Origin of the sequence: Agrobacterium genomosp. 13 str. CFBP 6927, from assembly GCA_900012615.1 — a bacterium.
In the GTDB taxonomy this organism is placed as follows: Bacteria; Pseudomonadota; Alphaproteobacteria; order Rhizobiales; family Rhizobiaceae; genus Agrobacterium.
This window is the reverse complement of record LT009756.1, coordinates 633,288-690,235: the sequence shown is the minus strand read 5'-3', so window position 1 is coordinate 690,235 and position 56,948 is coordinate 633,288. Positions and strand designations below refer to the sequence as shown.

The 56,948-nt window shown below is 59.8% G+C and carries 54 protein-coding genes (1 of these 54 only partly in view); 20 read left to right on the top strand and 34 right to left on the bottom strand.

Annotated elements, in window-relative coordinates:
• Both AGR13A_RS03395 and dxs read left to right on the top strand, forming a co-directional pair.
• Positions 1-407: the end of a pirin family protein gene (locus tag AGR13A_RS03395; protein ID WP_080833672.1), read on the top strand. 517 nt of this gene lie to the left of the window's left edge; the window shows 407 of its 924 coding nt (coding positions 518-924); the start codon falls outside the window, past its left edge; the stop codon is at positions 405-407.
• A gap of 99 nt (positions 408-506) precedes the next feature.
• The gene (gene dxs, locus AGR13A_RS03390; protein WP_080833671.1) at positions 507-2,426 is read left to right on the top strand and encodes a 1-deoxy-D-xylulose-5-phosphate synthase; all 1,920 of its coding nucleotides are present in this window, start codon (positions 507-509) and stop codon (positions 2,424-2,426) included.
• A 42-nt stretch (positions 2,427-2,468) separates the two neighbouring features.
• On the opposite strand, the gene AGR13A_RS03385 is transcribed toward dxs, so the two are convergent.
• Positions 2,469-2,831 carry a nuclear transport factor 2 family protein gene (locus AGR13A_RS03385; protein ID WP_080833669.1) on the bottom strand — a complete coding sequence of 121 codons (363 nt, stop codon included), beginning with the start codon at positions 2,829-2,831 and terminating at the stop codon, positions 2,469-2,471.
• A 107-nt stretch (positions 2,832-2,938) separates the two neighbouring features.
• Here AGR13A_RS03385 and AGR13A_RS03380 point away from each other — a divergent pair, with 107 nt between their 5' ends.
• Positions 2,939-3,733, top strand: coding sequence for a helix-turn-helix domain-containing protein (locus tag AGR13A_RS03380; RefSeq protein WP_080833667.1), 795 nt, complete (start codon positions 2,939-2,941; stop codon positions 3,731-3,733).
• 5 nt (positions 3,734-3,738) lie between these two features.
• Positions 3,739-4,047, top strand: a complete 309-nt coding sequence (locus AGR13A_RS03375; RefSeq protein ID WP_080833665.1) for a putative quinol monooxygenase — start codon at positions 3,739-3,741, stop codon at positions 4,045-4,047.
• A gap of 38 nt (positions 4,048-4,085) precedes the next feature.
• Here AGR13A_RS03375 and AGR13A_RS03370 read toward each other — a convergent pair whose 3' ends face one another.
• From AGR13A_RS03370 to AGR13A_RS03360, 3 genes are all read right to left on the bottom strand, one after another.
• Positions 4,086-4,457 carry a nuclear transport factor 2 family protein gene (locus AGR13A_RS03370; RefSeq protein ID WP_080833663.1) on the bottom strand — a complete coding sequence of 124 codons (372 nt, stop codon included), beginning with the start codon at positions 4,455-4,457 and terminating at the stop codon, positions 4,086-4,088.
• A 29-nt stretch (positions 4,458-4,486) separates the two neighbouring features.
• The gene (locus AGR13A_RS03365; protein ID WP_080833661.1) at positions 4,487-4,882 is read right to left on the bottom strand and encodes an ACT domain-containing protein; all 396 of its coding nucleotides are present in this window, start codon (positions 4,880-4,882) and stop codon (positions 4,487-4,489) included.
• 155 nt (positions 4,883-5,037) lie between these two features.
• The gene (locus AGR13A_RS03360) at positions 5,038-7,056 is read right to left on the bottom strand and encodes a methyl-accepting chemotaxis protein (protein WP_080833659.1); all 2,019 of its coding nucleotides are present in this window, start codon (positions 7,054-7,056) and stop codon (positions 5,038-5,040) included.
• 267 nt (positions 7,057-7,323) lie between these two features.
• Between AGR13A_RS03360 and AGR13A_RS03355 the strand changes: the two genes are divergently transcribed.
• A complete protein-coding gene (locus AGR13A_RS03355; RefSeq protein ID WP_035218614.1) occupies positions 7,324-8,076 on the top strand; it encodes a TlyA family RNA methyltransferase in 753 nt (250 codons plus the stop codon).
• Complete coding sequence (locus AGR13A_RS03350) at positions 8,073-9,323, top strand: class I SAM-dependent RNA methyltransferase (protein ID WP_080833656.1); 1,251 nt, start codon at positions 8,073-8,075, stop codon at positions 9,321-9,323. Before AGR13A_RS03355 ends, AGR13A_RS03350 begins: the two co-directional genes overlap by 4 nt.
• On the opposite strand, the gene AGR13A_RS03345 is transcribed toward AGR13A_RS03350, so the two are convergent.
• From AGR13A_RS03345 to AGR13A_RS03335, 3 genes are all read right to left on the bottom strand, one after another.
• Positions 9,324-9,638 carry a hypothetical protein gene (locus tag AGR13A_RS03345; RefSeq protein ID WP_080833654.1) on the bottom strand — a complete coding sequence of 105 codons (315 nt, stop codon included), beginning with the start codon at positions 9,636-9,638 and terminating at the stop codon, positions 9,324-9,326.
• A 90-nt stretch (positions 9,639-9,728) separates the two neighbouring features.
• Positions 9,729-10,487 (bottom strand): crotonase/enoyl-CoA hydratase family protein, encoded by a 759-nt coding sequence (locus AGR13A_RS03340; protein WP_080833652.1) that lies wholly within the window; start codon positions 10,485-10,487, stop codon positions 9,729-9,731.
• Positions 10,488-10,497: 10 nt separating this feature from the next.
• Entirely contained in the window at positions 10,498-12,282 is a 1,785-nt protein-coding gene (locus AGR13A_RS03335; RefSeq protein WP_080833651.1) for an acyl-CoA dehydrogenase, read from the bottom strand.
• Positions 12,283-12,502: 220 nt separating this feature from the next.
• On the opposite strand from AGR13A_RS03335, the gene AGR13A_RS03330 reads away from it, so the two are divergent.
• Positions 12,503-13,498, top strand: coding sequence for a transporter (locus AGR13A_RS03330; protein WP_080833649.1), 996 nt, complete (start codon positions 12,503-12,505; stop codon positions 13,496-13,498).
• Positions 13,499-13,671: 173 nt separating this feature from the next.
• On the opposite strand, the gene AGR13A_RS03325 is transcribed toward AGR13A_RS03330, so the two are convergent.
• The 4 genes from AGR13A_RS03325 to AGR13A_RS03310 all read right to left on the bottom strand — a co-directional run bounded on the left by AGR13A_RS03325 (position 13,672) and on the right by AGR13A_RS03310 (position 17,393).
• Positions 13,672-14,190: a BA14K family protein gene (locus tag AGR13A_RS03325; RefSeq protein ID WP_035218632.1), complete on the bottom strand. Its 519-nt coding sequence runs from the start codon at positions 14,188-14,190 to the stop codon at positions 13,672-13,674.
• A gap of 224 nt (positions 14,191-14,414) precedes the next feature.
• Positions 14,415-14,882: a BA14K family protein gene (locus AGR13A_RS03320; RefSeq protein WP_080833647.1), complete on the bottom strand. Its 468-nt coding sequence runs from the start codon at positions 14,880-14,882 to the stop codon at positions 14,415-14,417.
• Between the two features lie 176 nt (positions 14,883-15,058).
• Positions 15,059-16,141 carry a hybrid-cluster NAD(P)-dependent oxidoreductase gene (locus AGR13A_RS03315; RefSeq protein ID WP_035218637.1) on the bottom strand — a complete coding sequence of 361 codons (1,083 nt, stop codon included), beginning with the start codon at positions 16,139-16,141 and terminating at the stop codon, positions 15,059-15,061.
• Positions 16,142-16,148: 7 nt separating this feature from the next.
• On the bottom strand, positions 16,149-17,393 hold the full coding sequence (locus AGR13A_RS03310) for an aromatic ring-hydroxylating oxygenase subunit alpha (protein ID WP_035219001.1): 1,245 nt from the start codon (positions 17,391-17,393) through the stop codon (positions 16,149-16,151).
• Positions 17,394-17,725: 332 nt separating this feature from the next.
• Between AGR13A_RS03310 and AGR13A_RS03305 the strand changes: the two genes are divergently transcribed.
• The 3 genes from AGR13A_RS03305 to AGR13A_RS03295 all read left to right on the top strand — a co-directional run bounded on the left by AGR13A_RS03305 (position 17,726) and on the right by AGR13A_RS03295 (position 20,873).
• Positions 17,726-18,334, top strand: coding sequence for a DUF6656 family protein (locus tag AGR13A_RS03305; RefSeq protein WP_167377391.1), 609 nt, complete (start codon positions 17,726-17,728; stop codon positions 18,332-18,334).
• A gap of 65 nt (positions 18,335-18,399) precedes the next feature.
• Complete coding sequence (locus tag AGR13A_RS03300) at positions 18,400-19,377, top strand: L-threonylcarbamoyladenylate synthase (protein ID WP_080836484.1); 978 nt, start codon at positions 18,400-18,402, stop codon at positions 19,375-19,377.
• Positions 19,378-19,427: 50 nt separating this feature from the next.
• The gene (locus tag AGR13A_RS03295) at positions 19,428-20,873 is read left to right on the top strand and encodes an FAD-binding oxidoreductase (RefSeq protein ID WP_080833643.1); all 1,446 of its coding nucleotides are present in this window, start codon (positions 19,428-19,430) and stop codon (positions 20,871-20,873) included.
• A 62-nt stretch (positions 20,874-20,935) separates the two neighbouring features.
• On the opposite strand, the gene AGR13A_RS03290 is transcribed toward AGR13A_RS03295, so the two are convergent.
• Together AGR13A_RS03290 and AGR13A_RS03285 are read right to left on the bottom strand one after the other, a co-directional pair.
• Positions 20,936-21,796, bottom strand: coding sequence for a glycoside hydrolase family 75 protein (locus tag AGR13A_RS03290; protein WP_080833642.1), 861 nt, complete (start codon positions 21,794-21,796; stop codon positions 20,936-20,938).
• 145 nt (positions 21,797-21,941) lie between these two features.
• Positions 21,942-22,460 (bottom strand): glycosyl transferase, encoded by a 519-nt coding sequence (locus AGR13A_RS03285; RefSeq protein WP_080836482.1) that lies wholly within the window; start codon positions 22,458-22,460, stop codon positions 21,942-21,944.
• Positions 22,461-22,703: 243 nt separating this feature from the next.
• Here AGR13A_RS03285 and AGR13A_RS03280 point away from each other — a divergent pair, with 243 nt between their 5' ends.
• Both AGR13A_RS03280 and AGR13A_RS03275 read left to right on the top strand, forming a co-directional pair.
• Entirely contained in the window at positions 22,704-23,861 is a 1,158-nt protein-coding gene (locus AGR13A_RS03280; RefSeq protein WP_080833640.1) for a PA0069 family radical SAM protein, read from the top strand.
• Positions 23,862-24,194: 333 nt separating this feature from the next.
• A complete protein-coding gene (locus AGR13A_RS03275) occupies positions 24,195-24,848 on the top strand; it encodes a ribonuclease HII (RefSeq protein WP_020010565.1) in 654 nt (217 codons plus the stop codon).
• 223 nt (positions 24,849-25,071) lie between these two features.
• On the opposite strand, the gene AGR13A_RS03270 is transcribed toward AGR13A_RS03275, so the two are convergent.
• From AGR13A_RS03270 to AGR13A_RS03210, 13 genes are all read right to left on the bottom strand, one after another.
• The gene (locus AGR13A_RS03270; RefSeq protein WP_080833638.1) at positions 25,072-26,673 is read right to left on the bottom strand and encodes a hypothetical protein; all 1,602 of its coding nucleotides are present in this window, start codon (positions 26,671-26,673) and stop codon (positions 25,072-25,074) included.
• 345 nt (positions 26,674-27,018) lie between these two features.
• Entirely contained in the window at positions 27,019-27,504 is a 486-nt protein-coding gene (locus AGR13A_RS03265) for a F0F1 ATP synthase subunit B (protein WP_035218656.1), read from the bottom strand.
• Between the two features lies 1 nt (position 27,505).
• The gene (locus tag AGR13A_RS03260; RefSeq protein WP_080833636.1) at positions 27,506-28,147 is read right to left on the bottom strand and encodes a F0F1 ATP synthase subunit B; all 642 of its coding nucleotides are present in this window, start codon (positions 28,145-28,147) and stop codon (positions 27,506-27,508) included.
• Between the two features lie 79 nt (positions 28,148-28,226).
• Positions 28,227-28,454 (bottom strand): F0F1 ATP synthase subunit C, encoded by a 228-nt coding sequence (locus AGR13A_RS03255; protein WP_003494147.1) that lies wholly within the window; start codon positions 28,452-28,454, stop codon positions 28,227-28,229.
• Between the two features lie 72 nt (positions 28,455-28,526).
• Entirely contained in the window at positions 28,527-29,276 is a 750-nt protein-coding gene (locus AGR13A_RS03250; protein ID WP_003494138.1) for a F0F1 ATP synthase subunit A, read from the bottom strand.
• A gap of 61 nt (positions 29,277-29,337) precedes the next feature.
• Entirely contained in the window at positions 29,338-29,703 is a 366-nt protein-coding gene (locus AGR13A_RS03245; RefSeq protein WP_035218662.1) for an AtpZ/AtpI family protein, read from the bottom strand.
• A gap of 270 nt (positions 29,704-29,973) precedes the next feature.
• Positions 29,974-31,137, bottom strand: a complete 1,164-nt coding sequence (locus AGR13A_RS03240) for a cell wall hydrolase (protein ID WP_167377390.1) — start codon at positions 31,135-31,137, stop codon at positions 29,974-29,976.
• 360 nt (positions 31,138-31,497) lie between these two features.
• Entirely contained in the window at positions 31,498-33,417 is a 1,920-nt protein-coding gene (locus AGR13A_RS03235) for a potassium transporter Kup (RefSeq protein ID WP_035218668.1), read from the bottom strand.
• A gap of 15 nt (positions 33,418-33,432) precedes the next feature.
• On the bottom strand, positions 33,433-34,410 hold the full coding sequence (locus AGR13A_RS03230) for a magnesium transporter CorA family protein (RefSeq protein WP_035218671.1): 978 nt from the start codon (positions 34,408-34,410) through the stop codon (positions 33,433-33,435).
• Between the two features lie 327 nt (positions 34,411-34,737).
• A complete protein-coding gene (locus AGR13A_RS03225) occupies positions 34,738-35,862 on the bottom strand; it encodes an Mrp/NBP35 family ATP-binding protein (RefSeq protein WP_080833635.1) in 1,125 nt (374 codons plus the stop codon).
• Between the two features lie 128 nt (positions 35,863-35,990).
• On the bottom strand, positions 35,991-37,214 hold the full coding sequence (locus AGR13A_RS03220) for a CmpA/NrtA family ABC transporter substrate-binding protein (protein WP_080833633.1): 1,224 nt from the start codon (positions 37,212-37,214) through the stop codon (positions 35,991-35,993).
• Positions 37,215-37,292: 78 nt separating this feature from the next.
• Positions 37,293-38,033: a helix-turn-helix transcriptional regulator gene (locus tag AGR13A_RS03215; protein WP_035218676.1), complete on the bottom strand. Its 741-nt coding sequence runs from the start codon at positions 38,031-38,033 to the stop codon at positions 37,293-37,295.
• A 184-nt stretch (positions 38,034-38,217) separates the two neighbouring features.
• A complete protein-coding gene (locus AGR13A_RS03210; protein WP_167377389.1) occupies positions 38,218-39,102 on the bottom strand; it encodes an IclR family transcriptional regulator in 885 nt (294 codons plus the stop codon).
• 83 nt (positions 39,103-39,185) lie between these two features.
• On the opposite strand from AGR13A_RS03210, the gene AGR13A_RS03205 reads away from it, so the two are divergent.
• From AGR13A_RS03205 to AGR13A_RS03190, 4 genes are all read left to right on the top strand, one after another.
• Positions 39,186-39,956: an SDR family NAD(P)-dependent oxidoreductase gene (locus tag AGR13A_RS03205; protein ID WP_080833631.1), complete on the top strand. Its 771-nt coding sequence runs from the start codon at positions 39,186-39,188 to the stop codon at positions 39,954-39,956.
• A complete protein-coding gene (locus AGR13A_RS03200) occupies positions 39,956-40,870 on the top strand; it encodes a 2-dehydro-3-deoxygalactonokinase (protein WP_080833629.1) in 915 nt (304 codons plus the stop codon). Before AGR13A_RS03205 ends, AGR13A_RS03200 begins: the two co-directional genes overlap by 1 nt.
• A gap of 78 nt (positions 40,871-40,948) precedes the next feature.
• On the top strand, positions 40,949-41,578 hold the full coding sequence (locus tag AGR13A_RS03195; RefSeq protein WP_003494112.1) for a 2-dehydro-3-deoxy-6-phosphogalactonate aldolase: 630 nt from the start codon (positions 40,949-40,951) through the stop codon (positions 41,576-41,578).
• A 4-nt stretch (positions 41,579-41,582) separates the two neighbouring features.
• Positions 41,583-42,470: an SMP-30/gluconolactonase/LRE family protein gene (locus AGR13A_RS03190; protein WP_080833627.1), complete on the top strand. Its 888-nt coding sequence runs from the start codon at positions 41,583-41,585 to the stop codon at positions 42,468-42,470.
• A gap of 212 nt (positions 42,471-42,682) precedes the next feature.
• Here AGR13A_RS03190 and AGR13A_RS03180 read toward each other — a convergent pair whose 3' ends face one another.
• Positions 42,683-44,035, bottom strand: coding sequence for a putative bifunctional diguanylate cyclase/phosphodiesterase (locus AGR13A_RS03180; RefSeq protein WP_080833625.1), 1,353 nt, complete (start codon positions 44,033-44,035; stop codon positions 42,683-42,685).
• A 177-nt stretch (positions 44,036-44,212) separates the two neighbouring features.
• Positions 44,213-45,832, bottom strand: coding sequence for a response regulator (locus AGR13A_RS03175; protein WP_167377514.1), 1,620 nt, complete (start codon positions 45,830-45,832; stop codon positions 44,213-44,215).
• 408 nt (positions 45,833-46,240) lie between these two features.
• On the opposite strand from AGR13A_RS03175, the gene mutL reads away from it, so the two are divergent.
• The 3 genes from mutL (at position 46,241) to AGR13A_RS03160 (ending at position 48,844) form a co-directional block, all read left to right on the top strand.
• The gene (mutL, locus tag AGR13A_RS03170; RefSeq protein ID WP_080833621.1) at positions 46,241-48,061 is read left to right on the top strand and encodes a DNA mismatch repair endonuclease MutL; all 1,821 of its coding nucleotides are present in this window, start codon (positions 46,241-46,243) and stop codon (positions 48,059-48,061) included.
• 151 nt (positions 48,062-48,212) lie between these two features.
• Entirely contained in the window at positions 48,213-48,434 is a 222-nt protein-coding gene (locus AGR13A_RS03165) for a DUF2093 domain-containing protein (protein ID WP_080833619.1), read from the top strand.
• Positions 48,435-48,499: 65 nt separating this feature from the next.
• Positions 48,500-48,844 (top strand): DUF3892 domain-containing protein, encoded by a 345-nt coding sequence (locus AGR13A_RS03160; protein ID WP_308400021.1) that lies wholly within the window; start codon positions 48,500-48,502, stop codon positions 48,842-48,844.
• Between the two features lie 75 nt (positions 48,845-48,919).
• Here the strand turns inward: AGR13A_RS03160 and lpxK are convergent, their stop codons facing one another.
• The 6 genes from lpxK to AGR13A_RS03130 form a co-directional block, all read right to left on the bottom strand.
• A complete protein-coding gene (lpxK, locus tag AGR13A_RS03155) occupies positions 48,920-49,966 on the bottom strand; it encodes a tetraacyldisaccharide 4'-kinase (protein WP_080833616.1) in 1,047 nt (348 codons plus the stop codon).
• Between the two features lie 108 nt (positions 49,967-50,074).
• On the bottom strand, positions 50,075-50,812 hold the full coding sequence (locus tag AGR13A_RS03150; protein WP_080833613.1) for an HAD family hydrolase: 738 nt from the start codon (positions 50,810-50,812) through the stop codon (positions 50,075-50,077).
• Positions 50,806-52,128 carry a lipid IV(A) 3-deoxy-D-manno-octulosonic acid transferase gene (gene waaA / locus AGR13A_RS03145; protein WP_035218686.1) on the bottom strand — a complete coding sequence of 441 codons (1,323 nt, stop codon included), beginning with the start codon at positions 52,126-52,128 and terminating at the stop codon, positions 50,806-50,808. Before waaA ends, AGR13A_RS03150 begins: the two co-directional genes overlap by 7 nt.
• A 215-nt stretch (positions 52,129-52,343) precedes the next feature.
• Entirely contained in the window at positions 52,344-52,583 is a 240-nt protein-coding gene (locus tag AGR13A_RS03140) for a DUF4170 domain-containing protein (protein WP_035218688.1), read from the bottom strand.
• A 61-nt stretch (positions 52,584-52,644) separates the two neighbouring features.
• Positions 52,645-53,451: a 3'(2'),5'-bisphosphate nucleotidase CysQ gene (locus AGR13A_RS03135; RefSeq protein ID WP_080833611.1), complete on the bottom strand. Its 807-nt coding sequence runs from the start codon at positions 53,449-53,451 to the stop codon at positions 52,645-52,647.
• A gap of 93 nt (positions 53,452-53,544) precedes the next feature.
• Complete coding sequence (locus AGR13A_RS03130) at positions 53,545-54,891, bottom strand: TldD/PmbA family protein (protein WP_080836476.1); 1,347 nt, start codon at positions 54,889-54,891, stop codon at positions 53,545-53,547.
• 116 nt (positions 54,892-55,007) lie between these two features.
• Here AGR13A_RS03130 and AGR13A_RS03125 point away from each other — a divergent pair, with 116 nt between their 5' ends.
• Positions 55,008-56,837 (top strand): monovalent cation:proton antiporter-2 (CPA2) family protein, encoded by a 1,830-nt coding sequence (locus tag AGR13A_RS03125; protein WP_080833608.1) that lies wholly within the window; start codon positions 55,008-55,010, stop codon positions 56,835-56,837.
• The last annotated feature ends 111 nt before the right edge of the window (positions 56,838-56,948 follow it).

Genomic DNA, 56,948 nt, shown 5'->3' with positions numbered 1-56,948 from the left:
TGATCGGCGAATTCGAAGGCCTCACCTCCCCGGTTTCGTCCTTTACAGATACGCTTTATGTCGACTTGTCGCTGGAGCCGGGGGTAAAATTCCCCTTCTCCGCCGATCACGAAGAGCGGGCGATCTATATTCTGTCCGGTTCGCTGGATGTGGCGGGTGATATCTTCGCCGCCGACCAGCTGCTCGTCTTCCGGCCGGGCGACGACATCACGTTGCAGGCCGGCAGCAATGGCTGTCACATCATGATCTTCGGCGGGGCGGCGCTCAATCAGCGTCGTTACATCTGGTGGAACTTCGTTTCGTCATCAAAAGAACGCATAGAGCAGGCCAAACAGGAGTGGAGAACCGGACGCTTCGACATCGTTCCCGGCGACGAAGAAGAGTTTGTCCCTTTGCCGGAAGGTTGAAATTCTATAGAAGTGTACGACATGCAGGAATGGACCGTCGGCGTTCACCATGAAAGACGCTCCGGTGCCCCCTGCTGACCACGAGAAAAGGCCGAACGATTGACCGGAATGCCCCAGACCCCACTGCTCGACCGGGTGAATTTCCCCTCCGATCTCAAGGAGATCGACGATCGCGACCTGCCGGAACTGGCACGGGAACTGCGCGACGAGATGATCGACGCGGTGTCGAAGACCGGTGGCCATCTGGGTGCCGGCCTCGGCGTGGTGGAATTGACGATTGCCATTCACAAGGTCTTCAACACGCCGGAAGACCGGCTGATCTTCGATGTCGGACACCAATGTTATCCGCATAAAATCCTCACCGGCCGGCGCGACCGCATTCGCACGCTGCGGCAGGAAGGCGGGCTTTCCGGCTTCACCCGGCGGGCCGAAAGCGACTATGACGATTTCGGCGCCGGCCATTCCTCCACCTCCATTTCCGCCGGTCTCGGCATGGCCGTGGCGGCGGGGCTGGACGGTAGCGACCGCAAGGTCGTAGCCATCATCGGCGATGGCTCGATGTCGGCGGGCATGGCGTTTGAGGCATTGAACAATGCCGGCGCGCTCGATGCGCGGCTGATCGTCATCCTCAACGACAACGATATGTCGATTGCGCCGCCGACGGGCGCGATGAGCGCCTATCTGGCACGCCTCGCCTCCGGCCGCACTTATATGGGCTTCCGCGATTTCGGCAAGAAACTGACAGCCTATCTCGGCAAGACCATCGACCGCGCCATTACCCGCGCCGTGACCCATGCGCGCGGTTATGTGACCGGCGGCACGCTGTTCGAAGAGCTTGGTTTCTATCACATCGGCCCGATCGACGGTCATTCCTTCGATCACCTGCTGCCGGTGCTGCGCAATGTGCGCGATAACCAGAAAGGCCCTGTCCTCATTCATGTGGTGACGCAGAAGGGCAAGGGTTACGCGCCGGCGGAAGCGGCGGCGGACAAATATCACGGTGTCAACAAGTTCGATGTCATCACCGGCGCGCAGGCGAAAGCCAAGCCGAATGCGCCGAGCTATACCAGCGTCTTTGCCGAAGCCCTGATCCAGGAAGCCACCCTCGACGACAAGATCATCGGCGTCACCGCCGCCATGCCGAACGGCACGGGCCTCGACAAGATGGCCGAGCTTTTCCCGACCCGCACCTTCGATGTCGGCATTGCCGAACAGCACGCCGTCACCTTTGCGGCCGGGCTTGCGGCTGATGGTTACAAGCCGTTCTGCGCGCTTTATTCCACCTTCCTGCAACGCGGTTACGACCAGCTGGTGCATGATGTGGCGATCCAGAGCCTGCCCGTGCGTTTCCCCATCGACCGCGCCGGTTTCGTCGGTGCTGATGGACCGACCCATGCCGGCTCCTTCGATACGACGTTCCTCGCCACCCTGCCCGGCATGGTGGTGATGGCGGCGGCCGACGAAGCTGAGCTGAAACATATGGTGCGCACGGCGGCGGCCTATGATGAAGGCCCGATTTCCTTCCGTTACCCGCGCGGCGAAGGCGTGGGCGTCGAGATGCCCGCGCGCGGTGAGATTCTTGAGATCGGCAAGGGTCGTATCATCAAGGAGGGCACCAAGGTTGCGCTGCTCTCCTTCGGCACGCGGCTGGCGGAATGCCTTGCGGCCGCCGAAGATCTCGATGCGGCCGGCCTTTCCACGACGGTCGCCGATGCGCGCTTCGCCAAGCCGCTCGACCTTGATCTCATCCGCCAGCTTGCCGCCCACCACGAGGTTCTGGTAACGATCGAGGAAGGCTCCGTTGGCGGTTTTGGCGCGCATGTGCTGCATTTCATGGCGAGCGCCGGCTTGCTCGACCATGGCCCGAAGGTTCGGACGCTGACCTTGCCCGACCAGTGGGTGGAGCAGGCCAAGCCCGAAACCATGTATGCCAATGCCGGCCTCGACCGTGCCGGCATTGTTTCCACCGTGTTTAATGCGCTTGGACAGCGTCAGGCCGGCGTCGGTTTCGCCGGCTGACAAGATTGCCGAGACAGGAGGCGGGACTACCCCGCCTCTGCCTCAGGATACAGCGCCATCGAGAAAACCGACAACATTTTCGATCCGTCCCTCGGCATTCAGGCTGACGACATCGGTTCCGCCAGCGACATCGTCTCCTTCAGGCGAAATCAGGCGCCATGAGAAACGGGTGAAACTCCCGTGGCCATCCGGGGTGCCGGTAAGAACGAAGCGATATCCCGGAAATTTCTGCCGCGCCGCCTCGATCATCGCGGCGATCCCCTGCTGCCCCTCGCCCTGCATCAGCGGATCGGCGTAGCGCGTATTTTCTGCCCACGCCTGACTGACGAGATGCCTGCGGCGTTCATTGTCCTCCTCGTTCCAGGCTGCGAGATAGGTTTCGGCGATTGCGAGATGCTGCGTCATGATTGCGCTCCTTCTGGTTGACGGCCCAAACATGCCGGGGGTCGGGAAGCGGAACAATTACCTCAGAGGTAATCGCATTGGCGCTCTCTTCTGCTAGGCTGCGGGGCATGACACATCATCGAGAACATGTCGGCCAAGTGCTGAAGGAATGGCGTGCGCGCCGCAGGTTAAGCCAGCTCGATCTGGCGATGGAGGCGGACGTATCCGCGCGCCATCTGAGCTTCGTGGAAAGCGGGCGATCATCCCCCAGCCGCGAGATGCTCGTGAAACTGGCGGAGCAGCTTTCCATGCCCGCCCGCGCCGCCAACCGGCTGATGCTGGCAGCGGGTTATGCGCCTGTTCATTCCGAACGGCCGATGGATGCGCCCGATATGGCGGCGGCCCGGCAGGCGGTTGAAACCGTGGTGCACGGGCATATGCCCTTCCCCGCCCTTGCCGTCGACCGGCACTGGAACGTCGTTCTCGCCAATGGGGCGATCACGTCGCTTCTGGCCGGCGTTTCCGAAGAGCTGCTTCACCCGCCGCTTAACGCCTTGAGGCTGAGTCTGCATCCGCAGGGCCTGAGTTCGCGCATCGTCAATCTTGCCGAATGGCGTCATCACCTGCTGGAGCGCCTGCGTCGTCAGGTCGAGGAAACGGGAGACGAGGTGCTTTCCCGGCTGCATGCGGAGCTAGTGGCCTATCCCGCGCCAAAGGCCTCGCCCGATGCCACCGGGGACGACCCTCTGGCCATACCGCTCCAGCTTCGCGATCCATGTTCGGGCGGAATATTGAGCTTCATTTCAACCACCACGGTTTTCGGAACGGCCACAGACGTCACGCTGTCCGAACTGGTGCTGGAATGTTTTTACCCCGCCGACGCGGCAACCCGCGAAGCACTGATGCAAGGCACAAAGGAGTAAGACCCGTGCACACCACCTATCTCATCGGCTTTCAGGTCCGCCCCGGCCAGCGTGACCGCTTTCTCGAATTGCTGAATGCGCTGCTCGACGCCATGCGGCACGAAAAGACCTTCGTGAACGCAACACTGCACCGGGATGGTGAAAACGAGAACCGCTTCCTGCTGCATGAGACCTGGAGCGACCATCAGGACGTCATCGACGTTCAGATCCACCGCCCCTATCGGCAGGCATGGCACGATGCCCTGCCCGAGCTTCTGGATGCGCCACGGGATATTTCCGTCTGGCATCCCATGCGGGCGGATCACGCCGCATAGCGACACGGACGGTGGGAAAGCCGCGCGCGCCCTTTGCGCTAGGATTTTCGCGACAATATCCGCGGTTCGCCGATTTTGAACCAGGCCTTGGCGATCCTGCCGTTCTCAACTTCATAGATGCAGGCAACGTCGACCTCTCCCTTTCCTTCCGGAAAGTTCCGCGTGACCGTTTCATGGTCAATGACGACATTGCCAACGACAATGCGCGTCAGCAGTTTTCCATGTAAATCCGGCTCCTTGAAGCGCTCGATGTGGCGCTGTCGAATCTCTGCCGCGCTTCCTGCCAGAAGCGTCGCCGGGAAAGCGTAATACTGACAATCATCCGCCCACCAGAGCATGAAGGCATCGATGTCACGGGCATTGTAGGCCTCAAGCTGCTTTTGTACCGGAAGCTCTATTTCACTATTCAAAACACACCTCTGCAGAAATGCCGTCGTGGTTAAATTGATTCTTTGATGAGCGAATGTCCCGCATTTGCCAGCAGACCGAAGGCTTTTTCCAGATCGCCGGTTTTCAACAGCAGGTGGTCGCCATCGAAAGTCGAAACCACAAATATTCCTATATTATTGGTGGATAAGGGCTCGATGATAGACAGGACGATGCCCGTTTCATCAAAGGCAAATGGCCCCTGAAACTTAAAACACGACCAGCCCGCATCAAACTGGACATCCCGCGGGATGCGGTCTTTCCGGCAGACGATGGAAAGTTCGTCATCGGTCCGGCTGATGCTGACGAACCCGCCACCATCGGCCCATGCGGGGATGGCTTCAGACGCTTGAAGACGGGCCACCCCATACTCGCCCTCCAAAGCCCGTAATTTGACGCGCGCTGCCATCTGGAAATTACCTTTCTCAAAAAATACGAAGGCTTGGCCTACCAGCTGCCGATACGTGCAGTTGAGTGCCAGCCCTTATTTGACGCGAAAACCTACCAACAAAAAGGGGGCCTTACCGGCCCCCAATTCTCGCTACACAACCGTGACCGGCCTGCTCAGAACTCCGTCCAGTCCTGATCCTTGGCGGCTGGCGCTTCGGCTGCGCCGCCGAAGGCGCGGGCGAGGCTCTGGCCAAGCGCGCGAGCCGGCGAGGCGACGGGCCTTGCGGTTGCGGAGGCCGATTTTACCGGAGCCTTGCGGACCGGTGCGGCCGGCGCGGGCTGGAAAGCGGGCCTTGAGGAAGACTGGCGCGGCGCGGCGGCATACCCACCGGCAACGGCAGCACGGGCGCCGCCCATCCTGAACTGGCCAAGCAGGCTGTTCAGCGCTTCCGCTTCGCGGGCCAGCGAATGGCTGGCGGCGGTCTGCTGCTCCACCATGGCGGCATTCTGCTGCGTGCCCTGGTCCATGGTGTTCACGGCCGTGTTGATTTCCTGCAGGCCCGTCGCCTGTTCACGGGCCGCGACGACGATGGCGCTGACATGGGCGTTGATCTCTTCGACTTCCGCGACGATGAGTTCCAGAGCCTTGCCGGTCTCGTCGACCAGATTGACACCGTTTTCCACCTGCTGGCTGGAAGCGCCAATCAGCGTCTTAATTTCCTTGGCGGCATTGGCGGAACGCTGGGCGAGTTCACGGACTTCCTGCGCGACCACGGCAAAACCCTTGCCCGCATCACCGGCGCGGGCGGCTTCGACGCCTGCATTCAACGCCAGAAGATTGGTCTGGAAGGCGATATCGTCGATGACACCGATGATGTTGCCAATTTCGCCCGAGGATTTCTCGATTTCGCGCATGGCGGCAACCGCCTTGCGGACCACGACACCCGACTTTTCCGCACCGGCACGGGCGCGCTGGACCAGATTGCCGGCATCTTCCGCACCACGGGCACTGTCGCGCACCGTGGTGGTGACTTCTTCCAGGGCTGCGGCGGTTTCTTCGATGGAGGCCGCCTGCTGTTCGGTGCGGCGCGACAGATCGTCGGCGGCAGACAGCATTTCCGAAGCGCCGGCATTGATGGCGGCCGCGTTCTCGCCGACGGTTTGGAGCGCCTGCTGCAGCTTGTCGACAGCGCTGTTGAAATTGACGCGGACCGGATCGATGGCAGGCACAAAGGGCGTTTCAATACGATAGGAGAGATCGCCATCCGCAAGAGCGGCAAGGCCCTTGCCAAGCTCGGCGCTGGCGAAGGCGCTGGCGGCTTCGTCGCGCGCCTTTTCCTCTTCGTTGCGGCGACGTTCAGCCTCCGTCGCAGAGCGCATGCGATCTGTCTCGCCGGCAAGGCGGGATTTTTCCAGCCCGGCTTCCTTGAAGACGAGAACGGCCTTCGCCATCTTGCCGACTTCGTCTCCACGATCCGTCGCGGGTACTTCCGTCGTCATGTCGCCATCGGCAAGCCGGCTCATCGCCGCCGTCATGCCGACGATCGGCGTGACGATGGAGCGCGACAGCGCCCAGATAAGGGCAACGGCGAGAAGACCGGCAACAGCGCCGCCACCCAGAAGCGCATATTTCAGGTTCAGTGCGGCGGCCTGCTGCTCGGCCGCGTAAGCGGTGGAGAGGCCGTTCAGCTGTTCCTTGATCTTGGCGGCGGAGGCGCGGAAGCCGTCAAGCTGGCCCTTGGCCTGATTGCGGCCGATCTCGATGATTTCGGAAATCGGCGCTTCGGTCGTCTTGCGCGCGGCGATCTGCGGTTCCGCCAGTTCCTTGAAGAACACGGTGGCGGATTTCTGCATGTCGTCGATGGATTGCAGGATGTCCGGCTGGCCGGCGGCCAGCGCGCGGGCTTCGTCGAGCTTCTTCAACATGATGTCGCGCTGGGCGAAAACATCATTATAGGTGCTGTCGCTGCGAAACAGCAGGAAGCCGCGCTGGTTGACGGCCTGTTCCAGCATGGCGGCCTTCGCGCCGTCCACCGCCTGAATGATGTCCTTGGTGCGGTTATTCTCGACCGTGACGCGCTCGCTCCCCAGCGTCTGCCAGAATACGACCGCGGAGGCGAGCAGACACACGCTCATCAAAGCGCAGAAGGTGACAATGAGCTTTATATTGATGGGGAGATTTTTCAGCGACATCGCAAACTCTCTCGGCGACCCGATGCCGCGTAGCAGGCGTCTGCGCTGCAACGGTCGCAATTTTGTGGATGGGAGGAGTTGCCGTCATGGCAGGTTCCGGTGGCCGCACGGGCCTTGCGCACAAAGTGCAATACAAGCCTTTATATTGGATTAATCGAACATTCTGACTTTGCGGTGCAACATCAACGGACGACAGTGGGCATCGCTGGCCCTTTCAGCGATAAATCGCTTGCATCGGCGGGGTTTGGCGGTCATTGACACGGGACCATGTCCAAAACATCTGAAAATGAACGGCTTGACCAGCTTCTAGTATCGCTCGGCCACTTCGCCAGCCGCTCGCGTGCGCGCGATGCGGTTTCGCGCGGCACCGTGACCGTCGACGGCAAGACCGTTACCAAACCCAGCCAGGCCGTTGCCGCAAATGCGAAGATCGCCATCAGCGATCCTGCACAGGCTTACGTCTCCCGCGCCGCCCTCAAGCTGACAGCCGCGCTCGATCATTTCCGGCTCGATCCGAAGGGCCATGACTGTCTCGATGTCGGCGCTTCGACTGGTGGTTTTACCGAGGTGCTGCTCCATCGTGGCGCCAAACACGTCACCGCCATCGATGTCGGGCACGGGCAGATGCATCCAAGGATCGAGAACGATCCGCGTGTGACCAATCTCGAAGGGCTGAATGCGCGCTATCTGACGGCAGAGGATATCGATGACCGGCCCATCGGTTTCATCGTCTCCGACGTGTCCTTCATTTCGCTGAAGCTTGCACTTGCCCCGGCACTTGAGCTTGCGGAAGCCGGCGCTCTGGCTGTCCTGCTGGTGAAGCCGCAATTCGAGGCGGGCCGCGACGCGATCAGCAAAGCGGGGCTGTTGAAGGAGCCGGAAACGGCGCCTGCCGTTGCCGCCGAACTGGAACGCTGGCTGACCGAGGACATGGGCTGGAAGAGCCTTGGCCTCATTCCCTCGCCGATTTCCGGCGGTGACGGCAATGTCGAATTTCTTCTCGGAGGCGAAAAGCCATGAGCACACAGACCGTCACCATCAAGAGCCTGGGTGCGCAGGGCGACGGCATCGCGCACTGTCCCGACGGCCCGGTCTATGTGCCCTTCTCGCTTCCCGGCGAGACGGTCGCCATCGCCAAGGTCAAGGATCATGGCACGGTCATGTCCATTGCGGAAGCCTCGGCTGACCGTCGTGATCCCGTCTGCCGCCACTTTGGTCCCGAGGGCAAGAACGGCACCTGCGGCGGCTGTTCGCTGCAGCATCTGGCCGACCAGCCCTACCACGCCTTCAAGCGGGAACTGGTGGTTTCGGCACTGAAATCAAAGGGCCTGACGCCGCCCGTGGACGAGCTTGTCATCTGTCGCCCCGGCGAGCGCCGCCGCGCGGTGTTTGCCGCCCGCCGGACGGAAAAGGGCCTGCTGCTCGGTTTCAGCCAGGCGAACAGCCACCACATCGTCGCCATTGAGGAATGTCCCGTCACCTCGCCCGGCATCGTCTCGCGGCTGGACGCCATCCGGGCCATCGGCCTTTCGATGGTAGCGAATGCCGAACCCTTCCGCATGACCGTTCTTGAAACGCTCTCGGGCCTCGACATTTCAGTCGAAGGCATCAAATCCGTCGCCGACAAGCAGCGGCGCGCATTGACGGAAACGGTGCTGGCCATGCGCGGCATTGCTCGCGTCTCGTTATCAGGCGAAATCCTGATCGAGCCGCAAAAGCCGATCATCGAATTCGGCGGCGTTCCGGTCTCACCGCCCGCCGGCGGTTTCACGCAGGCAACCAAACAGGCCGAAGACGCCATGGCGGAGCTGGTGCTTGCCCATGTCGGCAAATCCAAACGCATTGCCGATCTCTTCTGCGGTTCCGGCACCTTTGCGCTGCGGCTCGCGCGCATCGGCAGGGTGCATGCGGTGGAAGCGGAAGACAAGCCGCTGAAGGCGCTCGATTTCGCCGCCCGCAACATGCAGGGCCTGAAACCCGTCAGCGTCGAGAAGCGCGATCTCTTCCGCCGCCCGCTGATGACGAGCGAATTGAAGAATTACGATGCTGTCGTGTTCGATCCGCCCCGCGCCGGCGCCGAATTCCAGTGCAAGGAACTGGCCCGCAGCACGGTGAAGAAGATCGTTGCGGTGAGCTGCAATCCGCTGACGCTTGCACGCGATCTCGCGCTTCTCACGGAGGGTGGTTATCGCATCACCCGCGTTACGCCGGTCGATCAGTTTCTGTGGTCGCCGCATGTGGAAGCGGTGGCGACGCTCGAGAAATAATCACCAGGCGGTATCGACCGTGCCGTTGCCGACCACGCCCGAGCAGCGGCAGCTGCCGCCGACACGGCCCCGCTCGATGGGGCAAACATAGGGCCGGCGTCGATTGGCGCTGTCCGGCGGGGTGATGACGCAGACGAAACGGGCGCGGCGCTGGCGGTCGCGGCTGTTGCCGGAATAGAAATTCGGGCTGTCGTCATCCGTGGACTGCGCCAGAATAACGTTGTTGCCCGAAACCGGCAAAGGCACGGTCGTCGCCGCCTCTGCAACGGTTGCGGCGGAGAGGAACAAGGACAGGGCAAAAACGAAGTGGCGCATGGCAGTTGGCCTTCGGACAATGACGTTGCTTTATCTAACCCAAGCCATATTGACCGCTTCCTTAACCGCAAGGATTTCCTGCCAGAACGCTTAACGGCGCATGAATGCCTCAAAGGCGGCTCGCGCTTCGGCACTTTGCAGCTGCGCGATGAAATGGCGGCCTTCCTCTTCGATGCGGGCGAGCAGATCCGCCGGGTTGCCGCGAACCAGATCGCGGGCGATCTTCAGCGCCTGCTGTGGTTTGGCCGCAAGCCGGGTGGCAAGCGCCAGCGTTTCGCTCTCCACATGTTCCGGGGCGACCACTTTCCAGATCATGCCGGCCTGCACCGCCTGCTCGGCAGTAAAACCTTCGCCCATGGCAAGCAGCGCAAAGGCGCGCTGGTGTCCCATGAGTTTCGGCACGAGCAGGCTGGAAGCCGCTTCCGGCACCAGAGCGAGATCCACGAATGGGGTCTTGAACAGGCTGCGGCTGGAGGCGACCGTCAGGTCGCAATGCAGGTTCAGCGTCGTGCCGATGCCGATGGCGAGCCCGTCGACGCCGGATACCATGGGCTTTTCGAAAGCGACGAGCGCTTTCAGGAGTTCCAATGCGGCGAGTTTGCCCTTTCCGCCCGACATGGCGAAGGCCAGAAAATCGGCCATGTCGTTGCCCGCGGAGAAGCAGCCTTCCGTGCCGAGAAAGGCGACGACGCGAATTTCCGGGTCCGCATTGGCGGCATGTAGGGCCTCGGCCATACGCAGATACATGGCATCGGTGATGGCGTTTTTCTTGTCCGGCCGGTTGAAGCGGATGGTCAAGACATCAGGCGCATGGCCGACGCGCTCGACAAGAATGTGTTCGTCCGACATCTGAGCCTCCTCAAGCCAATACGGTGCGGGCGGCGGCAAGGCTTGCCGCACCTGATATAACGCGGTCCTTCAGCGCCGCCGTTTCCGCCAGCAGGTTTTCCGCTGCAAAACGGCAAAGGGCTGCGCGATGTCCGCCCCTGCCATCATCGACGGTGGCCAATGCGCCCTTGGCGAGATAGGCGCCGCTGAGCGCCAGACCGAAGAGGCGCTGATAGGGCGTCGCGCCGGCGAGCGCCGTTTCGGTTTCGCCCGCCTTGATACGGTCCAGCAGCCAGTCGGTCGCCGTTTCCAGATCACCAAGGCTCGCTTCGAGATAACGGCCGGTCTCGCCGAGATCGTCGCGGTTCGAAGCGACTGTGCGGGCGGCGATCTCGCGCAGTTCGGCGATGAAACCGCGCACCTGCGCGCCCTCGGAAAGCGGCAGCTTGCGCAGCACCAGATCGATGGCCTGAATGCCGTTGGTGCCTTCATAGATCGGCGCGATGCGGGCATCACGCAGATAACGCGCCGCGCCGGTTTCCTCGATGAAGCCCATGCCGCCATGCACCTGAATGCCCATGGAGGCGACATCGACGCCGGCATCGGTGGAGAAGGATTTGGCGATGGGTGTCAAAAGGGCAGCGCGCTCCTGCCAGTGAGCGCGCTCCCGGGCGTCTTCAGTCGCATGCGCCATGTCGATGGCATGCGCACAGCTGAAGGAAATCGCCCGCGATCCTTGCGTCAGCGCCTTCATCGTCAGAAGCGTTCTGGCGATATCCGGGTGTTCGATGATCGGGCTCATGCCGGAACCCTGCCAGCCGGGCGCCTTGCCCTGCGTGCGCTCCCTGGCATAGTCGATGGCCTTCTGGGTCGCCGCTTCGCAGATCGCCACGCCCTGCATGCCAACGGCAAGGCGGGCGTTGTTCATCATGGTGAACATGCAGGCGAGACCCTTGTTCTCCTCACCGATCAACCAGCCGAGAGCACCCTTCCCTTCACCAAATTTCCCGTCGCCGAAGATCATGGTGCAGGTGGGCGAGCCGTGAATGCCGAGCTTGTGTTCCAGCGAATGGCAGAACAGATCGTTGCGGCTGCCCGGCCCACCGTTCTCATCAGGCAGGAACTTCGGCACGAGGAACAGCGAGATGCCGCGCGTGCCGGCAGGCGCATCCGGCAGGCGGGCGAGAACGAGGTGGATGATATTATCAGCCGCATCGTGTTCGCCCCAGGTGATGAAAATCTTCTGGCCGAAAATACGGTAGGTGCCGTCGCCATTGCGCTCCGCCCGGGTCTTCAGGACGCCGAGGTCCGAACCCGCATGCGGCTCGGTGAGGTTCATCGTGCCGGTCCATTCGCCGGAGACGAGTTTCGGCAGATAGGTGTGCTTGAGGTCATCGCTACCGTGGGCGACAAGGGCTTCCACAGCACCCATGGTCAGCGTCGGCGCCAGAGCGAAGGCCATGGAGCCGGAATTCCACATTTCGAGTGCGGCGACATTCAGCATATGCGGCAGGTTCTGGCCGCCGAATTCTTCCGGCGCGGTCAGGCTGTTCCAGCCGGCTTCCGCCCAGCGGCGGTAAAGATCGGCCCAACCGTCGGGCGTGGTGACCTTGCCGTCGGCGAGCTTCGCGCCCTGCCGGTCGCCGATCTCGGCAAGCGGCGCGACCTCGGCGGTGGCGAAACGGCCGGCTTCGTGCAGAATGGCATCGACGAGATCTTCACCGAGATCTCCCAGCACACCCTTTGCAAGTGCGTCCTGAAGACCCGCCACATGTTTGAGCGTAAAGGCGATATCGTCCACCGGCGCGGTATACATGCTGCCTCCTCCCGAAGCTTTTGCCTATCGTGCTGATCTTCGGGCTAAATGATTTTTACGTAAACGTCAATTTGAAAATTCCCGTCATTTCAGCGGGATTGTTATAAAACTGTCATATGAATTTGCTCAGCATGCGCTGAAAGGCGCTTCGCCGCCGCCGCTCCCACACCGGAACGACGAACGCCTCCCTCCTCCCATCCAGCCGGTCAGGACTGCCACGATGGATCTCGTAACACCCGTTATTCCCGGCCTTGTCTGGGCCTATCAATTCCACCCCGGCACAGCCCCGTGCCGCCGGCTTGCACCCGATGCCGGCTTTCACGAAATGGCCGATTGCGACGGCTTCTTCTGGCTGCATCTCAATCTCGCCGATCAGCGGGTGGCGGGTTTTCTCGAAACCATAGAGGGTCTCGATCCGGCGGCGCGCGCAAGCCTCACCACCCATGAGACACATCCCTCCATCGTGGTGGATGAAAAATCGCTTTACGGCACGCTTGTCGATTTCCAGCGGGAATTCGACAAGGAGACACGTGATTTCGGGTGGCTGCATTTCGCGGTGAGCGACCGTTTCATCATCACCACCCGCCTGCAGCCACTGCATTCGGTGGACCGGCTGAAGGCGGCGGTCGACAAGAATTCCAACCGCTACCTCACGCCATCGCATGTGTTCGAAGGCCTTGTCGCCGAATTCCAGCGCTCGCTCATCAATCTGGTGATGGAGACGACGGAAGAGCTGAACGCCATCGAGGATATGGTCTATGACAGCGAGACGCGCGACGAACGGCGGCGGCTTGCCCCGCTGCGCCGCACGGTGGTGCGCCTGCACCGGCATCTGCGCACCGTGCTGACCCTGATGCGACGGGCTTCCGCCGCCGATGATGACGAGATGCCCAATGGTTTCGAGGATGTCGCCTCACGCCTTATGGGGCGTCTGGAAGCCGTCGATCATGACGTCTATGCCCTGCAGGAGCGGGCAAGGCTGCTGCACGAGGAAATCGATTCCAAACTCTCGTCGGAGACAAACCGGCATCTTTATATCCTGTCGCTGATGACGGCGTTCCTGCTGCCGCCCTCGCTGGTGACCGGTTTCTTCGGCATGAATACGGATGAGCTGCCGTTTACGGTCGGCACCGGCGGCACGCTTTCGGCCAGCATCTTCATCGTCATCTCGGTAGCGCTTGCCTGGTTCGTGCTGAAGCGGGCGCGGATTTTGTGACGATCAACAGAGGTCAACCGACTTCTTGGCGGGGTGGCGTCGACAGTCCCACTCAGCGTCATCCTCGGGTCAAGCCCGAGAATGACGAAGGCTGATGTTACGAGGCCTATAAAAAGCTTGAGCCGCCCGGTATTCCTCCGGGCGGCTCCATCGATTTCGGCTCGTCCAATCTATCAGCTGTAAGGCGAATAGCAGGGCTGGCGCGGGCCGTGATATGGCTGGAACGTGTTGCTATAGGCATCGTAGGACCGATAGCGGCCATAGCACCAGTTCACATGCGCCTGACTCATGCCGGCACGACGGACCGGGCGGTATTCGCGATAGACCGGACGCGGACGATATTCCGGAACCGGGCGGTAGATTTCGCGCGGCTGCGAAAGCGCACCGCCGATGATCGCACCCGTCGCAAAGGCGGCGAGCGGGAACCAGTAACCGTCATGATGACGGTAGCCCGGACGGTAATCGCGATAACCGCGGTGACCACCGTACCAGCCACGACGTCCGCCATCCCAGTCGCGACGATCGCGCCAGTACTGCACATTCACGATATTCTTGCTGGCGTCATTGCCCACCGTCTCGACACTCTTCGGTGCCGCCGGCAATGGCATTGCCGCTTCCGCCGGAACAATCGCTCCCGCAACCACGATCGCAGAAAGACCGACAGCCAAGATATTCTTCATATAGTCTCTCATCTGACTTCCTCCATTCACGACGGTCGACAGGCCGTTGGACGTGAATAATAACACCTTTTTCTTCTTACTCAGCCAGCTTGTCGGCTCTGGCCGGAACATTACTGGTTGCAGGCTAGGCGTTTTCGCCTGAACCCAGCATTAACGATGCATTCACGCTTCGGTTACCGAACCGACAGTCCGAAAGCAAAAGCCCGGATCAAAATCCGGGCTTTCGAAAACCACTATCAGCGGCTGTAAGGCGATACGCATATGCGGCGCGGACCGCTGGTCGGCTGGTAGCTGTTGTCGTAAGCGCGATACGAACGCCAGCGGTTCTGACACCAGGAAACATGGCTGCCGCCATAGGCCGGGCGCGGCGGCTGCACGGCGCCGCCGATGATCGCACCAGCTGCAAAGGCTGCAAGCGGGAACCAGTAACCGTTATGATAGCGATAGCCCGGACGGCGATCGCGATAGCCGCGGTGGCCATTGTAATATCCGTCACGCGGCGGGCGCGGGCGATACATGCGGTCCCCGTACCTTCGGTCGCCTCTGCGGTCCCATTCGCGGTACTGCACCGGTACGACATTATTGTCGGCGGCGATCGCCGGCTTCGGCATCGGTATAGGCGCCTGGAACGCCTGCGACGGCGTGAAGCTTGTGAGGAAAACGACAATCGCCGTGGCGACGCTCGTTGTCCGGAAATTCATCATGATCTTCCTCCGTTTGCTCTGGCGCGTTGAACCGCGCCTTTCACCGTTCACTCTCATCGGAGGTAAGGGTCAGTCCCCCAAGAACACCCGAAAAGAATTCGATGACGTGCAAACGAGTTTGATGAAATTTAGTTCCACGGCAAAAATCACGCCGCCCAATGAGATGGGTTCGCCCGTCAGGCTTCCACCTTCACGTCCGTCAGAGGCCGCGAGCAGCAGGCGAGAATATAACCTTCCTCGATTTCCTCATCGAGAATGCCGCCATTGTGGTTCATCTCCACCTCGCCGGAAAGCTTCAGCACCCGGCAGGTGCCGCAAATTCCCGATTCGCAGGCGGCGCCGATGCGCACACCGGCGGCGCGCGCCGTCATCAGAACGGTCTGGCCAGGCTGGCACGGCATTTCTTTTCCGGAAACGGTAAAGCCCACCATCGACAGCGCTTCGCCATCCGCATCGACAAGAACGCTTTCGCCGACGGCAACGGGAGTGGCGGGCGAAAAGCTTTCCTGATGGTAGCGCCCCATATCGAAGCCCGACGCTTCCAGCATGGAGCGGACGGCGGCCATGAAAGGCTCCGGCCCGCAGCAGAAGACGGTGCGTTCCATGAAATCATGCGCAAGCAGTGCGATCTTGGCCTTGTCGACCATGCCCTTCAGGCCGGACCACAGATCGGTGCGGCCGCATTTCTCGACAATAAAGCCGAGAGACAGGTTCGGCATGAACCGGGCGAGATATTCCAGCTCGTGACGAAAGACGATATCGCCGGGAGTCCGCGAACAATTAATGAAGGCAATATCGCTCTGCGGGGCGCGGTCGCTCATGTCGCGCACCATCGACATCATCGGCGTGACACCGGAGCCTGCCGAGATGAACAGATATTTGTCACCGGGATGTTTGACGTAGGAAAAGTCGCCGAGCGGGCCGAGCGCCCGGATCTTCATGCCGGGCTTCAGATTGTCGAACATCCAGCGGGTGCCGATGCTGTTGGCCTGCGCCTTGACCGTGACCGACAGCGCATAGGGCCGCGACGGGCTGGAGGACAATGTATATGTCCGGTAGAGTGGTTCCTTGCCCACCGGCAGTTCCAGCGTCACGAACTGGCCCGGCAAATAACGGAACCAGTTCTGATCTTCGGAGCGGAACAGGAACGTCATCACGTCAGGCGTCTCGGGCGTCACCGAGATACATTCCAGCAAGTGAAGCTTGTCACTCCACGGCTTCATCTCGTCTATGTGCTTGTAGCTCACAACCATATTCATCTTCGCATCACGCTACAGCCGAAAGCCTGGCCTTGTCGCCGGACAGCCGGTCGACCATGAAATCGGCATACCAGTTGACGAACTGCATCACGCCGCCCTCATCCTCCATGGAATAGGGGCCGGGCTCATAGGCGGGGGAACGAATGCCGAAGGCATTTTCCTCGACGATGCGGCGGTCCTGATCGTTGGTTTCGTTCCAGACGTGGGTGAGGTCTTCCAGATCGTAATCCACGCCCTCGACCGCATCCTTGTGCACCAGCCATTTGGTGGTGACCATGGTTTCGTTGGCGCTGAGCGGCAGCACCCGGAAGGAAATGGTGTGGTCACCGAGGAAGTGGTTCCATGTCGTCGGGTAGTGGAACAAGAGCAGCGCGCCGATATGGCTGATGCTGACATCGTCGGACAGCGGCCGGCGCACGGCGCGTTTGCCGGACATGGTGTAGCTTTCCGCTTCGCCGATCAGCGGCATGCGGGCGACGCGGAACTGGCCCTTGGGGTCGATCTTGAAACGGCTCGGCAGGCCGGCGGCCTCGCAGCGCGCCCAGTGGCCGCCGATTTCAGGATCGCTCGCACCACCATCCGTTCCCGTCACGCTCGGATTCTCGGGATAGGTGCGGCAGAGTTCCGGGTGGTTGGCGGCGCAATGGTAGCATTCGCGGTTGTTTTCCCAGACGAGCTTCCAGTTGCCCTTTTCGATGATGGTGCTTTCATGCGCGACCTTGGCTTCCCAGATGCGGTGCGGGGCCATGTAACTTTCGACTTCGGCGCGCATCGGCGCGAAATCCGCCGGCTGGTCGGCAAGGCAGATGAAGACGTAACCGGCAACGGTTTCGCAGGCGACCGGCTTCAGGCCGAAATCGCCCTTGTCGAACTCCTCACCCATATGGCGGGCGAACAGCAGCTTGCCGTCCAGATCGTAGGTCCATTGGTGGTAGGGACAGACGAGACGCGCGGACTGGCCCTTCTGCGTGGTGCAGACGCGGGAGCCGCGATGGCGACAGGAATTGTGGAAAGCACGGATCTGCCCGTCACGACCGCGCACGATGACGACGGAATAGGCGCCGACCTGAACGGTGAAATAGCTGCCGGACTTCGCCACCTCGCAATCATGGCCAACGAACAGCCAGTCGCGATACCAGATCGTTTCCATATCCAGCTTGAAATAATCCGGGTCCGTGTAGAAGGGCTGTTCCAGGCTGAAGCCTTCGCGGCGGTTCTTCAGCTGGCGCAATACGGTTTCACGCAATTCCATGGCCAAATCCTCGATCAAACCGCCCTGCCCGGCACCATTCACGCGGGCTGCGGAAGCATGTCCCATCTAAACACCGGCGGGTATTTGCGGCAGCGCAAACAGCGACATCGGCTTCCGCATTGGCGACAAATTGCGACATGCGCCGATAGCCCCCGCAGGCCATTCCGCTTGCGAAATCCGCGCGCTATTCGGTGGCAGAAACCGCGTCGCAATATGACGCATGATGTCGCGCGCATCCTATCCACCCTTCAGAAAACGGGGGCGGCGGCGCAACGGAGTTTTAACGCTCCCTAAACTATGTTGGCTGATCGACAGCAACGAGGGCGTTCCTGGTGGAGAAGGCGACACGCATACGTTATTTCGATGCGGGCAAACATTCGGTCACACCGATACGTTCCAATACCGCGCATTCTGACTTCCTGCGCACCGGACGCATCACCCGTTACGAAGAGCGCTGGCTGCCGAAAGAGCGCGTCTATTACAGCCACGACGAGGTCGCCGCGATAACCGGGCGCAAGCTCGAAGCTGCCGCCGACGCCACCCATAGCCGTCTCAATGGCTTTCACCACTCCATCCGCTTTCCGAAGATGGTTTTCCACCATCTGCTGGATGAGCGTCCGCATCTCGGCTATTGCCATGTCACGGCGGCCAAGACCAGTTTCGACGCGCGCCGCCATGTTTTCTGGTCCTTCTATTTCGCCAATTTCTTCGCCGAGCTGAGCGGTGCTGAAAACTTCTTCGAAAACATCGATGCACGCTATTCGCGGATGTATTTCGCCGTCGCCATAAACGCGCTCCCTAATCAGGGCATCGCGGTCGATACGTCCTTCCATCGCAGCGGCCTTCTGTTCCAGACCCATGATCCGCGTGTGGCCCTGAAGAACGTGCTGATGCTCGGCGCGCGCTCGGACGAGATGCGCAAGATCATCAAGGCAATATAAAAGCAGCGATAACGCTTCCCATAAAGGCTTGAAATACGCTATTGACCGCCCTGAAAGGCAGCATCATGGCGCGTCACATCAACATCGAAACCGAGCGGGAAACCGCCTTGCAGGCAGCCGTTACCGAGCTTGCAGACGGCCAGCCCATCGCCCTGCCGACGGAAACCGTCTATGGCCTTGCTGCCGACGCCACCGATCCGGCCGCCATCACCCGCATTTACGAGACGAAAGGCCGGCCGCAGTTCAACCCGTTGATCTGCCATATGGCCGATATCGCCATGGCCGAACGTTACGCGGTTTTTGACCCTGTCTCGCTGAAACTCGCCGAAGCTTTCTGGCCCGGACCGCTGACGCTGGTTTTGCCGCTGAAACCGGCAAGCGGCATTCATTCGCTGGCGACGGCCGGGCTCGACACGGTCGGCATTCGTGTGCCGCAGGGTTTTGCCGGTGACTTGATCCGACGGTTCGACCGGCCGCTGGCCGCGCCCAGCGCCAATAGTTCCGGCAAGATCAGCCCGACGAGCGCGGCCCATGTCGAGGCCGATCTCGGCCAAAAGATCAATCTTATTCTCGATGGCGGCGCAGCTTCGGTCGGCGTCGAATCCACCATCGTCAAGGTGGAAGAGGATGGCCGGGTGCGGCTGCTCCGTCCCGGCGGCATTGTCACCGAGGACATAGAGCGCGTTGCCGGCAAACGGCTCGAACGGCCGAAAAAAGCCTCTGCCGCCATTGAGGCGCCCGGAATGCTCGCCTCGCATTATGCGCCGGGCGCTGCCGTGCGCCTCGGTGCAACATCGGTTTCCCCCGGCGAAGCGCTGATCCGGTTCGGCGGCATCGCCATCGCCGGTGAAGAGGCGGCGCGCACCGTGCTCGATCTCAGTCCTTCCGGCGATCTTTCCGAGGCCGCCGCCAATCTGTTCGATTATCTCAAAGCCGCCGATGCAAGCGGTGCGGCTACCATCGCCATCACCGCCATTCCCACCCATGGTCTCGGAGAAGCGATCAACGACCGCCTTTCCCGCGCCGCCGCGCCGCGAGGCTGACGGCACCCAATCCTTTCGCCCATGTTTCAAAAGACAGCGAGACGCCGCCCATGACGACCACCGCCATCCCCTCCTCCGACATCCTCGACCGCTTTACCGCCATTGTCGGCGAAAAGAACGCGGTCCGCGACCCGGCGGAAATGGCGCCGCGCCTCGTGGAAAATCGCGGGCTTTATCGCGGCGCCTCGCCGTTGCTCATCAAGCCCGGTTCGGTCGAAGAGGTTGCCGCCATCCTGAAGCTTGCGAGCGAAACCGGAACCCCCATCGTGCCGCAGACCGGCAATACCGGCCTTGTGGGCGGCCAGACACCGCGTGCGGACGGCAGCGATATCATCCTGTCGCTCGAGCGCATGAACCGCATCCGCGATATCGATCCCGTCGCCAATATCATCGTGGCTGATGCCGGCTGCATTCTTGATGATATTCACAAGGCCGCCGATACGGTGGACCGCATGTTCCCGCTGTCGCTCGGCTCGCAGGGTTCGTGCCGCATCGGCGGCAATCTCGCCACCAATGCCGGCGGCACGGCGGTTCTCGCCTATGGCAATATGCGCCAGCTTTGCCTGGGGCTCGAAGTGGTGCTGCCAACAGGCGAAATCTGGAACGGGCTGCGGCGGCTGAAGAAAGACAATACGGGTTACGACCTGCGCGATCTGTTTATCGGTTCAGAAGGCACGCTCGGCATCATCACCGGTGCGGTACTGAAGCTTTTCCCGAAACCGCTCGGCCATCAGGTGGCCTTTGCGGGACTTGGCTCCACTGAGGACGCGCTGAAACTGTTCGAAATGGCCTCGAACCTTTGCGGCACGGCGCTGACCGGCTTCGAACTGATGCCGCGCATCGGCGTGGAATTCACCACGAGACATATTCCCGGCGTGCGCGATCCTCTCGAAAATCCGCATGACTGGTACGCACTCATCGATATTTCCACCTCCGATTCCGCGGAGACGGCGGATACCATGATACAATCGCTGCTGGAGCGCGGTTTTGAAGCCGGGCTGGTTCAGGATGCGGTGATCGCCGCGTCCGAGGCGCAACGGCAGGCGCTGTGGCACATGCGCGAAAGCATGTCGGACGCGCAGAAGCCCGAGGGCGGTTCGATCAAGCACGATGTTTCCGTTCCGGTTTCAAACATACCGGAATTCATGGCGACGGCGGAAAAGGCGGTTCTCGCCGCCATTCCAGGCGCCCGCATCTGCGCCTTCGGCCATCTCGGCGACGGCAACATCCATTATAATATTTCCCAGCCGGTCGGCGCCGAGAAAGCCGAATTCATTGGCCGCTGGCGGGACATGAACGAGATCGTCCACGGCATCGTGTTATCGCTCGGCGGCTCGATTTCGGCCGAGCACGGCATTGGCCAGTTGAAGCGCGATGAACTCGCCGCCATCCGGCCCGGCATCGAAATGGAACTGATGCGGCGCATCAAGCACGCTTTCGATCCCGCCGGCATCATGAACCCCGGCAAGGTGCTTTCAGCCGGCCAAGCCCATTGACGGCCTGATAGAATACGGGCGGTTATGGCCGCCCGTTTCTTCCAGGAAGGGGCCAGCTCAGGCTAGCGGGCACATTCGATCAATTTTTCAACGCCGCCCCAATTGTCGAAATGGGTTTTTCCCATCGCGGCAATTTCATTACGCCATCTTTTTGCGTCGACTGTCGGATGAGACGTCTTGCCGGGAAACACGACAGTAATGACCGGGATCGGATCCTTATTTCTCTTCTCATCGGCAATGCCTGATTTTGCTCTCAGAACACCGCCCTTGTTCACCAGAGGATTATTGCCGATGTCCTGATGGAAGCGCACGGAGGCTTCGCCGAGCTTACCGCCGTCCCCGTAAACCCCGTAAGCGAAACGTTTGGTTGCCGGGCGATAAACGACGACTATATCGCCGCCCTTCACACCATATTTCCTCACGAAGCTGCCAGACAAAACAACATAGGGAATTTCATTGGCATCGATCCAATGCCTTTGTGTTCCTGCCGGTCCATCTGGAACCGAAACGGACGTCTCCGTAATAAAAGCCTTTCCCGGCAGGGGATCGCCAGCCTTTTGAACTATCGGCCTATTATTCTCGTCTTTGGAAAAACCAAATATTCTAACCTTCGAATAATCACCGGTCGCAACGGCTTTCTTCCAGGCGTCACGGCATTTTTTCTCCCATCCATGCCGGTCGGTTTCAGGTGTTGATCCTACCGCGGTGACGCCGTCGCAGGTGTAGGATAGTCCCTCGCCGTTAACCAGATAGGAGTTCGGCGCTCCATCCGCATCGACCTTGAGTTCTGTCGTGGTGAAAACGACGCCGCCCGTTCCACATCGGGCCTGAGACAAAGCTGCTGTCGGGAATGCTAATATTGTAACAATGCAAAAGGCAGCGTGGATTTTGGAAGAATTTGACTTAAAGAATCCGCAGGACATGCAACCCTCCCCTAAAAGACATTTATAGGTTGCATTTATTCCCGTAAAAGTCGAGTCGATATTCTTTCTTCGCCATGCAGTTCAGCGGCTTGCTGACATCGCAGTCGCGTTCGGTCTTTCACTTGATTGTCTCAGGCGTGGCAGGTTAGCCCGCAGGTCGCGCCGTCCAGGCTGGAACCAGCTCCGCATTCAGGCGACGCGACTTTTGCGCCTGGATGAACTGTGTCAGGTCCATGCCGGGTTTTGCGATCGCGACAGCATGTTTCTTCGGCATCAGGTAGCCATATTCCAATGGCGGCTGACGGCGGATGATTCGGCTGAAAAACGGACGCTTGTGATAACGGGACGGGGAAAACCGGGCTGGCTCCGCGCACACCGTCACATATTCCAGTATTTCCTCGATCCAGCCGCTCTGCGGGCGTGCGCCCGGCTCCACCAGCAGGATCCATTGTCCGCGCGCGGACTGCATGACGTCTGCAATGTCCCATTGCACATAAAAACGGCAGCCAGCGGCATCGGCGACGCGCGACGATCCATCGCGCGAACCGTGATCGAGGATCACAACATCGCTTACAAGCCCTTCCACGGCCCCGGTTACGAGCGCAGACAGCGTGTGCGCCAGCTCCGGTTCCTGATCCCGGCATTCCATTATGACTGTCAACATATGCATAGCTCTAACGCATCGCACAATAAATTGCCACTCCGCTCGCCGCGAGAAAAATCCGGTATGGTTTATCGCGGCCACCAACGGCAAGCGACGCCAATTTTCATTTTTGTTCTTGTATTGTTCTCATTTCTGCGTTAGGAATTTAATCATTCGAGGAGGTGATGAAATCCTGCTCGGACGGAAACGGTTTAGGGCGTTGGGCCTGCCTTCAGGGGCGTGCCGCGACCTCGGAGCATCCAGATGAGAGACCATACTCTTTCGGGGCAGGCTGCCTTTCAGCCGCGCCATACGCCTGACATTGCCAATGCGCTGGCCGATGCATCGGGCCTGCGGATCGAGATAGACCGTCGTCGCGGCCGTGGTGCGGGACTTAATCCCGACGGGCGCTTCGAAGCCTTGCAGCGCGAGGTTTTCGACGATGGCTGGCAGACGCTGGAGGACATGCCGGAATTCCGTACCGAAGTGCAGGTGGAAAAGCCGCGCAGCATCATCACCCGCAATGAATCCCCCGATATCCCATTCGACCGTTCCATCAATCCCTATCGCGGCTGCGAACATGGCTGCATCTATTGTTTCGCCCGCCCCACGCACAGCTATATGGGGCTTTCGGCCGGGCTGGATTTCGAATCGAAGCTCTTCGCCAAGCCGGATGCGGCGAAACTCCTGGAACGGGAACTGGCCAAGCCGGGCTACAAGCCGCGGGTGATCGCCATCGGCACCAATACCGATCCCTATCAGCCGATCGAGCGCGAATGGCGCATCATGCGGCAAATACTGGAAGTGCTGGCCAAGGCCGAGCATCCCGTCGCCATCGTCACCAAATCGGCGCTGATCAAGCGGGATATCGACATTCTGGCGCCCATGGCCAGAAAGGGGCTTGCCAAGGTCGGCATTTCCGTCACCACGCTGGACCGGAAGCTCTCACGCAACATGGAGCCGCGCGCCGCCACGCCGGAGAAGCGGCTCGAAGCCGTCAAGGCGCTGACCGAGGCGGGCATTCCCGTGGCTGTCATGATGGCGCCCGTCATTCCGGCACTTAACGATCATGAGATTGAGCGTATTCTCGAGGCCGGCAAGGCCGCTGGCGCCACCGAAGCGTCCTATGTGCTCTTGCGCCTGCCGCTGGAGGTGAGCCCGCTGTTCCGTGACTGGCTGCTGCGCAACTATCCGGACCGTTATCGCCATGTCATGTCGCTGGTGCGCTCCATGCGCGACGGTAAGGATTACGATGCGGAATTTGGAAAACGCATGAAGGGTGCCGGCCCCTATGCCTGGCAGATCGGCAGGCGTTTCGAGATGGCGACCAAACGGCTCGGCCTCATCCGCCGCGGCATTCATCTGCGTGACGATCTCTTCGTCCCGCCGGGCGGAGCCGGCGTGCAATTGTCGCTGCTTTGAAAGACCGTTGCTGAAAACAGACCCCGCCTGATCGAAGCACCACATGGAGCGTGTGACGATATCAGGCAGAACATGACAAGGAGCGGCGGCCTCTTTTTGGCAGCCACACTCCCACGAAATGCCCTGCGGGTTTTCCCTGGCCCGCCGGACATCGCCCCCGGAACCGCCGCCTCGCGTGCGATCGTTTTTCCTCCGCCGCCCCGTTGGAGGATCAAAGGTCATGATGACCGTCGGGGCACGGTGAGCCACGCCCCTCGACCCCGGCTCACCGTGCCTGTCATCGCCCGCTCCGGGGGCTTGCAGGAGATCGGGTGTGTGTGCCAGTTTCGCCGCATGAAACGCACGGCCACACCCGATTCTCCTGCTCTTTTTGATCTTGCCGATACCGGCCCGGATTTTTCCTTCGAACTGGAGGCGAAAAAGAAGGGCCTGTGGCCCGTGGCCGGCACGGATGAGGCAGGCCGGGGACCTCTGGCTGGACCGGTGGTTGCGGCAGCTGTCATTCTCGATCCGGACAATATTCCCAAGGGGATGGACGATTCAAAGAAACTGACGAAGCAGAAGCGGGAAAGCCTGTTCGTGCAGATCATGGAAACCTCGATCGTATCCGTCGCCTCTTCCGGTCCCGGCCTGATCGACAGCATGAATATCCTGCGCGCCAGCCTCGACGCCATGCGCCGCGCCGTGCTCGGTCTCGAAATCTCCCCTGCCCTCGTGCTGGCCGACGGCCGCGACCGCCCGCCCGGTATTACCTGCGAAGCCAAAGCCGTCATCAAGGGCGATTCCCGCTCCCTCTCCATCGCCGCCGCCTCGATCATCGCCAAGGTGACCCGCGACCGGATGATGGAACGCGCCGGTGTGGTGCACACATCCTACGGCTTTGAAGGCCATGCCGGTTACGGCACGCCGGCCCATCTGCGCGCCATCGAAAGCCACGGGCCTTGCCCGCTGCACCGGATGAGCTTTCGGCCGCTGAAGCGGGATTGATTCGGACTGGGAATTTGAGGTCAAGCTATAACCTCCGTTATTAGATCGCTGTTCGGCGGTCCGGTTTTAAGCACCGAAGAAGAACTGGTCGTCATTCACCGCAACAACCACTTCCGGCCCATTGCCTTCGACTGGCTATGATTACCTCGACTAAGAGGTTCGGTTCTGCAAATTTCCTCTCAGGTATGAAACAGGTTTTTTTAATGGTCCCGTCTGCGGTCTATTAAATCTCTTTTGCCGCTAACAGATCTTCGATCCGCTGTCTTATGTCATCATCCGTCTCAAGTTCCTTCAGCCGCCTTAATGCAACAAGTGCTTCATGGGGCCATTGTTTTCGATCCCAACTGGATAGAGCCCGAATTGACATGTTACGGTTTCTTACCACTGGGCTTTGCAAGCCGGCAGAAATGAAGGCCCAACCTTTTCCGGGAAATTTTCCAAGATCCTGTAAAATGAAATCTAAAGCGGCATGCGCTGAGTATCCTGGGCCGAGGCCCATTTCGGTGCCCGGGCCTTTCGCAATTTCACCGAGAGGAATGCATTTCAAGCCAAGCTTGAGCACTTGATCAATACGATCTACATCGGAGCTACGCATCAGATCCCACCAATATTCCTCACCCGCTTCCGTGCGAGCATAGAAGTAAGGCCATGGATCGATGCCAAATTTCTGGCTTACCCTGCTTGCGTTCCAGAATTCTTGCCTGTCACCGACGTCCAAAGCACCGCATATCGCGGGCTTCCAATGATCTTTTGCGAGCAGGTCAGAGACACTTCTGGATACGTGGTCGACCGCGTCGGCGGACCAATCGTGCTGCAGTTTCCGTTCACCGGAATAATGCTCATCGAGCCTGTCTCGAAGCCGAGAAATGAAAGAATAGTGTGAAACGGAATCAAATCTTTCTTTTCCATGCTCCAACAGTGCACCAACGACCGCGCAACCGTGTTCGTAGTCAGAGAATCCCTCAGCCGGCCCATCGTCACCGAGTATCAGGGTATCGACGATTTCGCAGGCTGAATTGAGCAAGTCGTCATCTATTCGCGCCGCCTGAAGTGCAATGTGAAGGTCACCCGCTCTGGCACAAATACAAGCCAGATATTCATACATTACTGCGTTCTTATAGCCTTCACGAATTAGCCAACCCTTGATCTCGGGATCAACTGTACCGACAAGCCGTTCGACTGCGTGAATTCGTCCCCATCCTTCAACGGCCTCGGCCAATTTCCACAGTACTATTTCGCCGTAGCTATCGTTACCAGAGATTGCTGCTGCCGCATAAAGTGTAAACTCGTCGTGCCGACCAAGAGTCAGAAAAGTAACCGTTTCATCGCTGCCCCTTAACAGGCCCAGCAATGCCATTGAGAACTTCACTGGCTCTCTGTGAGCGGCGTGCGTCGTGAACCAATGCGCGATCTCGTACAGCCGGCCAGCGTCCAAAGCCCTTTCAAGCCGCATTTTCTCGATAAGTGGATCGATGACGCTAAGGGCCGAGCCGTCCTTGATCAGTAAATACAAGGCTCTTATGTTACTTTCTGACGCATTTTCAGTAGCTAACTTCAAGGCCGCATATAGTTCTGAGACAATCTGGCTTTCCGGTTTGGAAGCGCCATGATGGCTCATCACCCCGTCCATGACACCCGGTGCGAATGAAATTTCATTCGGATTACCAGCGGGCTCATCGGGAAGCCGATAACCCTCTTCCGACAAGCCTGTCGGTTTCTCCGGATCAATATGTGTAGCGATATGGGCATAGATAGACGCAGCGCTTCCCCAAGGTGGGTTCTTTTTGTTAGGAGGCCAGATATTTTTCTTGAAGAAGCTAAGCATGAGGAACTCTATGCAATTTCAGATTTCAGTCTGCTTACTGAAATAGCCGGAAGATTGCAATTTTTGTCACGTTCGCGAGTAGATTAATAGGCCCCACAGCTCGCTTCCTTCCGATCACGTATATCAACGGTAGCATAACAACTGTGCTCCAAGCATTTTAAGTACTAGGCAGCGACTGAAATGAGGGGTCAAAGTGGAGGTGTAACTGGATGTACGTATTGGGAGCGCAAAAGGAGCTGCCAATGATTGCCCTGGCGACGCATCCTAAACTGGCCTCTAAAGTCTAAACAAAAAAACCCCTCACGGCTCGCGCCGGAGGGGTTTTGAAACAATCCGAGATAAATCTCAGTTCAGCTTCGACTTCACGTCGCCGATCGTGGCGGTGAAAAGCTTGGCCTTTGCGGCGGCTGTCGTCTTTTCGGCAATGAGCTTCTCGGAAGCGGCAATGGCGATATCCACAGCGGCGGCGCGGACTGCGCCGATGGCGTCTTCCTCGGCCTGCTTGATCTTCTGTTCCGAAAGGGCCGTGCGGCGGGCGACGAATTCTTCCGTCTTCTGCTTGGCTTCTTCGGTGAGCGCAGCGGCCTCGCGTTCAGCGGCGGCAACGATGCCGGCGGCTTCCGCTTCGGCTTCCTTACGCTTGCGCTGATATTCGGCCAGCAGGTGCTGCGCCTCTTCACGCAGGCGCTTGGCTTCGGCCAGCTCGTCCTGGATGTTCTGCGCGCGCTCGTCCAGAGACCTGGAGAGCATGCCCGGAACCTTGAGATAGGCGATCAGGACGAAGAAAAGGACGAGACCGACGAGAGCGAAAAATGATGCATCAAATGCCATGTCAGGCTCCCTTCACGTTAGAAGCGGCAGCGATGGCGGCCTTGACGTCGGTGTCCTTGACCTTGGCGCCAACCAGCTGGTCGACGATCGCGGTCGCGGTTTCCTCGGCGATGGCGCCGACATCGGCGAAAGCCTGTTCCTTGATACCGGCAATGCGCTTTTCGGCGGTGGCGAGCTTTTCAGCAAGTCCGGCCTCGATGGCGGCGCGGTCGGCATCGGCCTTGGCCTTGGCGGCGTCACGTGCCGCGGAGCCGATCGAGCTTGCCTTGGCGCGGGCTGCCGCGAGTTCTTTTTCATAGGTTTCGACGGCAGCGTCAGCTTCGGTTTTCAACCGTGCCGCTTCGTCGAGATCCTGTGCGATGCGTCCGTGACGGTTTTCGAGAATGCCGCCGACGCGCGGAACGATGACCTTCTGCATGAGCAGGTAGAAAAGGCCGAACGTGATCGCCAGCCACAGGACCTGCGATGCATAAGTAGACTGGTCGAACGGCGGGAAAACGCCGGAAGCACCGTGTTCAGCGCCGTGCGCTACACCGGTTTCCGTGTGCGTGGCTTCCGGTTGCGGCTGGCCGACAGCCGGAGTTTCCGTATGCGTTTCACCTACGGTCGGTGCTGACTGGGCATAAGCCTCGGTCACGAACATGCTCACCTCCAGGGGGACTGCAAATGCGAAGGATCACGGCACGCCATTTGCGAGCCGTGATCCAGACCTGATGCCGTTATCAGACAGCGAACAGGAGAAGGAGAGCAACGAGCAGCGAGAAGATGCCCAGAGCTTCCGTAACGGCGAAGCCGAATACCAGACGGCCGAACTGGCTGTCGGCAGCAGAGGGGTTGCGCAGTGCGCCGGACAGGTAATCACCGAAGATACGGCCGAGTGCGAGGGACGTACCAGCCATGCCGAGGCATGCGAGACCTGCGCCGATGTACTTTGCTGCTTCCGCTTCCATGTGAGACTCCTTGAGATATTGGTTGTTGCGGCTGTTTTTGACACCCGTTTCCGGGGTCAGCGACTATACTTCTCAGTGACCACCATGCACGGCGTCGTTCAGGTACATGCAAGTGAGTACCGCGAAGACATAAGCCTGCAGGAAGGCAACGAGAAATTCGAGAGCGGTCATGGCGACCGTCATGATGAGAGGCAGCACGGCGCCGCCGATGCCGAGCGCGCCGAGCGCGCCCATGGAGGCGACGAAGCCTGCGAAAACCTTGAGCGTGATGTGGCCGGCCAGCATGTTCGCAAAGAGACGAACGGAAAGGCTGATCGGACGCGACAGGAACGAAATCATTTCAATTGACGCGACAAGCGGCAAAAGCGCCTTCGGTACGCCCGAAGGGGCGAAGATGCCGAAGAAATGCAGGCCGTGCTTGTAGAAACCGTAAACGACGACCGTACCGATGACGAGGCAGGCGAGCGCGAAGGTGACGATGATCTGGCTGGTGACCGTGAAGAAATACGGGAACATGCCGAGAAGGTTCGCCGTCAGCACGAACATGAACAGCGAAAAGACGAAGGGGAAGAATACCATGCCCTTCTTGCCGGCGCCTTCGCGCAGCATGGAGGCGATGAATTCATAGGACATTTCAGCAACGGACTGCATGCGGGTCGGGATCAGACCGCGGTTCGACGTTGCGAAATAAAGGAAACCGGACGCTGCAGCCACGGTCGCAACCATGAAAAGCGACGCATTGGTGAAGGAAAAATCGACGCCGCCAATTTCGATCGGAATGATCGGCTGCACCAAGAACTGATGGGTCGGATCGTTTGCCACCGGCTGCCCTCTTTACCTGTCGCCGCGACTGCGCGGCATCTCAACTGCAAGAAAAAACAGCTTAAACGCCGCCTTTTCCACCCTCGTCTCGTCTGTCCGCCTTTTCCAGCAGCGGCGGCTTGGCCACCGCGCCGGTCGAGCGCAACACATTCAATACGCCTGCGCAGAAACCGAGAAGAAGAAGAACAATCATCCCCCACGGCGTCGTGCCGGCAAAATAGTCCAGAAGATAACCCAGCATAGCGCCGACCACGATGGCCGAAATGAACTCCGATGAGAGCTTCACCGCCATCGCAAAACCCTTCCGGGTTTCCGCAGCGTTGGTCTCCGCCCTCACTTCCGCCTCATCCTCCGCCTTCACCTTTGCCAGCTCTTCGGCAAGGCGCTTGCGGCGCTCGTCCAGACTATCGTCACGGTTGCCAGTCATCTTAAAATCCCACCCATTTTCTCCGTTCCAGCCATGCCAGAACCCTTTGGAGTTGTAAACGGTGACGGATTAAGCCTGTTCCAGCCCGCTCTGAAGTCGCGCGCAACATAGTTTTAGGGGCTTCTCTAGTCAAGGCACTGAGGCAGCTTGTTTCAGCACAAATTAATCATTTAAAAACAATGACTTGATGCCAAATCGTCGTTTGGCGGCGATGTTTCGCGAGGGAATCGGCATTTTTGACACGCAAAATGCGACAAATTGGCGGTAGTATCAGCTCCAGCCGCCACCATAGGTACGGTAAAACACGTGCAGACCTATCCTGCCGACTTTCTTCATCGACTTACCCCAGGCGGGACGGACATAAACGGCATGATAATGGGTGGCGGAGCCCACCTCGTTTAGCCAGATCTTGCCGGCAGTCGTCGCCATGGCCACTTCGCGCGCCATTTTCCAATGGCGTTCGGAATTCACGCGGTCCTTGATATTGTCGCAGGCGAAGGAAAACTGGCAGCGGTTGCGCCAGTCCTTGTTCTGATAGACCACACCGCAGATGGTTTTCGGATAGGCGGGGTTACGCACGCGGTTGAGGATGACCTGCGCCACCGCTGCCTGGCCCTTGACCGATTCTCCGCGCGCCTCGAAATAAATGCCGGATGCCAGGCATTGCTGTTCGGCAGCGGAAAACACCTCGGCCGGCAGCGGGGTCGCCGCCCAGGCATGGTCTTCCGGGCTGATCTGCGGCACGAAACGTCCGGCCTCCGGCTTCTTAAGAATGGCGTCGAAAGGCGACTCGCGGGCAAAATCCGGTGCGGCCGGCGCGTAAGCCGTGGCGAGAATGTCCGGGGTGCGGTTGGTGACGAGTTCGGCGAGCATCGGCGAGACGCTCTTATCCACCTTCTTTTCGTCACGGCGGAAATAGAAGGAAGCGAGTTCGACATCCTTGCCGCGTTTCGGCTTGACGAAAGCCGTGCGATCCTTGCGCTTCAGCGGCTCTATATCCAGCATGCTGGTGCGCTGCAGAACGGAACCGGCGGTGAAGGCCTTCGGCGGCTGCATGATTTCGGTTGCAACGATACGGCCTTTCTTGGCGGCGCGGTTGACACGCTCGCTGTCCGGCGTTGTGGCCTCACCCTTCTTGTTGGTGACGAAGGCGACCTTGCTGCCGTTCGGCAGGGTCATGCCGCTGCCATGCAGCGCCGCCTCGCCTGCCGCATCATTAAAAGTGAGCGAGGCATTGTGCACCGAACCGGCCGGAGACGCGGTCAGCACCATGCGCCATTGCTCGCCGCCATTGTCCAGCCCGGCCAGCAGCGAAGCCAGATCGGCACGTGCAGCGAGGGAGGGAAAGACGAGCCAGGCGGCAAGGCCGAAGACGACCGGTGAGGCCCATCTGGACGTCCATGCCTGAAGGGACGCGGAGGACCGACGACGCATTACACTTTTCGAACGCAAAACCAGCACTCCGAACACCGACAACCATATTTGCTACAGGTGTTCGAGAATCTCTTATTAACCTTGATGCTTGGTTAACGGCGCGCGCGGACGCGGCTTCACGTTAATGTGTAACCATCTTCTAATGCGCGTGGCGCTTCATCGAATTCCAGCTCTGCGCACCGGCGACTCCATTCCGTCATTCCGGCCTTGAGCCGGAATCCAGCCGACGCGCGTCTGCGCGGCGACAAGGACTCCTTCAGCCCAAGGACTTGGGCTGGCTGGATTCCGGCTCAAGGCCGGAATGACGGAGATGCAAGCGTCGCACACCCCGGCTCACTTTTGGGAGACATTCCCCTCTCGTCACACGACGACGTGAGACCCCAGTTCCACCACGCGGTTGGCCGGAAGGCGGAAATAGTCCGAAGGGTCGGCCGCCGTTTCGGCAAGCGCGATGAACAGGCGGTTCTGCCAGCCCGGCATGCCCGATTTCGGATCCGGCACCAGCTTGCGGCGGCCGAGATAGAACGAGGTGGACATGATGTCGAACTTGTAGCCAGTGCGCCTCAGATAACCCAGCGCCTGGGTGACGTTCTGGGTTTCCATGAAACCGAAATGCAATTCCACCACCGCGAAACGATCACTGAGTTTCGTCAGCGTGTACCTGTTCTCCGGTCGAACGCGGGGCTGGTCTTCAGTGCGGATCGTCAGGATGACGTTCTTGTCGTGAAGGACGTGGTTATGCTTGAGATTGTGCAGCAATGCCGCTGGCGCAGCTTCCGGATCGCCGGTCAGGAAAATCGCGGTACCGGGCACACGCACCGGCGCATGGGCGCTTTCCTTTTCCACCGAGGCGACGAAAGCCTTCAGCGGCACGTCGCTGCGGCGGGTCTTGGCAAAGAGAATCTTCGAACCGCGCTGCCAGGTGGTCATGATGATGGTGAAGGCGATCGCCAGCATGACCGGCACGTAACCGCCATCGTGAATCTTGAGCAGGTTGGCGCCAAGGAACACCAGTTCCAGCAGCAGCAGCGGTGCCAGCACGGCAAGCGCCAGCCAGACCGACCATTGCCAGCGCTTGCGCACGAATTCAAAGAACATCAGGCTGGTGACGACCATCGCGCCGGTCACGGAAATACCATAGGCGGTGGCCAGCGCATCGGAACTCTTGAAGGTGAGCACCAAAGCGACGACGCCGAACAGCAGGATGGTGTTGACGGCAGGTAGATAGATCTGCCCGGTATTGGTTTCAGACGTGAAGAGGATTTCCATGCGCGGCAGGTAGCCGAGATGGATGGCCTGACGCACCAGCGAAAACGCGCCTGTGATGACCGCCTGGCTGGCGATGATGGTGGCGGCGGTGGCCAGAATGACGGCCGGCAGGATCGCCCATTGCGGGAACATCAGATAAAACGGATTGGACATCGCCGCCGGGTCTTTCAGAACCAGCGCACCCTGCCCGAGATAATTCAGCGTCAGTGCCGGGAACACCAGACAGAACCATGCCCACTGAATGGGACGGCGGCCGAAATGGCCAAGATCGGCATAAAGCGCTTCAGCACCCGTGATCGTCAGGAAAACCGCGCCAAGCACGACGATGCCGTAAAAACCTTCATTGGCCAGAAATTCAACGGCGTGCCATGGGTTGAAGGCAAAGAGAATGCTGAAATCGTCGGCAATATGGAAAAGGCCGGCCAGCCCCATGACGATGAACCATAGGGCGGTGATCGGCCCGAAGAATTTCGCCACCGTTCCCGTTCCATGCGACTGGATGGCAAACAGGCCTATCAGGATACCGACGGAAATCGGAATGATGAAGGCGTCCAGTTCCGGCGTGACGAGCTTCAGGCCTTCCACCGCGGACAGCACGGATAGTGCCGGCGTGATCATGGCGTCGCCCAGGAACAGCGCCGCGCCGATGAGGCCGAGCACGATTAGAACGCTGCGGTGGGTGCCCGCCGTCTTCATCAGCAACGCCAGAAGCGACAGCGTGCCGCCCTCGCCGTCATTGTCGGCGCGCAAAAGCAGGGTGATGTATTTAAACGTCACGATGATCGTCAAAGACCAGATCATCAGGGAGATGAGGCCGATAACCTCATTTTCGGTGACACCGTCATAGGCGATCGGCCGCAGCGCTTCGCGGAAGGCGTAAAGCGGGCTGGTGCCGATATCGCCATAAACGACACCGATGGAACCAAGGATCGCGGCATATAGCCCCTTGTTCTGATGCTTGTCGTCCGCATCCGGTTTCTCTGCGACGTCCTTGTCGACGATTTGGGACATGATGATCCTGGCTCCTTAGAGCCAGCCCTTCCAACGAAAAAAGAGAAACGGAATGATGGCGGACATCAGCATGATGACGAGCGCGAGCGGATAACCAAATGTCCAGTTCAACTCCGGCATGAGCTGAAAGTTCATTCCGTAAACCGAGGCCACCAGGGTCGGCGGTAAAAACACCACCGAGGCAATCGAGAAAATCTTGATGATGCCGTTCTGCTCGATGTTGATAATACCAAGAGAAGCATCGAGCAGGAACGTCAGATTGCCGGAAACGAAGGAAGCATGTTCGTTCAGCGACTGAATATCGCGCCCGATCGACTTGCCCTGCTCTCTCGCACCCTTGTCCTCGCGAACCTGATCGCTGGTGGACAGAAAGGTCTGGAGGCGCGCCAGCGATGCGAGGCTCACGCGGACCTTCGAGATCAGCCGGTGATAGGCGGCGATGTTGGTCAGACGATCTTCGAGATAACGCGGCGCCTTGCGTTTGGAGCGCGCCTGACTGCCGAGAATGTCGGCGGCGAGATTATCGATGCCGGTGACCGAATTTTCGAGAATCTCCGCCGTGCGGTCAACGATGGTTTCCAGCAGCTTCAGAAGCAGCGCCGTGCCGCTGCGCATCTCGTGCGGCACGCGGGTGATGGCGGCGATGAAGAGGTGGAAGGATTTCGGCTCGGCATAACGGATTGTTACGAGGCGCTTGCCGGCAAGAATGAAAGCGACGTCCGTGAGGCGCGGATCGTCCGAATCCGCCTTCCACACCAGAGACCCGGTCATGAAGACATTGCCGTCTTCCATGTAAAGACGGCTGGAGGGCTCGATATCCTTCAAATCCTCGCGCGTCGGCAGATCAAGCCCCAGCAGCTTTTCCACATGATGCTCTTCGGCCCTGTCCGGATTGACGAGATCGATCCAGACGATGTCGTCGGGAATCTGTTCGGAGCCGTCGTCTGGCGACAGGCTGATCGCCTCGCAATTGGCGCGATAGGCTTTTATCAATCCGTTTCTCCGCTCCACATCGCAGGCTTCAGCCGCAATGCTGCTTAACATATCCTGTTCAAGGTCGGCAAACCTTTGGACGACACTTCAGGGAACGCTGGAACAGGCGGGATTTTCACATCTCGCCAGCCCGACGGACCAAGAGCCAAACGGCGCAGGCGTATGCTCCCAAAGCGAGAAGCAATCAAGCAATATTTTTTCGCGACAGCCTTGCAGGCAAAGCATCTCTGGAGAAAAACCACAGAGAGCTTTTCCTATAAAGCCGATTAATCTTTTGTATTTAAAAGATATTCTTTCCGTCCCGCCACCGGGCCGGCTCGTTCCCCGCTATTCGAAAACAATTTTCGGCGCCGGTTTTCTTTCATCCGCACCGATGCGCGCCCAGACCTTTTCCGCGATATCGCGGTAGATCGCGGCCTGCGGGCCGTCCGGTTCGGCGGCAACGACCGGGGTTCCGGCGTCCGACATTTCGCGGATGGAGATGGTGAGCGGCACTTCGCCGAGGAACGGCACGCCGATCCTTTCCGCCTCCGCCTTCGCCCCGCCATGGCCGAAAATATCGTAGCGCGCCCCCGTATCGGGCGCGATGAAATAGCTCATATTCTCGATGACGCCGAGCAGCGGAACTTCCACCTTACGGAACATCGTGATGCCCTTGCGCGCATCGATCAGCGCCAGATCCTGCGGCGTGGAAACGATGACGGCGCCGGCGAGCGGCACCTGCTGGGCGATGGTAAGCTGCGCATCACCCGTGCCGGGCGGCATGTCCAGCACCAGCACATCCAGTTCGCCCCAGGCGACTTCACGCAGCATCTGCATCAATGCGGACTGCACCATCGGCCCGCGCCAGATCATCGCCGCTTCCTCATCCACCAGGAAGCCCATGGACATGACCTTCAGCCCGTAATTCTCCATGGGGACGATGATACGGTCTTCCTGCTGCTGCGGGCGGCCGGAAATCTTGAGGAGGCGGGGCAATGAAGGACCGTAAATATCGGCATCGAGCATACCGACCCTGAGGCCGAGCGCCTGGAGACCGAGGGCCAGATTAACAGCGGTCGTCGACTTGCCGACCCCGCCCTTGCCCGAGGCGACCGCGATGATGGCACCCACACCCGGAACGCCGACCTTGGAAGAGCGTGGCTGTGCCGCCGGGCGACCTGTTGCCGCAGCGGGCCGTGCCGGCTGTTCTGCGCCGGGCTTGCGGTCCGCGGTCAGCGCCACCACCGCACCGACAATTCCCGGGACATTTTTGGCAGCCTTTTCCGCCGAAAGCCTCAACGGCTCCATGTCCGCGGCCCTGTCGGCGGGAACGGTAATCGAAAAATAGGCTTTCCCATCGGCAATGAAGATTTCAGAGACCATGCCAAGCGCCACGATGCTTTTATCGCTGCCGGGATAGATGACGGCTTCCAAAGCCTTTTCGACCTCGTTCTTGCTGACCTCTGCCATAGTTTTACTCCGCTACATCATCCTACCGGATATGGGCTCAATTCCGCGCCATCCATAGACAAGGCGGAGCGCTTCGCCAATGCTAAAGAACATCAGGCGGCCAATCGCGACGATTTAACGTCCCGGTTTCAGATTTCGTCGTCCATATCGAGCGTTTCCGGGTCGAAAACGCGGCCATCGAAAAAACAGTCGGGGCCGAGCACCAGGCCCGTGCGCGACGCCCCGACATGGACCGGCTCCCGCAACGTCCCCTCCAGCTTGAGGTTCGCACCCGGCACCGGCACGAAAAGCGGTTTCATGGCCTTGCGGAAAATATCCGGCCTGTAGGCATTGCGCGCGGCCTCCACCACGGCCGCATCGAAGCGGCGATCGGCGGGAACCTCGCCCCAGCGCAACATCTGGCTGAAGAACCACAGCGCCTGGCTCTGCCAGGGAAAATTGGCAGCCTTGGCATTTGTCACGAAAAATTCCGGATAACGCTGCATGTCCCGCAGCGAGGTGGAAATATACCCCGTCAGTGCCGGAAGCAGGAATTCACCGTTTGCGCCGATATAATGGGGAGCGGCGAGAATACCGGTGAGTTCCTCGATGTTGGCGGGATTGGCGCACCATTCACCGGCACGGTAAAGCGCCCGCAGCAGCCCTTCCAGCGGGGTGGCGTTCGCCTCCGCCCAGGGCCGTCTCGTGGCGAGAATTTTCTCCGGGGCATTGTGCCAGATCAGCGCTCCGGTCGTCACGATCCGCCCGGCACCGCCCAGCACCAGGGCGCTGCCCGCCGGTTCGGCCGTACAGAGCGCGTCAACCTTGCCGCTTTCCAGGAGCCCAGGCATTGCCTTGGGCAAGGCTTCGACGATTTCCATATCCCGGCCGAGCAGCACGCCGCAGCTTCCGAGCAGATATCGCAGGGTATAAAACGGCGTGGAGATGATGTCCTCGACCGCGAATACAGGCGGGTTCGCACCGGAGGCCCGGCGCGCGGCGCAGACACGGGCCATGGCTCGCCCGAAAGCGGCCGGATCCGGCAGCTTCAGACCTTCACGGTAAAGCTCATCATAAAATTCGTGAGAAACAGTCGTTGCCGATCCGCCAAGGGAGAGCGTGAAAACACCGATAATATTGCCCGGCAGATCATCGAGACCGACCGCGGAACCGACCGGAACCGGAGCGGGCAGATGGGCGACCTGAACCTCATCTCCGTCAAGCGCGGCAAGCACGGAGCGCGCGGATTGCTTTCGAACGAGTTGCAGTTCTATGCCTTCATCGGCAGCAAAACCTTTTTCGGCAGCGGCTACCAGCACGGCGCAGTCGACAGTCGGAGAAAATCCCGCTTTTACCTTATGCCGCTCCGGCAAACGATTTCTCCTTTCCGGTGATTCGAAAGAAGGATCGCCCAGGAACCCGTTTATCACAATGATAAAGTTGTGATTTCGCTATTTAATCAAGCCGACCCGCAGGGCCTTGGCAACGGCCTGGGTACGGTTGACCGTGTCGAGTTTTTTCGTCGCACGGTTCAGGTAATGATTGATGGTATGTTCCGACAACATCATGATTTCAGCGATTTCGGCGCTTGTCTTGCCGGCGGCCGTCCAGTTCAGACAGTCGATCTCGCGTTCGCTCAATGTTTCGGGAACGCGCAGGTCAAGACGGCGGATTTCAGATAGCCGGGCAAAGACATGGCTGGAAATGTAGAAAAGTTCCGCCAGCCGGCTGACCGGCAGAACCGTCTTGTTTCCGGAGAAGGACACCGCACCCCGTGTCGTGGTGATGTCGTGAACGGGAAACCACACCGAATTGACCATTTCAAATCGTTCGAAGAGACCGATAACGGGCTTTTTCGCGAGATGCTCTTCGCCTTTGACCAAAAAATCCATGGACACGGAAAAGGGGGCGGTCGATTTTTTCAACTGCGCCATGACCCGGCTGCTCTGCAACATGCCCTCTTCATCGTAACGCTGCAAAAGCTCGGCCGGCCAGCTTGTAATGATGGTATATTGCGACAGCTCGCTCGCCATTTCGGACGACAGGTCAAGAACCATGAAGGCCTTGAATTCCCAAGCCTCCGTCAGCCGCTTCAAGAACCGGAATATGTCGAATTGGGTGTTCAGATCGGCGATCTCGCGAACGCAATCAACACCAATCGACTGAACGGCGGCCGTCTCTGTTTTCTGCATGAAAGCTGTTCTTCGAGAATGAGAAAATGCCGCCGCAAAGAACCCCCTTTGCCCGGAATTGCGGATGTTACTCACCAAAATGATTCATGCAAACAAAAGTTGAAAACTTAATTCAGAATAATCGAAAATAAGATTCAACCGGCGCAAAACCGCCCTCTGCCAATGTTTCGGCCGCAGGTTTTCTTCAACCATCCGCAACCGGGGATAATCTGCAGGCAAGTTCCGCCGCAATTTTATCCGCCGTTTCGCGCACCGGCGGTCCCCATTTGCGAAGCTGTTTCAGATCAACGCGATAGGCGGGACCGGTGACGGAAATCGCCGCATAAAAATTGCGCCCGGGTGCGCGCACAGGCGCGGCAACACAATGAATTCCGACCTCATGCTCCTGCAGGTCGAAACCATAACCGTTTTTGCCGATAGCAGAGACATCCTCGATCAACGCCTCGGGGGTTATCAGCGTGTTTTGCGTGAAGCGATGGAAGTCCAGCCCCGCGGCAAGTTCCACCAGATCGGCGGCGGGGAGCAGGGAAAGCGCTGCCTTGCCGACGCCAGTGCAATAGGCTGGCGACGTCTTGCCGACCTGCGAATGCATGCGCAGACTTTGCTTACCTTCCATCTTGTCGAGATAGGTGACCTGGCCGCCGTTCAAGACGGCGAGATGCACGGATTCCTGCGTCGCATCCTGCAACGCCGCCAGATGCGGGGCGGCAACGCTGCGCAGATCGTTGCCGCTCCAGGCTTTCGCCGCCAATTGCAGCAGCCTCAGACCCACGGCATAGGTCTGGTCAGCGGCATGATCAATCAGGCCTTCGGCAATCAAATGGGCAAGCTGACGGTGAACGGTGCCGCGCGGTTGGCCGCAAGCCTCAACCACATCGGTAAAGCGCATCGGTTTTTCGGCGAAGGCGATGAGTTCCAGAAGCGAGACGGCCTTTCCGAGGGTGCCGGTCACGGTTTCCGTTTTTTGCGCCCGACCCGGAACGGCCTCATGCTTTTGATCATCAGGCTTTCTAAGATTGGGCTTTTTAAGATCGGGCATGGCAACATCCACCGTCATCTGCCTTGACATAAGCGTGACGCCAAGAGAATAATTCCATTTAGTAAAATCTAGTTCCATATAATGGAACAATCAAGCCCTCAATTGACGAGACGATGCCGATGACGCAAGCCCATTTCCCTGACCTCAAGGACGCCGGCGTGCTGGTCACCGGCGGCGGCTCCGGCATCGGCGCATCGCTGGTGGAGGCCTTTGCGATGCAGGGGGCGAAGGTCGCCTTTATCGACATCGCGGAAGAGCCCAGCCTGGCGCTTGTCCAGCGGCTGTCAAAAACGGCGCCTCACCCGGTCCATTTTTTCAAGACCGACCTCAGCGACATTCCCGCGATCGGGCGGACGGTGGAGGCGGCGGCATCCGCCACAGGCGGTATTAAGGTGCTGGTCAACAACGCCGCATGGGACGACCGCCACGACATCGATACCGTGACGGAAGCCTATTGGGACGCCAATCAGGCGGTTAATCTCAAGCAGATGTTCTTCACGGTCCAGGCGGCATTGCCGCATCTGCGGCAGGCAAAAGACGCGTCCATCGTCAATTTCTCCTCGATCTCGTTCCTGCTGAACATGGGCGATCTTCCCTCCTATGCGGCGGCCAAGGCCGGCATCATCGGCCTGACGAAAAGCCTTGCCGGCAGGCTGGGGCCGGAAAACATCCGCGTCAACACGCTGCTGCCGGGGATGATAGTGACGGAGCGGCAGAAGGAACTGTGGCTGACGGATGACGGGATTGCCGCAACCACGGCACGGCAATGTCTCAAGCGCACGCTCATTGCCGCCGATCTGACGGGGCCGTGCCTGTTTCTCGCATCATCGGCATCGAGCGCCATCACGGCGCAATCCATAATCGTAGACGGAGGCCTGTTATAATGTCTGAACCCGCTTTTATCGCCGTCGACTGGGGCACGACCAGTTTCCGGCTGTGGCTGCTCAGCCGGTCGGGCGCGGTGCTGAATGAGCGCAGAAGTGCGGAAGGCATGACGACAGCCATGCGCACCGGCTTTGCCGATGTGCTGCAATCGCATCTCGACGCCATCGGCGCACCGGAAAACCTGCCGGTTCTCGTCTGCGGCATGGCGGGTGCGCGGCAGGGCTGGGTAGAGGCTGGCTATATCGACGTGCCGGCATCGCTTTCTGCAGTTCTCGAAGGGGCGGTCCGCGTGCCGGGTCAGGCGCGGGATGTTCGTATTCTGCCGGGGCTGGCGCAGCGGGATAAAAACGCGCCTGATGTGATGCGCGGCGAGGAAACACAGCTGCTCGGCGCACTTGCTTCCGCCGACGCCGGCGAAAAGCTGGTCTGCATGCCCGGCACGCATTCCAAATGGGTGACGGTCAAGGGCGGCGACGTTACCGGCTTTGCCACGTTCATGACCGGCGAACTCTTCGAGGTCATCTCCAAGCAGACAATCCTTTCCCATGCGGTGGCCGAGGCCGAAGCCTTTAATGGCGAACACGAGACCTTCAAGGCGGCCGTGCGCGACATCTACGCCAATCCGCAGCTGGCGACCAACCGCCTGTTCACCCTGCGCTCCGGGCAATTGCTGCATGGTCTTGGCGCAACCGATGCCAAGGCCAAGCTTTCCGGCATCATGATCGGGCTGGAAATTGCCGGCGCGCATTCCACCGCAAGCCGGGATACGCCGGTGGTGCTGATCGGCTCCGGCGCACTTGGCGCGCTTTACGAGGGTGCATTCGCGGCCCTGGACATTCAATATACGGTCATCGATGCAGACGAGGCCGTGCGGCGCGGATTGCTGGCCGCTGCAAATGCCATCTGGCCCTAAATCATATAGTGTGAGCGGAATTTCTCGCGAAAACCGCTCGCACTTGTCGCCATTCCGCTTCAGGACGAAAGAAACACCATGCGTATCCCCTTCCCTTCCATAAAATATCCGCTGATCGCCATTCTGCGCGGTCTGAAACCCGAGGAAACCGAAGGCGTCGTCGGCGCGCTGATCGAGACCGGTTTCCGCGCCATCGAAATCCCGCTCAATTCGCCCGATCCGTTCCGTTCGATCGAGATCGCCGCGAAGATGGCGCCCGCCGATTGCCTGATCGGCGCAGGCACCGTGCTGAGTGTGGAAGACGTGGAATCGCTTGATGCAGCCGGCGGCAAGCTGATGGTCAGCCCCAATGCCGATGCGGACGTGATTGTCGCCGCGCGCGTCAAGGGCATGGTGACGATGCCGGGCGTTCTGACGCCCACCGAGGCGCTGGTTGCGGCAAAGGCCGGGGCGACGGGGCTGAAATTCTTCCCCGCCAGCATCATCGGCCCCGCCGGCATCAATGCGATCAGGACAATCCTGCCGAAGGATCTGGTCATTGCTGCCGTCGGTGGTGTGTCGGACAAGAATTTCAGCGAATATACAAAGGCCGGCATCCTTGCTTTCGGGCTTGGAACCAGTCTCTACAAGCCCGGCATGACGGCGGCGGAGGTTCGGGAACGTGCCACTGTCACGCTTTCTGCCTATGACGCCGCAATCGGAGGATAAGAGCTTGGCAACCGTTTTCCCCTTTGCCGGACGTGTTCTTGATGAAACGCCGATGACGCTTGGCGAAGGCCCGACCTTTGACGCCGCGACCGGCACCGCCTGGTGGTTTAATATTGTCGAGCGGGAGCTGCATGAACTGCATCTCGCTTCCGGCCGCAAAACCGTGCACGCCTTGCCCTTCATGGGCAGTGCGCTGGCCAAGATCAGCGACAGCAAACAATTGATCGCCTCCGATGACGGCCTTTTCCTGCGCGACACGGCAACAGGCGTTCTGACACTGCATGCGGAACTGGAAAATAACCTGCCCGGCAATCGTTCCAATGACGGACGCATGCATCCCTCCGGCGCGCTCTGGATCGGCACCATGGGCCGCAAGGCGGAAACCGGCGCGGGCAGCATCTACCACGTTGCCAAAGGCACGGTGACGACGCTGTTTGCCGAGATCAGCATTCCGAATTCGATCTGCTTTTCTCCCGATGGCGCGACCGGATATTACGTCGACACCAAGGTCAACAAGCTGATGCGGGTGCCTCTGGATGCCAAGACGGGTCTTCCCTCGGGCAAGGCCGAAGTGCTGGTCGATTCCGCCGGTATCGATGGCGGCATAGACGGCTCGGTCTGCGATGCGGAAGGGCACATCTGGAACGCCCGCTGGGGCATGGGTGCGGTCGATCGTTACGATGCCAACGGCAATCATATTGAACGCTATCTGGTGCCGGCAGGGCAGACCACCTGCCCGGCCTTCATCGGCCCCGATGCGTCCCGTCTTCTCGTCACATCCGCGCGCGAAAATCTCGACGACGACGCCATTGCCGCCAATCCGCAGCATGGAAAGACATTCGAGCTTGGGATTGAAGTGAAGGGCCGGTTCGAGCCGCTTTACAGGTTGTGAGGCGTAGCACGCTCCGCCCTCCCCTCATTCCTATGCCTGTCACAGGAATCTAGCCAGCCCAAGTCCTTGGGCTGAAAAGACTCTTCCCGCCGCGCAGACGCGCGTCGGCTGGATTCCTGTGACAGGCACAGGAATGAGGGTTGTGGGGATGCACCGACACATAAATCTTAGACTGATGTACCAAAGAACGTCGCAGCCAGGCCGCCGCCCTCTCAAGGAATATCCGAGAGAATCTCGCGATAATTCTCGTGCAGGTAACGCTGGGTGGCGGCGGCATCGGCGGGGCGGCCGTAAAAATAGCCCTGGCCCATGGCGCAGCCGAGCGCGCGCAGCTTTTCCTCTTCCGCACGCTCCTCGATACCCTCGGCCACCACTTCGAGATCGAGACCTTCGCACATGGCGACGATGGCCTTGATGATGTGTTCCGAAGGGCGATCGCTGCTGATGCGGGAAACGAAGGCACGGTCGATCTTGACCTTATCGAAGGTGAAGTCGCGCAGGCGGCCAAGGCTCGACTGGCCGGTACCGAAATCGTCGAGGGAGATGCGAACACCCGCACTCTGCAATTCGCTGATGATGCGCTGCGCGGTATCGGCGGAGGTCATGACAGCCGTTTCGGTGATTTCAAGCTCCAGCCGATGTGGGTCGAGACCGACACGCGACAGGATAGAGAGAATATTGTCCGCCGTGCCAGGATCCATCAGCTGCGCGGAGGACAGGTTGAAGGACAGGAAAAGCTCGCGCGGCCAGAACAGGGCTGCTTCCGCCGCCTTCCTGAGCAGGGCTTCCGAAAGAGCGTCGATAAAACCTCTTTCTTCAGCCAGCGGCACAAAAACGGCGGGCGATACGAAGCCGAGATCAGGGTCGTTCCAGCGGGCAAGCGCCTCGAAACCGATGACTTTGGCCTCTTCCAGCCTGACGATGGGCTGGAAATGCACATCGATCGCGTCGGTGATGATGGCGTTTCGCAGAGCCTGTTCCAACTGGGTGGCGCGCTTCATCTCCTGCGCTATCTCGCGCGAATAGACCGTTATCTGGCCGCGGCCGCGCCGCTTGGACCGGTAAAGCGCCGTCTCGGCGCTTTTCAGCAGATCCTCGAAATCATCGCCGGCAAAAGGGTAGATGGCAAAACCGAAGGAAGAGGAAAGCCGGACGTTGCGATCGCCGAGATCGTAAGGAGCGGACAGCACGTCCTTGATCATGTTGCCGACGCGCTCGGCGCCGGTGCGCTCGAAGACCAGCGGCAGCACGAAAGCGAATTCATCGCCGTCATGGCGCGTCACGACAGCGCCATCGGGAATGCAGGCTTTCAGGCGATGCGCCACCTGGCACAGAATCTCGTCGCCCGCCTGCACGCCGAAAAGATCGTTGATGGGTTTGAAGCCGTCTATATTCGCGATGCCGACCGTGAAGGGTGCGGGATCGCTGGAGCGTTCGCTCGCAAGCATGCGAATCTTGTCTCGCAGACGGTAGCGGTTGCCGAGCCCCGTCAAAGGATCGCTGTAAGCCATCGCTTGCAGCTCGTTCTGGCTGACCTGCAACGCTTGCGGCTCTGGCCGTTTCATTCCTGCATCTCGTGAATCCTGTGTGATTGCGCTCACAATGCAGGGCAAGTATTAAAAAAGCCATAGAGCCGCGAACCGAAAAATGCGGGCAGCGTTTTCCGGGAAGCCCAAAGCTTCGGTCAAAATGAGCCTGACAGCGGTCAATTTCCGCCTGTCTCTTGCCGTGGCAGCGGAATTTCAGGCTTGAAGCCGCAGGTCATCCTTGCTGAAAAGGCGCAGGAAAGCGGCCTCGACCATATCGGGACTGACGGGTTTCAGCAGCATGTCTTCCATGCCCGAAGCCAGACACTTGTCGAGATCGCCTTCGAAGGCGTGCGTTATGACGCCGACAATGGGAATGCGATTGTCGCCGGCAAGGCCGCGCATACGGCGGGCAACCTCAAAACCGTCGATATCGGCAAGCGTCGTATCGAGCAGAACCGCGGATGGCGCCTGTTCCGCAAAAAGACGCAAGGCTTCTTCGCCGGAGGTGGCGAGCCGGTAGGATAGTCCAAGGCCCTCGAGTATCTGCGAAAAAACGATCTGGTTGACCCTGTTGTCCTCAACGAGAAGTATCTCGCAGACGCCGCCGGTCTTGAGCATTTTGGGCAGGTCTTCCGTCATGATCTCCCAGTCCTCCTCAGAGGATTTTTCCCTGGGAGAAGAGCTGAGGCCAACGGCAAGATAATGCAGCAGCGACGCGCCTATCTCGTCCTCCTCGATGGTGACGACGGGCAGGCCGTGGGCTTCGGCGATATCGAGACAGGCGACGCTCATCTGCGCGTCCACCACGACAACATCGATGGTGACGCCGGCCGAGGCGGCGACATCGATGAAACTGCGCTGTTCTTCTTCGCCCGTCACGACGGCGAAGTCCATGCCGCCCGCGGTCAACAGGCGACCGGCGGCTTCGCCGAAACGCCCGTTTTCAGATACGACCAGCACCGCCTTGCTCTTCAGCAGGCCGCTTCTGGCATCGCGCTCATCATCCTTGCCATAGGTGGAGGAAACGAAGGCAACGTGCTCGAGCGAGGGAATGACGGGCATGCCGTTTGCGTCGATGGTGGCGAGCGCGGTGACATCCTCCATCGTCGTCACCAGAAAATATCGGCCGGGCCTGCCCACACGCTGCTTGCGGGTAATCGTCAGGACTTCTTCACCATTCAGGCGTCTCACTCTTTCGGGAATGACGCTCGGTGTGCCGCTGTCCAGCACCATGCGATCGGCGATATCGATCCGCCCCGCAACCTCACGCGAATGGAGATCGAAAACGGTTCGGCCGAGAATAGCTTCGGCACTGGTCTCGACCATGGCGCAGGCGGATTTGTTGATTGCCGCATAGGCCATGTTCCGATCCTTGACGAAGACCGGAAATGGCAGATTATCGAGAATATCCTCGATCAGCTGGACGCGTTCGAGGTCGATGCGCCACTGTTCTTCTCTTTTCTTCTGTTCGGAAATATCGGCAACAACGCTGATGCCGAGACCGGAAGGCAGGCGGTTCATGACGAAACGCAGGAAGCGTTCCCCCTTCAGCCGCTCGGTCTTTTCCGAGCGCTCCTTCCAGTGCAGCGCCAGCCGCTCGCCGATCCATTCCTCCCGCCCGAGCTGGCGGGCGTTGGCGGCCAGGCTTTCCGCCTCCAGAAGATAACAATCGTAGAGCGCGCTCAGATAGTCGCGCAGCCGCGCGCCCGGTCCGACAACGCCCTCCTGGAGCGGAAAAAAACTCAAGAGTTTCCGGCTTGCGAAAATAATGTGATCGTTACGGTCGTAAACGACTATCGCCGCGCCAAGCGCGTCGCAAAGGGCATCAAGCATCACCGTATGAACGCCCGCGCCAGAGGACGCCAAATCACTCAACTGCAAACTCCCGCCTGTTTTAAAGGGTCAGGCTTATGTTTCTATTGGAATCGTCCAAAGCGGATGCCGGGATGAAACGATAAATTCCGAAAAAGAGACATCAGGGTTCGCCACTTGAAGCAGTCTTGAGGAGAAGATGACGTTCACCCATAGTCGACGTCACACACCACCCGGCCAGGGGGGCCTCGTTCCTGCGATCATTTCAAGCCGCCACACCATAACCAGGGTCGATTAAAGGCGGATTAACGCTTAACGCCATGTTGAGCGAAATGATCAAATGCCCGAAAGACCGCAAAACATGTGCAAATGTCCGCGACGCCGGTTTTTTGCTTTCGAAGCCGCAGCGAATCCGCGAAAATGACGATCATGGCCATCAAGCAGCTTTCAGAAACCCTCATCAACCAGATCGCCGCCGGCGAGGTCATCGAAAGACCCTCCAGCGCCACGAAGGAACTGGTGGAAAACGCCATCGACGCCGGCGCGACGCGGATCGAGATCGCCACGGCGGGCGGCGGCAAGGGGCTGGTGCGGATTACCGACAATGGCTCCGGCATGTCGCCCACCGATCTGGAACTTGCGGTCCGGCGTCACTGCACCTCGAAGATTTCCGATACGCTGGACGATATCCGCACGCTCGGGTTTCGCGGCGAGGCGCTGCCCTCCATCGGCTCGGTCGCCAAGCTGACGATTACCAGCCGCCAACAGGGCGCTGAACAGGGTTCGGTCATTTCCGTGACCGGCGGCAAGGTTTCTGACGTACGGCCCGCCGCCTCGAATGCCGGTACCATCGTCGAGGTGCGCGACCTGTTCTTCGCCACGCCTGCGCGGCTGAAGTTCCTGAAGACGGAACGCGCCGAGGCGGCCGCCATCACCGAGGTCGTCAAGCGCATGGCGATCGCCTTTCCGCATATCCGCTTCGTGCTATCGGGCACCGATCGTTCCACGCTCGAAATCCCTTCGACCGGTGACGATCATCTCGCCCGCATGGCGCAAATCCTCGGCGCGGAGTTCAAGGACAACGCCATCGAAATCGATGCCGGGCGCGAGGATGTGACGCTGACCGGTTTTGCCGGCGTGCCGACCTTCAATCGCGGCAACTCGGCGCATCAATATGTCTTCGTCAATGGCCGCCCGGTGCAGGACAAGCTGCTTTTATCTGCCATTCGCGGCGCCTATGCCGAAACCGTGCCGCATGGGCGATATCCGGTCGCGGTGCTGTCCATCACGCTCGACCCCGCCTTTGTGGATGTGAACGTGCATCCGGCAAAATCCGACGTGCGTTTCCGCGATCCCGGCCTCATTCGCGGGCTGATCGTCGGCGCGATCCGGCAGGCGCTGACGCGCGACGGTGACAGGGCGGCGACGACGGGTGCGAGCCAGATGATGAGCGCCTTCCGTCCGGGTTACAGCCCGTCCAATCTCCGGCCTTCTCCGTCCGCGACATGGTCCGCCGCGACTTCTCCTTCCCGGCCGCTTGCCGTTTCCAGCGGAACGCAATTTTCGGAGGCCGTGCAGTCGCGCTTTTCCGACATTACCATGCCGACGGCGCGGGCCGAGCCGAGGGAGACTTACGAGGCCGCCGCAAGCCCCTCGCCAGAAGCGGTGCTTTATCCGCTGGGGGCGGCACGGGCGCAGCTGCACGAGAACTACATCATCGCGCAGACGGAAAACGGCCTCGTCATCGTCGATCAGCATGCAGCGCATGAGCGGCTGGTATTCGAGGAAATGCGCAATGCGCTGCATTCCCAGCGTCCGCCATCGCAGGTGCTGCTCATTCCAGAGATCATCGACCTGCCGGAAGAGGATTGCGACCGGCTGATGGATCATGCCGCCGGTTTTGATGCGCTGGGCCTCGTAATCGAGCGTTTCGGGCCGGGCGCGGTCGCCGTGCGGGAAACGCCCGCCATGCTGGGCGAAGTCAATGTGCAGGGGCTGGTGCGCCAGCTTGCCGACGAGATTGCCGAATGGGATGCCGCCTCCACGCTTGCCAACAAGCTGGAATATGTTGCCGCCACCATGGCCTGCCACGGTTCCGTGCGCTCCGGCCGGCGCATGCGGCCGGAGGAGATGAATGCGCTTCTGCGGCAAATGGAAAACACGCCGGGTTCCGGCCAGTGCAACCACGGTCGCCCGACCTATATCGAACTGAAACTTTCCGATATAGAACGGCTCTTCGGCCGTAGCTGACGCCTTGTCCCGGCGGCAGGCCGGTAGGGCTGGCCTTGGCCCGCGCCTGACGGTATAAATTTAGGGAACTGGAGCATCCGCATTGTTCAGGAAAACGCTACGCCGTTTCGGACTGGGTGCCCTGACAGGACAGAGCAGGAGACGAAAACGGATGAACAGATTTGAGGGAGGCGGCAACCGCCTCGCCGTCATCGAATATCTCGACGGTGATTTCCGGATCGTGCAGACCGGCTCGCATGTCGTCTGCGCCATCACCGGCAAAAGCATTCCGCTCGATGAGCTGCGCTATTGGAGCGTGGCGCGGCAGGAAGCCTATGTGGATGCGGCGGCTTCGCTGGAAGCAGAACGCAAGGCGGGCAATCTGCCAGCATAGTGTAGATGCGACGATGTAGTGAATATGCTTCGCGAACGCTGGTCTTGTAGAAAACGCTAATTCACGTGAAAATTGAAGTATGCGATAGTTCTCTTGTTCAACGAGCAAAGGAACGATTCGTTGTGATCACTGCCAGAATTAGATGCATCAATAAAACTGACAGAAGCAGCGCTTGGGAACGCATAAGAAGCGTCGGCGGTGTCAACCCTGATGGTAAGAACTGGAAACTTACGCTCAACGACGCAATCGTAGGCATCGAGAACAAAACTTACGCGTTCTATGTAGAACGTCCCGCTGGGGATAGGGTCAACGTAGTTGTAGCCAAAAGTGCTTATGGGAACAAATATCTAAAAACTACATCAGACGGTGATCAACCAAATAACCTTCTAAGCTTGCCTGAATGCCCTTAAGACGAGTATGGCATAGCGCACTGAAATATAAATCTCTATTTTGGTGCGCTCACCACATAATACTTGGTATACTTGTTAGAATGAAGTCCGCGCATTGTCCCGCAGCAAACGCGCACGGCAGTTCGCCACCGCCGTATTGATGATGGTCGCGGCCGCGTTGGGGTCGTCGAACACCATGTCGATTTCGATCACCAGACTGTTCCACAGCAATTCTTCGGCCCGGCCGTGATGCCCGTTAAGCCGCACGGCGTCCTTGGCCGTCGTCACCAGCTGCAGATTCTGTCTGGCCGCATCTGCAAGAAGATCGGCAATCTCGTCGTCGCTGAAATGGTGGTGATCCGGGAAGGAGCGTTGCAGCACGATGTCACCGCCGAGCGCCTCGACGGTTCGATAAAACTTGGCCGGGTCGGCAATACCCGCATAGGCCAGAACGCGGCTTCCCCTGAAGTCCTGCGGCTCCTGCGGCGTGATCGCCGCAACGAAGACGGGTTTGGCGGCTTTTGCCGCCTGCCTGACCAGCGGATCGGCCGCATGGCCGTTTCCAACCTTCAAAAGACCGGTCATCTGCCGCATCTGCTCGGCGAGCGGTGCTCTCACCGGCCCGCCCGGGACGAGATGGCCATTGCCGATGCCGCGCAGCGTATCGATGACGACAAGCGCGTAATCCAGCGTCAGGCGCGCGCTCTGAAAGCCATCATCCATGATGATGAGATCGACGCCTTCCTTCACCAGCCGGTGTGCGCCTTCCACCCGCTTGCGGGAAATGACCGTGACCGCCTCTCGCGCCAGAAGCAGAGGTTCATCGCCGACATCGGCCGAGCGGTGCTGTCCGGGATCGACAAGCGTGGTGACATCAAGCGTGCCGCCATAACCGCGACTGAGGAAACCGGGCTTCAGGCCTTTCGCGGCGGCGGCTCTGGCAATTGCCATGGCCGTCGGTGTCTTTCCGGCGCCGCCCACGGTGAAATTGCCGATGCATATAACCGGAACGGAAACGCTTGCCCTCTTCGCCGTTCGCATCCGCCGGCCCGCGATCTTTCCGTAGAGAAGCGAAAAAGGTGACAGAAGCCACGCCTGCCAGCCCGCTTTCTGCCACCAGAATGGCGGCGCTTCAGAAACCATCTATTCCCGCTCCCGGCCGCGTCGCCCACGGCATTCCGTTCGGATGTCGAATATCATAGGGGTTGTTTGCCAGAAAAAACCGTAAATTGCAAAAACGGGATAAACGGCTCAGAGAACCCGTTCCGGCAGCAGCGCTTCAAGCGCGGTAATGTCGTCGAAACAATAATCGGCGTCAGCGCCGAGGCTCTCGCGCGAGCCGGTGCCCGTCAGAACGGCAATGCGCAATCCCGCACCGGCGTTTTTCGCCATATGCAGATCGTGATTATTGTCGCCGACCACGGCCACACGCTCGGGCGGGAAGCCTATCGCCTCGCAGAAACCGAGAACCATGCCGGGTTGCGGCTTGGTGCCATAACCGCTGTCATAACCCGCGACGAAATCCACATCGTTTTCAAAACCGAAACGGATGGCCGTCTGGCGGATGGAATTTTCATTGTCGCTGGAAGCGATGCCGAGCTTGTAACCGCGTGCCTTCAGCCTTGCGAAAAACGCCTTGAGATCGGTTACCGGCACGGATTTATCCGCCGCCTCGGTAAACAGCCGGTCGAGGCGCGCCGTCAGTTCCCCGACATTGCAGGGCGAGCCGGCGGCAACCAGACCGGCGGCGATTTCCGCCGTATTGCCAGCAGCCAAAAGGCTGTCCGGTACCACGTGACCTGTAACGGGATCCATACCGCAGGCGGAAAGAAGCCGGTCGGCGAGAACGGGATCGCCCTTCGCCGCAATCGCCGCAAGCTCGCGGTTTACCGGACCCCAGCTGGCGTCATAACCGAGAAGCGTACCGTCCTTGTCGAAAAGGACTGCCACGATAGACTGCGCCGTGTTGAGTTCGATATCCGCTACCATGAACCGATGGCGCTCCGCGGTTGCAGCTTGGCGGAAACAGTGAGCGGGTTGATATAGGGCTCCAGCGCCTTGACGGTCAGAGAAAGCGCGCCGCGCATATCCTGAATGACCCGGTTGCCCGCATCGATCATCTTGTAACGCTCATTGTCGTTGACCAGCAGATAATGCACCGCCTTGGCCAGCATCTCCACATCGCGGATGATACGACCGCCGCCAGCGCGGATCAGCTTCTGATAGGCTTCGCGGAAATTCTGCACATGCGCGCCGGACAATACGGCGCATCCCAGCATCGCCGGTTCCAGCGGGTTCTGCCCGCCTTCCGCCGTCAGCGAGCGGCCGACAAAGGCAAGTTCGGTCAGACGCAGATAAAGCCCCATTTCGCCGATGGAATCGCCAAGGAAAATATCGGTTTCCGGCGTGATCACGTCATTCCTGCTACGGCGCGCGACGGTCAGCCCCATGCCCTTCAGCATGGCTTCCACATCGTCGCCACGCTCGGGATGGCGCGGCACGATGATGGTCAGTTGGCCGTTGCGCGACTTGATCGCCGCATGCACGGTGGCGGCAGCCTTTTCCTCACCGTCGAAGGTGGAGATCGCCGCCCATGTCTTGCGATTGCCGACCTGCTTGCGATAGGTCTCCAGAAGAGCCTCATCACAGGGTGGCGGATCGGTGTCGCCCTTGAGGTTGCCTGATATCACCACTGGCCAGGAGCCGAGATCGCGGAAGCGTTCGGCATCGAGATCGGATTGCGCTACCACCAGCGCCAGCTTGGAAAACAGCGACTCCGCAATGTCGTGCCGGTTTTTCCAGCGGTCGAAGGACCGGTCGGACAGACGGGCATTGACCCGGATCTGCGGGATGTGCCGGCGTTCCAACTCCATCATCGTCACCGGCCAGATTTCCGATTCAGCGGTGATGGCGGCATCCGGCGCCCAATAGGCGAGGAAACGGTTGACCGCAATCTTGATGTCCAGCGGCACATATTGATGGATCACATCATCGCCGAGCCGGGTGCGGGTCAGTTCTGCGGAGGTGACCGTTCCGGTGGTCAAAAGCACGAAAATGTCGCGCTTGCGTATTTCGCGGATCAGCGGAATGAGAGCCAACGTTTCGCCCACGCTTGCGGCATGGAACCAGACCAGCGGCCCACGCGGGCGCTCGGCGCTGGCATAGCCGAAACGCTCAAGCCGACGGCGCTTGTCTTCCTTGCCCTTTGCCGCCCGATAGGAAAGATAGGGACGGGCAAAGGGATAGGCGGCGATACCGGCAATCCGGTAACCGGAAAGAGCGAAACGTGCGATACGGCTGCTCATGACATTCTGCCCTTGATCATTCCGCGCAATGCCCTTCCCCTGTTCTTGTTGTTATCGCCGCCTACTTCTTCTCAAATTGCGTCATTTTTTGTCATCGGAAACGAAAGCGCGATCACATTTTCTCGCAATCAAAATCCCGGCCTGCACATTTTCAGCAGGAATCACCGGAAAACTCGCCTTCACCCAATAGTATTACAACGCAAGGGCAAAAGGACTCAAATTTTATCGTCCGGATTGAGAAGACGGTGCATATGCACGATAAAATAACGCATATGGGCGTTATCAACAGTCATCTGCGCCTTGGATTTCCATGCGGTGAGCGCGGAAGCGTAATCCGGATAGATGCCGACGATATCGAGCGCATTCAAATCCCGGAACTGAACATCCTGAAGGTTTTCCAGTTCGCCACCGAATACAAGGTGCAGCAGCTGTTTCTGTTTGCCGGCTTCCGTCATGTCTTTATCTCTTTCTTAAACTCTGAGAGAGGCCTTCATCTGCGGGATTTCCCGGCAAACGTCAACTGTCGGACAGATGCGAAAACGCTTTCAAAAGCGTGGGCAGCGCATAATCTGCTGCGGCGCACAATGCGGGGTGGTTCACCTGCCGGCGATTATACATCAGAGGTTTTCCATCGAGACCCACCAGGCGGCCGCCGGCCCTTTCGAGGATCAGGTCGGCGGCGGCGAGATCCCACTCGTGCGAGTTGGCCTTGACCAGCGTTCCGTCGATGCGGCCATCGGCCACCATGGCCAGCCGATAGGCAAGCGAGGGGACGTGCGGAATGCGCTTGACGCTGTCCCGTACCTCTTCCGGCAGATGCGTGACCACGTCTTCCGGTGCAGCCAGATGGAAGATGCCGACATTCTTAAGCGCGGCAGAAATGGGCTCGCCATTCTTCAGCGCCTCACCACCGTCCAGTGCCGTGAATTCCTCGGCGAGCGCGGGTGCGACGAGGACCGCAACCACCGGCCGCCCTTCATGCACGACCGCGACGCTGACGCACCAGGTGTCCCGGCCGCCGATGAAGGCGCGGGTGCCGTCGATGGGATCGACCACGAAGACGGTGGAGCGGGAAAGGCGGTCCGTATCGTCATCCGTCTCTTCGGAAAGCCAGCCGTATTCCGGCCGGGCGGAGCGTAGGATGGTTTCGAGAATTTCATTGGCGGCATAGTCGGCCGCGCTGACCGGCGAAAGCCCGCCATTCTTCCACCAGACCTCGGGATCCTTGCGGAAGAAACCGAGGGCCGTCTCGCCCGCCTTGCGGGCGGCTTCAAGCACCAGCCTCAGATCGGAGGCCCAGCGGGCCTCAGCCATATCGTTCATTTTGCCGTCTTTTCCGCGCGCCTCACACGGCGCGCCTGTTTTTCTTTTCGCACTTGCACACAAAGTACCGGCGAAAACAACCCGCAGGCCGTCTCACTTGCCCGCGATCGTCATGCCTTCAATGGCAAGCGTCGGGGCCGCGACACCGTATTTGCGATCGATGTCATTAGCCGGCGTGACCCGCATGAACATGTCCTTCAGGTTCGAGGCGATGGTGACCTCGGAAACCGCGAAGGTCTTTTCGCCGTTCTCGATCCAGAAACCGCTCGCGCCGCAGCTATATTCACCCGTGATCATATTCGCGCCGTGGCCGATCAGCTCGGTGACGTAAAAGCCGGTTCCGACCTGTCGCAGCAGGTCATCCGGCGAGATATCGCCCGGCTCCAGCGCCAGATTGGTGGAGGCCGGCGAAACCGCCGTGCCGCCGCGCACGCCGCGACCGTTGGTTTCAAGGCCAAGTTCCCGCGCCGCCGAGGTGGACAGGAACCAGTGTTTGAGAACACCATCCTCGATCATCGTCATCTTCTCGCCGCGCACGCCCTCGCCATCGAAGGGACGCGAGGACGGGCCGCGCACAATCTGCGGATCGTCGGTGAGATAAAGGCCCTTTTTCAGAACCTGCTGACCCATTTTATCGCGCAGGAAGCTGGTCTTGCGGGCAACCGACGCGCCGTTGATGGCGCCGGCAATCGCACCGACGAAACCGCGGGCGATGCGTGGATCCAAAACCACGGTAATGTTGCTACCGGTATCGACCTGGCGCGGGCCGACGCGGCGCACGACTTTTTCACCGGCGCGGCGGCCGATTTCTTCAGCGGCATCGAGATCGGCATAATAAAGGCGGCTGTCGAAATCGTAGTCGCGCTCCATCTTCGTGCCTTCGCCGGCGATGACGCTGACGGAACGGCTGAAGCGGCTGCCCATATAGCTGCCGGAAAAACCGTGGGATGTGGCAAGCACGAGGCCGCCCATGCCGCTCGATGCGCCGGCGCCCGAGGAATTGCTGACGCCCTTGACGGCCAGCGCCGCCTCTTCCGAAGCAAGGGCCGCCTCGCGCAGCTGATCCGCCGATACTTCAGTCGCATCGAAAAGCTGAAGATCGTCATAGGAGGTCGCCAGCCGTTCCCTGTCGGCGAGGCAGGCAAAGGGATCTTCCGGCGAGACCTTGGCCATGGCTACCGCCCGTTCCGCCAAGGTCTTCAGGTCGAAACCCGGATTGGCCGAAACGCTCGCCACCCGGCGGCCCACGAAAACGCGCAGGGAAAAATCGTCGCTTTCGGAGGATTCGGTGCTTTCCACCTTGCCGAGCCGCACGCCGACCGATTGCGAGCGGGAGCGGACGACAACGGCATCCGCCTCATCCGCACCGGCGGCACGGGCAAGATCGACAAGCTGGCTGGCGCGATCGAGAAGTTTGGAAGAATCTATTTCTGAGGACATGAGTTGGCCTTTCATTCCTGTTCCATTTATTGTGCCAGGAACCCCGCATCAAGGGCGAAACGCCGCTTTCTCCATTCGGACGGTATTGTCGCCACCCTATTCGAAAGTCCGCCCGCATGACCGAGCACGACGCTCTCTTTTCCGAACCCCTGCTGCTTCTGGCCGGCGCGGTCATCGCGGCCTCGGTTTTCCGCAAGCTCGGGCTTGGCACCGTGCTGGGCTATCTGGTGGCGGGCATCATCATCGGGCCGTTCCTGCATCTGGTCACGGATGCGAAGGACATCTTCAATGTCTCGGAACTGGGCGTGGTTTTCCTGCTCTTCATCATCGGGCTGGAACTGAAACCATCGCGCATATGGCAGATGCGGCGCGACATTCTCGGGCTCGGACTGGCGCAGGTGCTGGTGACGGGCAGCGTACTGGCCGCCATTGCCTGGTGGGCGGGGTTGATCGATGCACGCGGCAGTCTCGTCGCCGGTTTCGGCCTTGCGCTTTCCTCCACCGCCTTTGCGCTGCAAATCCTTGCCGATGACGGCGACATGAACACCCGGCACGGCAATCGCTCCTTTTCGATCCTGCTGTTTCAGGATCTCGCCATCGTGCCGCTTCTTGCCCTCGTCACCATTCTTTCGAACCGCCCGGACGTGCCGACGGATTCGATGTCCTACGATCTCCTCGCTTCGATCATCGCGGTGGCGGGCATGGTGCTGGCGGGGCGTTACCTGCTGACACCGATGTTCCAGATCATTGCCCGCACGGGCGCGCGCGAAGTGATGATCGCCGCCGCGCTCTTCGTGGTCATCGGTGCAGCCGCCATCATGGAAGCTGTGGGACTTTCGATGGGCATGGGCGCATTGCTGGCGGGGCTGATGCTGTCGGAATCCTCCTACCGGCATGAGCTGGAAGCGGATATCGAGCCGTTTCGCGGGTTGTTTCTGGCGCTGTTCTTCATGGCCGTCGGCATGTCGCTGCATGTTAATATCGTCTATGAGCACATTCTTCTCATCCTGATCGCCGTGCCGGTGATGATGGCAGTGAAGGCGGGCCTGATTTACGTTCTGTGCCGCATTGCCGGTTCGTCGCGTTATGCGTCCAGCCGCATCGCGCTGCTTCTGGCGCAGGGCGGCGAATTCGGTTTCGTGCTTTTCACCACGGCCGCCGCCTCGGGGCTGTTCCCGCAGGCGACCGCCTCGATCCTCGTTGCCGTGGTCACGCTTTCCATGGCGCTGACGCCGCTTCTGGCGGTGATTTCGCGCCGGCTGACGGCGGAGGATGCGGAGGAAGACAAGCTGGAAGAGGATTTCGACGGCGCGGGTGCTGATGTGCTGATGATCGGCTTTTCCCGCTTCGGCCAGATCGCCTCACAGATCCTTCTCGCCGGGGGGCGCGACGTCACCGTCATCGACAGCTCGGCCGACCGCGTGCGCCAGGCCGCCCGTTTCGGCTTCCGCATCTTTTTCGGTGATGGCACACGCAAGGACGTCCTGATTGCCGCTGGAATAGAACGGGCCGATCTCGTTGCCGTCTGCACCCACAAGAAAGAGGTGACCGACCGCATCATCGACATGATCCAGTCGGAATTTCCGAGCGTGCGCATCTATGTCCGCTCCTATGACCGTGTGCATTCGCTCGACCTCAGGAAAAAGGGCGTGGAATATGAGATCCGCGAGACGCTGGAATCGGGCCTGCTGTTCGGCAGGCGCATTCTGGAAGGGCTGGATATGGATGGCGAAAGGGCGCTGGCGATTGCCGACGACATTCGCGAACGCGACGAGGAGCGGTTGCAGCTACAGGCCGTGGAAGGCCTCGCCGCCGGCCGGCAGATGCTGCACAACAAGCCGGTGCGCGAGGTGAAGCCGGAGCCGCTGATGAAGCCGAAGAACAAGGCGGAGAAGCGTGAGGAAGAAGAGGATGCGGAGGACAGCGAGACGGAAGTTTCGCTGTGAATTGAGTTCAACTTAGTGACTGGGAGAGCGTCGCTTGTTTCTTCTCCCCGCCGGGGAGAAGTCCGCGGCAGCGGGATGAGGGGGCGACGGTTGAAATATTCGGAGAGCTTG

Coding starts and splice junctions, on each gene's coding strand:
- AGR13A_RS03350 (WP_080833656.1), top strand. CDS start 8,073: ATGAGCACACAGACCGTCACCATCAAGAGCCTGGGTGCGCAGGGCGAC.
- AGR13A_RS03205 (WP_080833631.1), top strand. CDS start 39,186: ATGCCGATGACGCAAGCCCATTTCCCTGACCTCAAGGACGCCGGCGTG.
- AGR13A_RS03180 (WP_080833625.1), bottom strand. CDS start 44,035: ATGAAACGGCCAGAGCCGCAAGCGTTGCAGGTCAGCCAGAACGAGCTG.
- AGR13A_RS03245 (WP_035218662.1), bottom strand. CDS start 29,703: ATGACTGGCAACCGTGACGATAGTCTGGACGAGCGCCGCAAGCGCCTT.
- AGR13A_RS03215 (WP_035218676.1), bottom strand. CDS start 38,033: ATGCAGAAAACAGAGACGGCCGCCGTTCAGTCGATTGGTGTTGATTGC.
- AGR13A_RS03285 (WP_080836482.1), bottom strand. CDS start 22,460: ATGTTGACAGTCATAATGGAATGCCGGGATCAGGAACCGGAGCTGGCG.
- AGR13A_RS03275 (WP_020010565.1), top strand. CDS start 24,195: ATGAAACGCACGGCCACACCCGATTCTCCTGCTCTTTTTGATCTTGCC.
- AGR13A_RS03210 (WP_167377389.1), bottom strand. CDS start 39,102: ATGTCAAGGCAGATGACGGTGGATGTTGCCATGCCCGATCTTAAAAAG.
- AGR13A_RS03270 (WP_080833638.1), bottom strand. CDS start 26,673: ATGCTTAGCTTCTTCAAGAAAAATATCTGGCCTCCTAACAAAAAGAAC.
- AGR13A_RS03330 (WP_080833649.1), top strand. CDS start 12,503: ATGGATCTCGTAACACCCGTTATTCCCGGCCTTGTCTGGGCCTATCAA.
- AGR13A_RS03255 (WP_003494147.1), bottom strand. CDS start 28,454: ATGGAAGCGGAAGCAGCAAAGTACATCGGCGCAGGTCTCGCATGCCTC.
- lpxK (WP_080833616.1), bottom strand. CDS start 49,966: ATGGTTTCTGAAGCGCCGCCATTCTGGTGGCAGAAAGCGGGCTGGCAG.
- AGR13A_RS03315 (WP_035218637.1), bottom strand. CDS start 16,141: ATGAATATGGTTGTGAGCTACAAGCACATAGACGAGATGAAGCCGTGG.
- AGR13A_RS03365 (WP_080833661.1), bottom strand. CDS start 4,882: ATGGCAGCGCGCGTCAAATTACGGGCTTTGGAGGGCGAGTATGGGGTG.
- AGR13A_RS03345 (WP_080833654.1), bottom strand. CDS start 9,638: ATGCGCCACTTCGTTTTTGCCCTGTCCTTGTTCCTCTCCGCCGCAACC.
- AGR13A_RS03195 (WP_003494112.1), top strand. CDS start 40,949: ATGCGTATCCCCTTCCCTTCCATAAAATATCCGCTGATCGCCATTCTG.
- AGR13A_RS03130 (WP_080836476.1), bottom strand. CDS start 54,891: ATGTCCTCAGAAATAGATTCTTCCAAACTTCTCGATCGCGCCAGCCAG.
- AGR13A_RS03125 (WP_080833608.1), top strand. CDS start 55,008: ATGACCGAGCACGACGCTCTCTTTTCCGAACCCCTGCTGCTTCTGGCC.
- AGR13A_RS03385 (WP_080833669.1), bottom strand. CDS start 2,831: ATGACGCAGCATCTCGCAATCGCCGAAACCTATCTCGCAGCCTGGAAC.
- AGR13A_RS03380 (WP_080833667.1), top strand. CDS start 2,939: ATGACACATCATCGAGAACATGTCGGCCAAGTGCTGAAGGAATGGCGT.
- AGR13A_RS03140 (WP_035218688.1), bottom strand. CDS start 52,583: ATGACGGAAGCCGGCAAACAGAAACAGCTGCTGCACCTTGTATTCGGT.
- AGR13A_RS03150 (WP_080833613.1), bottom strand. CDS start 50,812: ATGGTAGCGGATATCGAACTCAACACGGCGCAGTCTATCGTGGCAGTC.
- AGR13A_RS03300 (WP_080836484.1), top strand. CDS start 18,400: ATGGCGCGTCACATCAACATCGAAACCGAGCGGGAAACCGCCTTGCAG.
- AGR13A_RS03290 (WP_080833642.1), bottom strand. CDS start 21,796: ATGTCCTGCGGATTCTTTAAGTCAAATTCTTCCAAAATCCACGCTGCC.
- mutL (WP_080833621.1), top strand. CDS start 46,241: ATGGCCATCAAGCAGCTTTCAGAAACCCTCATCAACCAGATCGCCGCC.
- AGR13A_RS03165 (WP_080833619.1), top strand. CDS start 48,213: ATGAACAGATTTGAGGGAGGCGGCAACCGCCTCGCCGTCATCGAATAT.
- AGR13A_RS03295 (WP_080833643.1), top strand. CDS start 19,428: ATGACGACCACCGCCATCCCCTCCTCCGACATCCTCGACCGCTTTACC.
- AGR13A_RS03260 (WP_080833636.1), bottom strand. CDS start 28,147: ATGTTCGTGACCGAGGCTTATGCCCAGTCAGCACCGACCGTAGGTGAA.
- AGR13A_RS03200 (WP_080833629.1), top strand. CDS start 39,956: ATGTCTGAACCCGCTTTTATCGCCGTCGACTGGGGCACGACCAGTTTC.
- AGR13A_RS03135 (WP_080833611.1), bottom strand. CDS start 53,451: ATGAACGATATGGCTGAGGCCCGCTGGGCCTCCGATCTGAGGCTGGTG.
- AGR13A_RS03335 (WP_080833651.1), bottom strand. CDS start 12,282: ATGTATACCGCGCCGGTGGACGATATCGCCTTTACGCTCAAACATGTG.
- waaA (WP_035218686.1), bottom strand. CDS start 52,128: ATGAGCAGCCGTATCGCACGTTTCGCTCTTTCCGGTTACCGGATTGCC.
- AGR13A_RS03235 (WP_035218668.1), bottom strand. CDS start 33,417: ATGTCCCAAATCGTCGACAAGGACGTCGCAGAGAAACCGGATGCGGAC.
- AGR13A_RS03325 (WP_035218632.1), bottom strand. CDS start 14,190: ATGAGAGACTATATGAAGAATATCTTGGCTGTCGGTCTTTCTGCGATC.
- AGR13A_RS03360 (WP_080833659.1), bottom strand. CDS start 7,056: ATGTCGCTGAAAAATCTCCCCATCAATATAAAGCTCATTGTCACCTTC.
- AGR13A_RS03340 (WP_080833652.1), bottom strand. CDS start 10,487: ATGTCGGACGAACACATTCTTGTCGAGCGCGTCGGCCATGCGCCTGAT.
- AGR13A_RS03310 (WP_035219001.1), bottom strand. CDS start 17,393: ATGGAATTGCGTGAAACCGTATTGCGCCAGCTGAAGAACCGCCGCGAA.
- AGR13A_RS03175 (WP_167377514.1), bottom strand. CDS start 45,832: ATGCTTGATGCCCTTTGCGACGCGCTTGGCGCGGCGATAGTCGTTTAC.
- AGR13A_RS03320 (WP_080833647.1), bottom strand. CDS start 14,882: ATGATGAATTTCCGGACAACGAGCGTCGCCACGGCGATTGTCGTTTTC.
- AGR13A_RS03280 (WP_080833640.1), top strand. CDS start 22,704: ATGAGAGACCATACTCTTTCGGGGCAGGCTGCCTTTCAGCCGCGCCAT.
- AGR13A_RS03265 (WP_035218656.1), bottom strand. CDS start 27,504: ATGGCATTTGATGCATCATTTTTCGCTCTCGTCGGTCTCGTCCTTTTC.
- AGR13A_RS03240 (WP_167377390.1), bottom strand. CDS start 31,137: ATGCGTCGTCGGTCCTCCGCGTCCCTTCAGGCATGGACGTCCAGATGG.
- AGR13A_RS03225 (WP_080833635.1), bottom strand. CDS start 35,862: ATGGCAGAGGTCAGCAAGAACGAGGTCGAAAAGGCTTTGGAAGCCGTC.
- AGR13A_RS03355 (WP_035218614.1), top strand. CDS start 7,324: ATGTCCAAAACATCTGAAAATGAACGGCTTGACCAGCTTCTAGTATCG.